The organism is Paenibacillus sp. P4_A7, from assembly GCF_056402455.1.
The window spans coordinates 1-54,568 of the sequence record NZ_JBFUHJ010000014.1 but is presented as its reverse complement, the minus strand read 5'-3'; the positions used below and the strand labels follow the sequence as shown (position 1 = coordinate 54,568).

Below are 54,568 nucleotides of genomic sequence, written 5' to 3'. Positions count from 1 at the left end.
GTACTTCGTCAAATGATCGCAAACATGTAATAGTAAGTTCAAATGTGTTACATGATAACATCTTCATGTAACAAAATAAAAAAGCAGGCCCTGGGGTTAACCCCAGGGCCTGCTTTTTTTCTATGAAGTGACTATAAAATCATCGTTCCCATCCGCTTAGCCGATTCCATCATTACAGGTGCATACTCGCGCATCGTCTCCATGGTCATCCTGCTGGCTGGACCAGATACAGACAGTGCTGCGGCTACTTTACCTGTGCGATTGAAAATTGGAGCTGACAACGCTGCCGCTCCCAGCTCACGTTCTTCAAAGCTCGTCGCATAACCTTGTGCAACAATCTCATCCAGTTGAATCTTATAATAATCGAGGTCGATAGAATACAGCCATGATGGATCTCCAAAAATACTTTCTTGTACAAGCGGCTCCGAATAAGCAATCAGCACCTTGCTGGACGCGCCTGCATAAAGCGGAAGCCTTACACCTACAGGCGCCACCCGACGAACAGGTTGATTGCTTTGCACCGCTTGAATGCGGATCCTCTCTGACCCGTCTCTTACATATATACTAACCGTCTCTCCGAGACGATCGCGAAGTCGTTCCATTTCAGGCAGCCAAATTGTTGCTTGATCATCTGTTCGTGATAGGTTTGCGGACAATTCCCACACCTTTAGACCTAAATGATAGCGATCTGTTGCTCTGTCACGTTCTACGAAGCCTTTGTCCTCTAAAGTGGCAAGCATTCGGTGAACCGTGCTTTTGTGCAAGCCAACATGTTCAGCAATCTCCGTCATCGCCCAGTCTGTTTTCGAAGTAAAACATAACAATATATCAAGCGCTCGATCTACTGCGCGAACCGTCGATTTACCTTCCTCCATGCAGTTGCACCTTCCTTCCATTAAGTTTCATCCAATGAAACCCGTTCTCATCTAGTATAACTCATAGCTTCCATAATCGTAAAGATAAGTTCGTTACGTTACATTTATATTACAGGTGTTTAACATTTAATCGACATCAATTGACAGGCTAACGGGTGAGGACTACGATAAAAGTACTAGAAACGCTTCATCTATAAATCGTGAAATCGTGAATTTATTATCATCCTGAAATAAGTTCTAAAGTCATACAAGACTGTTTTCAAATAACTTCCTTAACATAATTATAAAGCGCTTACAACTAGACAGGCGACTCGTTCTTGCTGGACGATTCATACCGAGGAGGACAACGATGATATGAGTACAACTATATTGACACCGATGCAGCCCTTTCCCTTTACAGAGTCAGACAACACCTTCGTTATAAAAAAATCAAAGAGCCGCGGAAAACATTTGTTGGTCGCTTTTATCGCCGCCCTTTCGGCATTGTGCCTGCTAGGAGTCGTAATCTTTCATGGCTATGTCGCTTGGATGCTCGCTTACCCTTACGTCGCTCCTCTGGCTTCCAATCCGAAAGCAGCTATCGGATTAGATTACGAGGATGTCATCTTTGCTAGTAATAGTGGTCAAACGACGGTTAGCGGCTGGTTCATTCCAACGGATAAGGAATATAACGACGCTTCCTCTCCTCGCACCGTAGTATTCAGCCACGGCTATGGAGCAAATCGCGAGGAAAGCTGGGTACCGATGTATGAGCTTTCCAAGCTGCTTCACAGCTTGAATTATAATATATTATTATTCGATTATGGCTATGCATCAAAGCAATACAAAGCACCGGCCACTGGAGGCCACGAGGAGTCACAACAGTTGCTCGCTGCTGTTAACTACGCAAAGTCCCGCGGCGCAGAGGACATCGTGGTGTGGGGCTTCTCAATGGGTGCCGGGACTGCTCTGCAAGCAGCACTCCTCACCGACGAAATTGATGCGATGATTCTCGATAGTCTTTTTATCCCAAGTCCAGAAGCACTCTTTGATAATCTTAATCAGTACGTAGCTCTTCCTTCGTTCTCGCTGCCCATTATTGAATCTATGATTCCTCTGTGGACAGGAACGAGCTTCGGTTCTATCCCTGCGGACGAAGTCATTTCGAATAAATATGATATACCACTCTACGTGGTGCATGGCACAAACGATGTGAAGGCTCCGTACCAAACAGCTGAAGCCGTTGCGGCGGATCAAGGAAACCCTCTCTCCCGCTCTTGGATTGTGCCTGACGGGAAGCACGAATTGCTTTTTCAAGTTCATCCAGGAGAGTATATTCAAAGAGCCGCTTTATTTTTAAGTCAAGTCGATCAACAGCTTCAAGCAAACAGAGAACTATAATATAAATACAACAATAAAACCCATTCATTCGAAAGCACGACATAAGCCCTCCGAGCAACGAATACATCTAAACTTAGATGCACTTGCTCAGATAAAAGGAGGCGATGTCCGTGCTTTTTATTTATGGAACGCTAATGCCTGTCAGAGTGATGGAGCTCATCCGTCATTGGAAGCTGCAAGAGAAGGAGCATACGGCTGTTATTTTGCATTCCGCTCCCAGTCTGGATCGTCAATATGTTCAACTGCTCCAATCATGGGAGCCAGTCTTCTCACATACCGCTCATTATGCCAACCAATGGCTTGACGAGTGGTTGCCCTACCCGTCCCGTCTCCCCTCCCATGCGGAGCAAACCGTTGAAGCGCTTGTTGATGCAGCGCTTCAGCAATCACAAGCCTACATCGAGCAGTTAACTCAGCTCGCTGATTTTAGCCCGGCTGCGGCAACTTCCTCTACGGCTAGAACGATTATCTCTCACACGATCCGTGAATCGAACTATTATCTTGGATTAATGAGTGCTTACCGACAAGCAGTGAACAGCCCTGGCAACCGAGAACAGCGCACTCCGCTTCAACAGGTTCCAATCGGTGGACATACACTGCCTCCACTTCCCTATGAATATGATGCACTTGAGCCCTATATCGATGAACAAACGATGCGCATCCATCACGATATCCATCATCAATCTTATGTAGATGGTTTAAATAAAGCAGAGACGCAGCTGCAAATCGCACGCGAAACCGGAAATTTCGACCTCGTCAAACATTGGGAACGAGAGCTTGCTTTTAACGGGGCAGGCCATTATTTGCATACATTGTTCTGGGATATCATGACACCTTTGGGCGGCGGTGATGCTACTGGTACGATCGGTCAGCAGATCATCAATGACTTTGGAAGCTATGCCGCATTCAAAAAACAGTTTAGCGAGGCGGCCGCCAAGGTAGAAGGCAGCGGATGGGCTATTCTCGTATGGAGTCCGCGCAGCAGACGACTCGAAATATTGACGGCTGAGAAGCATCAAAACTTATCTCAGTGGGATGTAATCCCCTTGCTCGCGCTTGATGTATGGGAACACGCTTACTATTTGAAGCATCAGAATAAGCGCCCAGAGTATATCAAGGATTGGTGGAACGTCGTAAACTGGCCTTATGTGAATGAACGGTTCGAGGAAGCCCGTAGGCTTGTATGGTTACCCTTCTAATTGCGAAGAGAGTGAGCAGCAACAGCAAAACGCCTCATAAGCAGTGTTATCTGCTTATGAGGCGTTTACATTCCAATAGCTTGTCTATTGTTTTAGCAGGGCAAGAAATTCAGAACGAAGAGCTGCGTTTTGGCGGAATTCACCGCGGACGGCTGATGTAACCGTCTTGCTGCCGTATTTTTTCACACCACGCGCACACATGCACAAGTGCTCGCCTTCCACTACTACCATAACGCCGTGAGGTGTTAGCTCTTCCGTCATAATATCTGCGATCTGAGAAGTAATTCGCTCTTGTACCTGCAAACGACGAGTAATAGCCTCGACTAGTCGTGCCAACTTGCTTAGTCCCGCTATTTTTCCGCTAGGAATATATCCGATATGCGCTTTACCGAAAAACGGAGCCATATGATGCTCGCATTGACTGTAATAAACGATGTCCTTAACGATAACTAACTCCTCGTGCTGTTCATCGAACGTTACGCCTAGCACTTCACGAGGATCAACCTCGTATCCAGCAAAAATTTCCTCATACATCCGAGTTACGCGAGCTGGTGTTTCCAGCAAACCCTCGCGTTCCACATCTTCGCCTATCAGCCTCAATATCTCTTTAACATGATGCTCAATTTGCTCCCGGTTGTCCGTTACATTTGAATTGACGTAATCTTTTCTTCCCGCCATTCCATACACCCTTTCCGGTTTCCTACAACCTTGCTTTTATCTGCGTGGTCCTTTTTGGTTTTTCATCATATGCTGTGCTTTTTGCATCTGCTGCTTGTTTAAATTATAGCCCATTTGTTTGGCCATTTTTTGAATCATTTCTGGATCATTTTGCATCTTCTCAAGCTGCTTCCGCAAATAATATACCCCGATAAAAAAGCCGCCTACCGCTCCGGCTAATAGTGTTACGATTGGAATGACAATGTTAACCCACGTCAAAATAATCACCTGACCCTCTCTAATCTATAGCTGTTTATAATGTCATATATATTAGCATGTTCAGTCGTTGTTCGCAACGAACAGCTTGTCTTCTTCAACCATATATTTGAAAAGAATGCTGCAGTAGTCCCTCAGCCTCTATTCCTGCGGTTCAATCTCACTGCTGCCAAACTGTGCAAGGGCATTATCTATTGCTAGCATTACTTCCTCGTCACTCTCTTTAGAGGAAGCAGCGTGCAAAGCTGCCTTGGCTTCTTCTCCACCAATACGAGCAAGTGCCCACGCTGCCGTTCCACGGAGCACGGGCCGAGTGTCCTGCTCTAATACTTGAACGAGATCGGGAACAGCACTAGCATCCTTAAAATTGCCAAGACCAATGACAGCATTGCGCTGAATCGGCTTTCTGCCGCGCCATGCGGAGGAAGTGCGTCCATACTTTTCTTTAAACTCTCGATTACCCATCGTTAATAAGGGAACAAGCAGCGGCTTAACCAGCTCAGGATCAGGCTGCAGCTCGGGTTGGTGTGTCCAATTTTTTCCTCGATTAACCGGACATACCGTTTGACACGTATCACAGCCATAGAGACGATTGCCGATTTTGCGCATAAACTCATCCGAAAGCATTCCCTTCGTCTGTGTTACAAAGGAAATACAGCGGCTTGAATTAAGTTGTCCCGGACCAACGAGCGCATCTGTAGGACAAGCATCAATACATTTCGTGCAGGAGCCGCAGCCTTCCGTAATTGGCTCATCCGGCTTAAAAGGTATATTGGTAATCATCTCACCGAGATACATCCATGAACCTAGCTCAGGTGAAATAATGGAACAGTTTTTAGCACTCCAGCCAATACCGGCACGCTCCGCGACTGCTCTATCCGATAGAGCACCTGTATCGACCATACTTTCCACGCGCAGCTCAGGATAACGCTCACGCAGCCAAGCTTCTAGCTTGCCCAGCCGATCTCGCAGCACCGCATGATAATCATCGCCCCAAGCGGAACGTGACATAATCCCCCGTCTTGCACCAGGCTCCGACTTAGGCGGATTTGTTAGCTTAGACGGATAGGCAATGGCTATGGCAATGATGGATTGCGGTTCATGAAATAATAAAGCGGGATTTGTCCGTTTCTCAATGTCAGACTCCTCAAAGCCCGATTCATAGCCAAGCTCTCTATGACGAAGCAAGATCTGCTTTAAGGAAACGAACATATCTGCAGAGGCAAATCCTATTTTATCAATACCAAGGCTCGATGCCGCTCCTTGCAGTTCTTCCTTTAGCTTTGCCCAACGGTCAGTCATAAGCTATTTGACCTCCTAATTGCTACAACGATCTCATTTGCTTGTAAGGCCACAAAATATAATCCGCTCGTCCGCGAATTAATTGTTCCGGAACGGCGTGAAACTTTCTGCTGTCCAGACTTGCATGAGCATGGCGATTATCGCCCATTACAAAATAATGCCCTTTATCGACAACAATTGGTCCATAATTCATATCCTCAATTAATGAATCGGTATAGGGCTCATCCACTTGCTGGCCGTTTCGATACAGATGCTGATTATGAATTTCAATCCGATCACCGCCTACACCGACTATTCTTTTTACAAGAAGCTTCTCATCAGTATCACCGTTCTTCGGCTCTTTCAAAATCACGACATCCCCAACCCTAGGATCACCGACAAAATATACTATTTTATTAACGAACAGCCATTCCTTCTCCGTCAAGGTTGGCTCCATTGAATGGCCCTCTACAGTAGATAAGTTGAAAATAAAAAAATGTACAATCATTACAATTACAAAAGCAGAAGCTAGTGTTTTCAACCAGTCTGCCAGCTCAGTGCGCCACTCGAATGAATGTTTGGTTGGCATACTTATTCTTCCACCTCACCGAATGTATTTAGCCAATCCTCATAATATAAATTCACAAATTTATCTTGAAAGGGTGACTCTCCCCGATCGATTCGCAGCAGAAGCGCGTCTAAACCTTCACGTACCTTGTCATCAACCATTTTCGGGTAATGGTACATCGCTTTATGCATGTCATACTCATCTTGGTCAACAATGAATCGTCCACCATCCGCTGTTCGAATGACATCCAAGTCATAATCAATATAAGTCAACACATCGCCCTGCAAATAAGGAGGCGAAGCAAGGTTGCAGTAGTAACGAATCCCATTTTCCTCAAGCAAAGCTACGACATTAAACCATTGGCCTGGTATAAAAAAGGAAACGGCCGGCACTCGACTAATCCATACTTTACCATCAGATTCTTGTATAGGAGTTTGGCGATTAATAAGGACTGTCATCGACTCCACTTTATGTTCAGAAACCAGAAGATCAGTTGGAACCAACCAATTTTGCTGCCAAGTACGATGAATATGACCGTCATGCTTAAAGCTTTTGATAACACAGTGCTGATATCGTTCCATCCTGTTCTCCCCAAACATGTGTATAGTAACAAGCGTAAACGGCTGTCGCCATACTTGGAGGCAAAGCTCGTTTCGCGGTGAATTATAAGGGGTTATAAGTTTACACTTATAACCCCTTATAATTTAAGAAAAGCATATCTCAACGCCAAAAGCAATGGCGATGCAGATATGCCCTGCGCATAAAAATAATGCAGTAAAATTTCGCGTTAACCCGCTACAATGCTCAGTTTCTGAAAGGATCTGAAAAAGTCGTTAGCAACATATCCCATCGACTCATACAGCGGTAAAACAGGCTCATTGTGCTCGTCCGCGGTAATTAATATCTTTGTAACACGACGTTGTTCGAAACGCTGGCGTAATCCCTGTACCAGTGATTTACCGATCCCTTTCCTTTGATGGAGAGGAGAAACGGCAATACGATAATAATAACCTGTGTTATTATCAATCGTCCCGATAATCATGCCCACGATCTCTGAATGTTCGACAGCAACTAGAACTAAATCACTATCCCATGACAATTGACGGGCAAAGGCCTCCATCGTTTGTTCGTAGCACTCTTCTGAAAGTACATCTTCAAGTAGTGCTGTAATTGGTCTGTAGTCGGATAACTGGAAGGAACGAACATTCATTTAATTACACCTTCTATACCATGTCATGTGCTGCATCTAGTTTATATTACGACAAATTTAAACGAAATCCTGCTAAATTCTTTAATATTTCGTAAAAAAATCAAAGAAATCGTCATTTTACTCTTGATAACGCTTTATATTAAGCGCTTACATTCATTTAATCTCTTTTTATGTTAAATTTATGATAATTGTGCGTTAATTTCGTATAATATGTTTGCTCCTGTGATACCCTATTGTTGGTCTGGTGAGATAAGTTGCAACTATACTTTTGAAACAATAATGTTGATTTATGTTTGACGATGAGGGATAATGGTTAAGAATAATTACATATTATTAGGAGGTTTTTAATAATGGCACACCAACTACCTGCATTGCCTTACGCACACAACGCACTTGAGCCGCATATCGATGCGACTACAATGGAAATTCACCACGGTCGTCACCATAACGCATACGTGACCAACCTTAACGCTGCTTTGGAATCCGCTCCTGAATTGCAAAACAAATCAATCGATGAATTGATTGGTGACCTTGCAAGCGTTCCTGAAGCTATCCGCACTGCAGTTCGCAACAACGGCGGCGGACATGCTAACCACAGCTTGTTCTGGGAAACAATCGCACCAAACGCTGGCGGAGCTCCTACTGGCGCTCTTGCAGCAGCAATTGAAAGCGAGCTTGGCGGCTTTGATGCTTTCAAAGCTGATTTCGCTAAAGCAGCAACAACTCGTTTCGGCAGCGGCTGGGCTTTCCTAGCAGTTGCAAACGGCAAGTTGAAAGTATACAGCCTGCCTAACCAAGACAGCCCGATCATGGAAGGTTTAACACCTGTCCTAGGTCTTGATGTTTGGGAGCACGCTTACTACCTGAACTACCAAAACAAACGCCCTGACTACATCGCCGCTTTCTGGAACGTAGTTAACTGGGATGAAGTTAGCAAACGTTACGAAGCAGCTGTAAAATAATACTTCTTCACTTAAGCGGCGCCGCCCTCTCCTATGAGGCGGCACCGCTTTTTTTTATCTAGCAGGGAGGGCTGATTGGCTCAATCATTGGGTACGTTCGTGAACACATGAACCATCCAGTATGCTTGGTTGGTTGGTTGGTTCCTCCAAAGCCAAGTGAAAACTGTAAGCTCCGAAATCGTGCTTAAGTCCTTCACTCGAGCGTCCCAAATTGACTTTAGGCTCCAAAATTGGGCTTACAGACACCTTTTGTGCTTGAAAACAAGCAATATCAGCGCTGTAAGCTCGAAAACCGTGCTTAAGTCCTTCACTCGAGCCCCCTGCAGTACCTGTAAGCTCCGAAATCGTGCTTATGGTCTCAAACACACTTCTATATAGCAATGAAAATCGCCACTCACATTCGAATAAACTTTCATGCTCTAACCCAAACACCGGATAGGCAAATATCGCATAGGATACATGAGGAAAAAGCCTATTTTGTTTCGTGAAGGAGACTGAGTGCGAGCATGGACTATACTTATGGCTATAATAACCAACAACAATTTGTTGCAAACCAGCAGCAACCGACACGGACCAGCAGAGACTGCGGCTGCGGCGGTCCGCGTATGATATTCCCTTCACCACCCGGTGGCATGGGGCCCGGTGGCATGGGACCCGGCGGCATGGGACCCGGTGGCATGGGGCCCGGCGGCATGGGACCCGGTGGCATGGGACCCGGTGGCATGGGGCCCGGCGGCATGGGACCCGGCGGCATGGGACCCGGTGGCATGGGACCCGGTGGCATGGGACCCGGCGGCATGGGACCCGGTGGCATGGGGCCCGGCGGCATGGGACCCGGTGGCATGGGGCCCGGCGGCATGGGACCCGGTGGCATGGGGCCCGGCGGCATGGGACCCGGTGGCATGGGACCCGGTGGCATGGGGTCCGGTGGCATGGGACCCGCTGGCATGTTCCCGCATCCACCTCATCCCGGTCCTGGTCCCTTCCCTCCAGGCCCTGGTCACTTCCCACCTGGACCAGGACCATTCCCACCACCTAGACCACCCTTTCCGTTCCCTATTCCAATCCCAATTCCATTCCCGCTTCCTTTTCCACCGGTCCAGCAAAATGTTGTGTCAGTAATCATTAACGGAGGAAATGCTTACCCGAATGTGACGCAGTCCTATATTATTCCCTTCCGTCCAGGCTTAACTATTTATCAAGCTCTGGCTGAAACAGGTGCTGTACGCTTCTCCTTTAATGGTGAAATCCTATCGGTTGGCGGTGTGCCAATTTGGGGTAGAAATAGCTATCAACTTCTATATAATGGCCGTATCATTCCATCAAATCTGCTCAACTTTCCCGTTCAACCAAATGATTCTATTGCCCTCCAACTCATCTTTTCACCGTTCCTGAGAGAAGAGGATCACGAAGCATGAGCTGGAGGGCATCTCTTTTAAGTATCCAACAAGCGTAAACGGCTGTCGCCGTCCTCTTCGGCAATAGCATTCGTTTCGCGGTGATATATAAGCACATTTATAATGTGAAAACTTATAAATTCTTATATATTAAAAAAACACAGAGCTCGATGACCCGTCCCCTTTGGATGGCTCTATCGTGCTCTGTGTTTTTCCCTGATCATTCTTCCGTCCTTCTATATCAATCGTATAAATTCATTATTTAATCGCTTTTCCCTTGCCGCTTAACAGCTTCAACTGATCATTCTCGTACCCGACCTCGTAAGTAACCTGGTATTTACTAAGCACATATTTACCAGCAGTCCGCTCATCCACAGATATCACTGCAATGACTATAGCTTTGTTATCTCCGCTCTTATTCACGTGCATATTCTCGATTACAACGTTCCGCGTACCCTTGTAGCCCTCTCGAAAATTCTCATAGGTTGTACCTTCCTTCCAATTACCGCCAAGCAGTGAATAGGCGTACACGTAATCGGCGTTATTCAAGCTATCGTAAAAATGGGTTACGAGGTAATCCGCAAACTCTTCAACGGAAGTCTTCCCTTGATTATCGCCTGTCTCACCTTGCTGTACTAGATCAGGCAAGGTTTCCATCGGCACCTTCGACCAGCCTTTCGCAATTGTGAGTACATTTACAATCGGAATGCTGAAGCCTATAGAGCCTTGATCCATGCCTGCGGAGTTAATACCAAGCACGGCTCCCGTTTTACGATCAACTAGAGGCCCGCCACTATTACCAGGTGCAATCGGTGCGGAAATTTGGTAAAGATCCGAATACTTATACTGCTCAATTTCAAAGCTTCTGCCTAAACCGCTAATAATGCCCGTTGTAACGGTATTCTGAAAGCCGAGCGGACTTCCAACAGCGAGCACTTCATCACCTACATCAGCTTTCTCTTCAAGGGCAACCTGCAAAGGCTCTGTACCAGCGAGATCCGGCACTCGCACGACAGCAATATCCGGCTCTGAGCTAATCCCGATTACTTCACCTTCAAGCTCACGGGCATCTGCCGTTTTTATTTTCACATGCTTTGAGCCTGCGACGACATGCGCATTCGTAATTAAATCCCCCTCTAAGTTATACAGAAACCCAGAGCCTTGCGAACCGTCATCCGTTTCAATCATAACAACAAGCTTTTGCGTCTCAAAAATAATATCCTTTAGTGACTTTGCATTTTCCTTATCCGATACAGCAAGCATTGGTTTGCCCACCAGCTTGTGTGGGGCTTTTGCATGAATAGCCAAAGCAGCCCCTATCCCTCCACATACAACCAGAGCAGATGTGATGACACTAAACCATATTCGCTTACTCATCTCATCGCCCCCTTAATCCAAATACCATTTCACAGGTTCAGCAACAATGGTAGTATTCTCATCATGTATGCCATAAATGGTAGCAGTAACAGTCATATTCTCACCTGCTTCAATGTAATTAGGCGTTGCATCAGCTTTAACTGAACCTATCTCTTCCCCTTTTACATCATAGACGATGAACTTAATGGAAACCCCATAGATCGGTCGCGTTGCCACATTTTTAAAATAAGCTTCTATAGTAAGATCGCCGAACTCGTCGACTGTCTTTTCTACTTTCACAACCTCTACAGCTGCCGTTTGATTTTTCAAATCCTCTGCCGCCGCTCTTTGCATAGCCTGCTCAAGTCGCAATTGTTCCGTCTTCTCGTACAGCAGTTGGGCTTTCTCAATGCGTTTTTCAATTGCAAGCAGCTGCTCATTCTCCTTCGAGAATTCAAATGCTCTTTCAACCACAGTCATGGCCTCACTATAATTCTTTCTCTTCAGAAGACTCTCCGCTTCCTCCAAGCTGACCTCAACGATTCTTGCTACGATTTGTTCACGAACCACTTTCGCTCCATCACTTTCTATACCGTTAGCAATGTTAAGCTTTCCAATCAGCGCATCAACTGTCGTCAGTTGTGAATAGTCTTCTGTCAACTTGATTACTTCGAGCTTTATAGTTTGCGCTTCAAGCAATTCCTTTACTTTCGAATAGATGGGCTCAATATGTCCCTTCAGCTCATCTTTTATTTGACCTAACGTACGCTCCGCCTCACTATTTTTCTCATCTTCCAATAGTTTAGCTGCATCTCTAATAGCTAGCTCAAGCTCCAAAGCGTGAGAAACAATTGCAATATCTAACTGTACCGCTGCGTAATCCGGTCTAAATTCTCTTGCTTGCTTAAGTGACGCCAATGCTTCTTCATATTTCCCAGCAATTGCGTCTACTTTCCCTTTGGTTTGCAACTCTATAACTCTGTCATTAATTCCTGACTCATATTCATAGTAAGCATAGACTAGAGCTGTCATAGCAATAGCAATAATAGTAGGTGTCAGCCATAGCCATACCGAATACTTGCCGCGCATCCTCTTCTGCGTGCTTGGTAAAAGAGCAACCTCTTTTACTGTGTTCACATTGTCTATATCTAAAGCAGCAGCCGTCTCCTCTATGTCTTCCGTCCACTCGGCTTTTGCCGCAGCTTCAGAATGAGCATCTTCAAAAACAAGCTGCCTACCGCATTGACTGCAATAAACTGCATCGTCTGTTCGTTTCTTATCGCAATGATGGCAATACACTTCCGTTCAACTCCCAGCAATATTTCTCTCTCTCTATGTATCAATCTATTCTATATGAAAAAGTAAATAATCTCCATTTTAAAATTGTGGCAAATTCTCGATCCCCAATAAAAAAAGTACAACGTTTAGTTGTACTCACTAGCATAACATATAATTAGATTACTCCATTCTTTGTTTCTTAAGAAATAATAACCAATGTACCCATACGAGATCATATTTTTAAAAATATACTTTCTCCAACCTACTGCCGAGTGCGCTAACTACTTCATTTGTGATTGTTCCTACTCGCTTCGCGATCTCCCCAGCTGTAATACTCACTTGACCATCTTGTCCAATCAGCGTTGCCGTATCTCCCTGACACACGCCTTCTATTAATGTTACATCCACCATCATCTGATCCATACATATCTTACCGACAATTCGTGCTCGCTGACCTCGAATAATTACACACCCGCCGCTATTTGATAGCTCCCTCGGGATACCATCCGCATAACCAATCGACACGGTTGCAATTTCACTGTCACTTGATGGCGTGTAGCAGGAGCCATAACCAATCGGATCGCCTGCACGAACGTTTTTCACCAGCGTCACTCTCGCCTTGAGTGATAAGACAGGGCGAAGTTCAACATCTTAACATACCCTCATCGCTCTCGTCGCTCAGCAATCCGTAAAGGGAAGTGCCAGGACGCGCGATATCATAACTCAATTCAGAATAATTCAAAATACCGTAGCTGCCCTGAATATGCAGCTGTCCCAGCTGACAACCACTCAATGCCGCCTGATGAACCACTCTATCAAATCGCTCTAGCTGAAGACTGGTATAGTCTAGATCTTCCTGCTGCTGACTATCAGCCGAGGTCAGATGACTAAAAGTACCCATTACTTGAAGGTTTTTATTTCGATACATAGACCAAATCCGTTCCTCATTCAAATAGGACTCGCCAAGTCGGTTCATGCCCGTATTTATATGGAGTCATGAGAAGTACTTCCGCTTCTGTCTCCTGGCGGATTCGTGTTATCAATTCACTAATCGACTGGACAAATGCAGGAAGCCCCTCTTCACGGTTATGGGCATCGTTGTGTCCGAAGCAAATCGTCACGAGATCCGGCTTATACATGAAGAGGTCTCGCTCCCACCGGGAACGTGACGGGACAATCGAATCCCCGCTAACGCCGGAGTTAATAACATTAATAACGGTACCTGGATAACGCTCCTCGACACCTCGTCTGAGAACCTGGTGATACATTCCATTTATAAGAATCAGGTTCTATAATGTATTTATAAAATATAACTCGAAATATAAATCAAACAATATATTCTTGCTTTCACAGTCATAATTTAGTTTATTCATTTATAAAAAATAACTCCAACACAAAAGAGGGTGTTTCCCATGAGGATAAGAAACTACGGAGTCGTCGTCCATCAAGCCCCATCACAGGTCAGAACAGGTGGAATCCACCCTGCCGCCGAGCTGCTCTATCTCTCATCAGGAAGTTACCGAATGCGTTGGCTAGGCAATGATTATAACATTCAATCTAGCTCTTTATTTCTCATATCAGCCAATACACCGCATGATCTTACGATCCTGTCCCAGCAAGCAAACTTCTGGTACATTGAACTGCAAGATTGTGAGCCGGACTTCCCCGACTTACAACATATTTTGCTCTGTAATAGATTACAGTGCAGTAGCGATAACGATGACCATGTGCTGTCCGATGCAATGCAACACTGTATCGATAGCATTGCTCCTAACTTAAACTCCTCGTTCTTGTCCCAGCCGTTCGGGCAGAAGCTCATGATGCTTGATGTTCAAAAAATTTTATTATTCGTACAGAGTCGATTAACCTCCTACAAGAAAGAAGCAGACCCTTCACGTTATAATTTAAGCAAAGATGTCATCAAGGCACTTGCACTTCATATGGAAACCAACTATAAGCACTCGATATCTCTGCAATCATTAACCGAAATTGCTAACTACCAGTCTACTTACCTAATCAAACATTTCAAAGCTGAGACCGGGTTTACTCCTATTCAATATTTGCTACAATTGCGTATGAAAGCGGCCAAAACCTATTTGGACACCTCGGATATGCCCATTAAAGAAGTAGCCGCCGAATGTGGATTTGGTAGTATCCATCATTTCAGCGGCGAATTTAAACGTAAATTTGGTGTGTACCCTTCCGAGTGGAAAAGAGAAAGAGAATCAGCGAGACTCATTCCCTAGCTAATACTGCTCTGACTTACCCCCGTTTAGCGGGAGAGTAAGCGACAACATCAATCTCTACCAAATAAGCTCCTAGGTTAACAGGTGCTGTAGTCCGTGTAGGATAAGGCTGACTAAATACTTCAGCATAGGTTTTGTTATAGCCTGGGAAGTCCTCAGTACGACTTACATATGCGTTCGCTTTAATTACATGATCCAGTGTAAGTCCCGCTTTCTCAAGAATAATCTCGATGTTACGCAGGCATTGCCGAGTTTGCTCCTCAATAGTATCACCTACAACTTTACTAGTGGCGGGATCAACACCGACTTGACCGGAAACATAGACGAAATCCCCCGCAACAATCGCATGTGAGAACGGAAGTGGAAATTGCGGAGCTTCATTAACTTGAATAGCTTTTGACATCGGTTAATCATCCCTTCAAATCTAGATTAGGTCAGGTGGAACATATCAATTCTGATCAATCGAGCTTAATCTTGATAACGACCTTCTTAATCTTGGACGGCTCTTGCACTTTCCAACCGGGGCGATGAATATCCGCAGGAAAGAACATCACATAAGTGCCCGCTCGCAAGATCAGCTCCATCTCATCAAACAGATTATCATAGAGAAGTGTATCGTCTGATTCAAGTAAATTTTGGATAATAATCTGTTCATCCGTCAAGCGGGTAAAACCGATTTTCTCCTCCCCATCGACGATATACTGGATATCCATATAGGACTGATGGGATTCCGCCTTCAATTCCTGCCGATCGCGGGTTGTGCTCTCGCTGACCATGTAGAACATTCGGTTTCCGTCGATTTCATATTTTCCAGGCGCAAGCTTCGTAAAATCCGTGCCTTGGAGAACCTCCATCGCTTGGCGTATGGCGGGCGAGAATGCTCCTTCTTCTTGCTTCCAATCGTTCAGATCTCCGAAGATCATCGCTCATCTCTCCATTCCTATTGTTCTTGCTCTTGCGTAATCAAATAAATAATAGATCCCGACTTAATGGCCGGAGTTCCTGCTAAACCTACGATGACTCCATCACAAACCGCTTCAAATACCTGTACAATCTCCCCAAAGGTGTCATACACAATTCCGACGCTGTCCCCTCGTCGAACCTTCTGCAGTAACACAACAGATGGAACAAAAAATCCTTCTCGCTCCGATATAATGGAACCATCAAAGTTTCCATTGCCCGTTAGTCGATGACGTATTAGAGGCATCACATTCGTTATCCATTTTTCCGGCTGTATCAGCATCCCCAGGTGATCCATCAACCGCAGTGCACCGTTGCGAAAATGAAGCTGTTCCTCCCTCTTAATACGTCTTCCTCCTGAAGCTTCGGTATAGAGCCAAGGAATCCCATGATCCGTAGCATGTGAGACCGTCCGACCCGGTGTGACTTCGGCATGCCCCCATAGCACCTCCATTCCGAAGGCTTCAGCGGCGGCCTTGGAACGTCTACCTATCTCTTCGTTATCATTATCGTAATAGCCTACTAATTCAGGCACATCGTAATAAGTTCCTCCACTATGCAGGTCCAGCATAAAGTCGGCTTTCTCTATCAAGCAGCTTCCTAGATGCCAAGCCAGCCGCTCTGTCACGGTTCCACTAGGATTTCCCGGGAATTCACGTGCTAGATTACGCCCATCCTCAGGAGTTAACCGATCTGCAACCCGATAAGCAAAGGGATTCGCGATCGGCACCATGAGCAGGGTACCGCGAATATCATCGGGAGACAGCATACGTCCCAGTTCAATGACCGTTTGTACTCCCTCGTATTCATCCCCATGCACAGCCGCAAGAACTAATAATACTGGCCCCGGCTTGATCCCTCGAATAATATGTAAGGGAATTTCCGCATTCATCCCCTCATCGTATTGAAAGGTAAGATTCTTTTGTTCATTCGCGGCGTGGGGATACGATTCAAGCTGGAAGCTTTGTGCCTCAATACACTTCATCATCGCTCATTCCTTCCGTGATCCTTATTGAAGCTTGTTTAGATCAACTTGATCTGCTGCATATAGCTCTTCACTTTATCTGCTTGTTGCGGGTTTAGGTCAGTTGCGTAGTCCGGATGGAAACAACCCTCAAAGCCAAGTAAATTCATCGCATGGGTAAAGCCCGGGAACACGCCCACCTCGATGAACACATTCCTAAGGCCAACAATCTGATCTAGACATTGTGCAGCTAGTTCACGGTTACCTTCACTTAATGCAGTATACATAGTCTCTGTAATAGCCCCCGTACAGCTGAACATCCCATCCAAATTTCTCGTAATTCCATAGCCATAGGCGACATCGAAGGTATCCAATCCACTGTAAATGACCTTGAAGTGCGTATCGATCTCAGATACCTTGCGGCTTAGCACCCTAGCAAGTGCTATGTCTCCCGATTTGATTCCTGCTATATTCGGATGTGACATCAGCTCAATAACGGTAGAAGCTTGGGTCTTACATTGAGTAACGCCAGGCAAGTCATACAAATACAAAGGGAAAGGTGACGAATCTGCTAAAGCGCGATAGAAGACTTTCATTTCCTCCTGTGAGGATTGAAAATAAAAGGGAAGAGTTGCCACGACCCCATCAAGCTGTAGCTCCTTCAAACTGTCGATTCGATCTCTTACCCGAGCAATCGAGTTATCCATAACTCCAACGTAAACCGGGCAAGCGCCCCGCGCCGCTTCCACTGAAATTTCGGCTACCTTGGCATATTCGCTGTTTTTAATGACTGGCTGAATACCCATCGAACCCATAACAAGCAGACCTTCTGCCTTCTTATTGACCTGGTCTTCCACATGCTTGACTAAACTATTCATGATAACATTTCCATCCTGATCCAACGGTGTCCCTAATGCTGGGTAAAAGCTGCTGTTCATCGTAAACTCTCCCTTATTTCGTTTATTTGTCCAAAACCAATCCTATTGTCTACACAATGCTTTGCGGCACATCATCCCGCACGAAAGCTTCCACGGCCTGACGGATTGGCTTGCCGCCATTCCTCACGACAGGCACATGATGTCCCGGCATTAAGCTCTCCACTTCCAACTGCTCCAAGATCGATAATGAACTTGATAATTGCTCCATAGAAAAGTCCTTCGTAGGGATCGCCGCGATCTGTCCCCCTACGAATATGCTGTCTCCACTGAACAGAGTTTTCAGCTCTGGACAATAGTAACTGACCATGTCGCGGCTATGACCAGGAGTCTCAATCACCTCCAGCGTAAGCTCACCAACTGTAATACGATCCGTGCCCTGCAGCTTCAAGTCCACTAAGCATGGTGTAAAGCTACAGTCCTGAGGGTACACACCCACTTCTCTTGCCTGAGTTAACCCAATGGCTTCTTCATCTCCTACTTCAACGAGCCGTGCAGTTAATTCGGAGGCTCCGACTTTGGCCCCCGTCAAGCGCTGCATCGTTGAAGCTCCGCCAGCGTGATCCATATGTGCATGGGTCAATAGGATATAGTGAACGTCATGCACGGCGAAACCATCCCTTTGCAATTCATCCATCATGTTCGGCACCCCATAACCCGTTCCGCAATCGATGATCGCCAGCTCACTGCCTCCATCCAATAAGTAAACGTTACAGTCCAGCTCATCGGTCGAATTCATGCCGAGAAGACCGCTACCGATCCAATAAATACGATCTCGGACGCGCATCAGGTGGTAACCGAGCTGACCAGCACTGGCACTCCCTGCTCAGAGGACCGGTTGATAGCCGTTGCTACGCGGATAACATTCAGGGCATCTTCTGGACGGAGTATAGTAGAAGGCTTAGAAGTGAGTATGCAATCCGCAAAGTGGCTCAACTCCGATAATAAAGCCCCTTCCAGCTTGCCATTTATATTGCGGTTCGCGTACATGTAGGGAAAATCATACAGCTCATCAGAGCAGACACTGAATGCCTGATCGGGATTTTGCATTCGTAATAACCCTTTGTCCCCCATAATTTGCGTAAATTGGTCCTGGGGCGCTGGCCAGCACTTAGGTGCTAACCAGTTGCTGTCCATCATCGCAACCGATCCGTCTTGGAAGGTCAACATCGCACACACCATATCCTCACCTTCAGCAGAGGATGATCGTTTGGCGTAAACCTCGACCGGAAGCTCATTTTTGTACCACAAAATTTGATCGATATCATGGACACCTAAAATAAATACGACAGGTGTTCGCTTATAGAGCCCGAAGTATTCTCGCTTATCACTTCGCCTTGCGTAGATGGAACGAATACGACCGATATCACCTCTCTCTATGGATTGCTTCATGTTGATATAGCGCGGATCAAATCGCGTGACATGTCCGACCATCAGCAGCTTTCCTTGTTCCGTTGCGAACCGAATCATCTGCTCGGCCAGAGTCAGATCGCACTCCAGTGGCTTCTCCACGAATACATGACAGCCCGCTTCCAATCCGGTCATCACAGCTTCGTAGTGATACGACTCCGGTGTTAGAACATCAAGAGCATCCAGAGCTTCACAACGAAGCATTTCCTGTATGTCCGTATACCCGTTGCACTTCAGCTCTTGTGCCATAGCCTCGACCTGCTCAGAGCGAATGTCACATATGGCCACAATATTTACCGATGGAATTTGCTGCAGACATTCTATATGAAGCTTGGCAAATCTTCCTAAACCGACAATACCCAATCGTATTTCCGCCATTCAAGCTCCCCCTCCCTATTGCTTACATCTCATCCGCCATAATAGTAGGAACCGGTGAAGCCTGACTGACCAGTGTCCCCATACGATCCGTATCCTTGTAACCGGCACCCGAGACGATGCATATGACTTTGGAATCTTTGCTGATTCGTCCCTCTTTAAGCGCCTGTGCTACACCGGCCATAGCGATAGCTCCCGCCGGCTCGCAGAAGATACCTTCCTTGACAGCCATCTGCTCCTGCCAAAACCAAGTTTCCTCGTCGATGATCGCTTCAGCGAATCCATCGCTCATTTGTATCGCTTGCAGAACCTGAATGGCGTCGGGTGGATTAGGTACCTGAATCCCAGAAATCCTCGATGTTGACTCCCCGTCTACTGGCTTATTAAGACCAGCCTCCCAAGCCTTCGCCACGTTAGCGCAGCCCGTCGATTGACAAGCAACAAGCTTGGGAAGACGGTTGATCGCCCGCTCTGCCAACAGATCGGAATATCCCCTGTATATGGCGGTTAACAGTCCTCCGCCGCCAACAGGTACGAATACCGCATCAGCTTCCTCGACTAGATCCTCTGCTAATTCATAAGCAATCGTCTTCACGGCTTCCATCGCCAGAGGGGCGAAAGCGTAAGCCGTAATTAAAAGCTCCCAATTGTTCTTGCCAGCATTTTCGAGCACCTTGGCAAATACGCGGTTCCCAATCTCTGGACTGAAACCGAACCCCTGTACCTTCGCGATGTTAGCTCCATGAATGATCATCGGCTCCAATTTCGACGCTACGATATTTTCCTGGACGTATACGTTGTACGCCAAACCCGCTCTTGCCGCATAAGCCGCAATCGACCCTCCAGCATTTCCGCTTGTCGTTCCCGTACAAGCGGTACGCCCGTATTCCCTCGCCAATGAAACGCCAAGTGCTGAAATTCGGTCCTTGTATGAACCCGTTGGATTTAACGATTCAAGCTTAAAGTATAAGTTCGTGAGCCCCAGTTCTTCACCGATGCGCACACTTTTGATGAGTGGCGATCTACCCTCGCCGAGAGAAATCTGATTTTCCTCTGATACGTTGGGCAACTTATCCGCGTATTTCCATATTCCCTGCTTAGTTGAACGAGTCATAGGCAGCTCCTTTAAACTCTATATTATGAAACATAAATATATTATGGTATTACCATTTTAGTAAGAGAAGGGCCTCGCTCACATCCCCTCTCACTCTCTCTTATCTGACTGCTTAATACTGTCCATCCAAAATGATCTCTTTCAACGGACTCAGATGTTTAACCATTACCTTCTTGGCACCATCCATATCCTTCTGCTTGAGATACTCCACGATTTGAGAATGCTCGAGGAGTGTATGGCCATAACCATCCGCTTCTGACATCCGGCTCTCTCTGACCTCATTGAAATATTGGGTGATGACTTCACTCAGCTCATAGAAGGTTTGATTACCCGTCATCTTGAACAACGTACGGTGAAACGCGATATCCTCTTCCATTATAGGGTGCTTAAGCCTAATGGCTCTTGTCATTTGTTCAATGCACATGTCCAGCTCATTAAATTCGACGGTCAGGAGGACCGACTTTGCGTTCAATCGCTTAACGATCAATTCAATGGCCGACAGCTCCAGCATAATCCGCGTCTCCAGCAGCTCCAGCATCCTAGATTGATCCCGTGACCATCGGAAAGAAAACTGACTGACAAGATGCTGCATCGAGGATTCGCTCACATAAACACCATCGCCCGGTTTAATGAGCAGCACACCTACCGCTTCCATCGCTTTTAACGCTTCGCGTACGACAGTCCGGCTGACTCCAACAAGCTCAATGATTTCCTTCTCGTTCAGGAATCGATCTCCAGGTACTAGCTGATGCTCCACGATATGTTTATGCAGCTTCTCTACAACAACATCCTTCAGATTCATCCGCTTCAACGGCTTCATGCGTCCACCCTCTTACCGGTCAAATGCATTCTCAGCAATTGCGCTGCTTTCTCCTTATCTCTCGCTTGCAACGATTGGACAATGTCCCGGTGCTGCCGAATCGTTTCAGACTTCCCGGGAAAATTTCCATCCTTAAGCTTGCTCGTCTCTACCAAATGAAAATACTTATTAATGACATCGGTTAGCTGAGAGAACAGMTGGTTGCGAGTCAAGCTAAGTAGCTCCCGGTGAAAGAGGTAATCCAGCTTAATAAATTCACTTATCGTTGTCGCCTCTTGCTCCGATTGGGCAATTAACGCATATAACCGCTCGAAATCTGCCTCTTCTGCCTGTTCAATAATCGATTCCACGGAGGCTAGCTCAAGCAAAATGCGGAAATGTAGCACCTGATCGAAGCTACTCTCATCCTGCTGCCAGACTCCCATCATCTCATGAAACAAAACAGAGAAATTCGGATCCTTGATATAGATTCCCTTCCCCTGTTTCTTCACGATCAAACCTAACGCCTCGAGTGTTCCCAACGCTTCCCGGATGACAGGTCGGCTCACTTCCAGCTGTTCCGCAAACTCTCTCTCGGTAGGGAGTCTGTCTCCTGCCTTAAGATGATTGTCGGCTATGTAACCTTTAATCTTATCGCAAGCCAACTGGCTTAACATCCGATATTCGTCCTGAGCTAACGGTTCCATATTTCCCTCCAACATAGATCTCATGGTAATACCAATTATCTCATACTACCCTATTCGTGAAAAACAAGTCAATGCTCCCTGATCTGTACCGAGCGATCACTTGGAGCCTATTGGATCCACATGGCAGGAGTTATCACTTTTTCCGGAATATCCACGAACGTTCGATCTATTTTCTCTCTCGTTGCTTCCGATATTCCGGGTCCCTTCATCAAACTCAGATTGTCGTCTATTTGCCCCTTGCTCTCCGCCCCGATGACAAGGCAATGCACACCTTCCATGTCACGAATATAAGAAATAGCGAGTTGGGCAATCGATATTTGCTCTGAATCAGCCAACTCTCTCAGCTTCTCCAGCAAGGGACCCGCGTCTTGTCGAAGCTTCTCCGGAATCGTCTGTTGACTCATGAAAAATAATCCTTGCAAATATACGCTCCGGACGACGATGATTTTCCCGCCTTGGTTRAATTGTTGCACTGCCCCACATTCGACGAGTCTTCGATCGAACAAATTCATCGGAATTTGTACTACCTCATAGATGTCATCCCGGATCAGATCGGAAATCGCATCATATTGGACTACAGGAACGGCACCCAGCGAGATACCTCCTCTTCGGATGAGACCATTATTTTGCAGCTTTTTCATGACTTTCGTAATCGAACCTCTATACTTATCTAGCATGTCCGGATTATGAACCATCAGTGCCGGTAGCGAGCTTAATTGTAACCGTTCCAAAATTGCTTCGGTCTTATGAACCATCTGACTTTCAATCTCCAATTCGCTTGTTAGATCCATATCGATCTTCAGCTTGGAGACGATAAACGGCGTTTCCTTGTCCTTGAAGTAATTCCCCAGCTTAAGCTCAGCATCCCCGTATTCATAGGCTGTATCGTAGCATTTCACTCCGGTCTGCTCGCAGGCGCTTAACAAAGCATTCGCATCCACGTTATGGCTCTGGTTGTTGATTCCATAACCGCTTAAGCCGAGCTGTGCTGTACCTAGCATCATTCTGGACAAAACTAAACCGTTGATCCGACTGTAGGCGAGTTCATCATTTACCAACTGCTCCATCCCCCGTCGAGAACCAAGTTGTGTCCGGTTACATATTTGGAAGCTTGGGATGCCAGATAGACGACAGCTCCCTTAATATCATCCTCATCAGCCATTCTTCCCAGAGGTGTGCGTTCCAGATATCTTTGCAAGAATTCGTCAGATGATATTTCGTGCTCGGTGTTCGTCGGATTATAGCCACCAGGGGAGATGCAATTGACCCGTATATTGTATTTACCGTAATAGTTGGCAAGCCACTTCGTCATCCCGACGATTCCCCACTTGGCGTAGGTATACTCAATTCCGCTAGTCATTCCGCTGTCCCCGTAGACGGGAAAATGAGGTCCCAGTATCCCTTGAATAGAAGAAATATTAATAATGTTCCCTTCCTGCCGTTCCCGCATCGTACATACGACGGCCTTCGTCAGCAGCATGACACCCAAACCATTGACTTGCTGGGCTTGCAACCATCCGGCCGACGTCGTTTGTTCGATGTCATTTAACCCTGTTCGGGATACGGAATTGTTGATCAGGATGTCGATCTGACCGAATTCCGTTATCGTCTGTGTTACAAACTCCTCGATGCTCTGCTCATCAGCCAGATCCAACCGTCTCGCAACAGCCTCATGGCCCTTGTTCCTGAGTACCTGCGCTAACTTCTCACATTGCTCAACCCCACGCGAAGCAACAATGACCAACGCGCCGGCTTCACCCAATGCGCTTGAAATATGCTCTCCATATAAGCCAGAACCGCCTGTGACGATCGCAACCTTCTTGCCGAGCTGAAACATATCCATGACATTCATGTTTTTACTCCTTTGATAATTCGACGAGATAGTATGGTATTACCAATTTATTGTAGATTCAGATTATCCCTTTTATATCCTTATGTCAAACTAAAATTCATCTAGCCTGAAAATGAACTTGTAATTTACGAGGGTTTAGTCTAAACACGCAGCAAGCCTATTAAGGTAGTATTAAATAATATGCTTTACATCATGGGATATCCCTGGAATATCTTAGTTCAGTTTACATTAGAAAATACCTCCACTATCTATTAAGTCATAAGAAAGCGAGCAGTTCTTAACAAGTTGTTTTTTCTATTGGACAGAAACATAGAATAATAACGGAATTGTCCTGTACAAATAGACAGGACAATTCCGCTAATCTCCTACCWTGATCTTGAGCATACCACATCCCCAGTACGAGTACTGCAGCTATCCAAAAAATCCTTTTGCGTAATTCGCCCAAATGACCGACCAAAGACATTGAATCGTCTTGCATCATTTCACCAACCTAATCTATCTTCAGTTCATTCTGGATCTGGTGATATGCGGTATTCCTGTGTTTTTTTCTCTAATTTTACCTCTGCAGTAACTTCACTGTATTGAGCTTCTTGCACATTTTCCTTCTCCGAGCGGATTTCTTTACGCGGTCCCGATTGTGCTTGTGGTGCTTCATCATCGTCATTCATAATGTCCTTGGTTCCGTTTTTAAACTCCCTTAATGTTTTGCCGAAGGCTTTTCCTAATTCCGGCAGCTTACTCGGTCCGAATAGTAACAAAGCAACAAATATAATCATGATAAACCCCATCGGTCCAATTGAGCTTAACATTTGCTTCAACTCCTCTTCTTAAGTGTTTTCGTTATGATCTGGCCCCGTTCACAATACTTGTGAAGCTCCTTTCTTAAGTAGTGTTTCTACAATTTATATTACACCCATCTGATGCATTATAGGCAAGCAGGTAGCATTCGGCGACTGCGTCGTGCAATTGATGCACACCATAAAGCACATGACCAAAGTAATAGATGTCCTTGAAATAAGCCGCAGAGCTGTCATGGATGACGTTTCCCAAGTAGAAGGGGAAAAAGCAAAGCTCATCCATGGCTACTCGTCGGTTTACGCAGACCATCGTTGGATGGAGACCTGCTACTATTATTGCTTTTCTGACAGAATTTCCGTTCTAACTCGTGAACCTGCTTCTCTTACAGCATGGCTTAGTATTAATTGATAAATCTTATATGGAGCAATAGCCGTTTGATAATAACATTGGCTTGCGCGCTTGTTGCCAGGTCTTTTGGAGCAAATTTGTCGTCTGTGATTCCTGTCATCATACCTGACTCAACCATTTGCACTACAGAAACCTGCGCCCATGAGCTAATAGCCGCTTTATCCTTGAAGGCAGACAGCAGGGGATTAAGCTTGCCAGCCACGGCAGCGGGTTTACTATTGAATGTTAACGCCCCCGATACGACTATTGCCATTTGCTCTCTGGTGATCGTCTCGTTAGGCCGGAAAGATCCATCCTCGAAGCCACTGATCGGTTGCGCTTCCGCCACTGCTCCAACTGCTCCTGCGAACCAATCGGATTCGTTAATATCACGAAACTCTTTGGCAAGTAACGGTTTTTCTTCAAGCCCCAGTGCTCTAGTTATCATAGCGATGAATTCCGCATGGGTAACTTTGTGCTCTGTTGCAAAGCTTGAATCCGTCATTCCCTGAACAATAAGCTTGGAGGCAAGCTGTTCTACATCGGATTTCGACCAATGATCCTGTAAATCGTTAAGCTGTTACCGAAACGGAAGCAGTCGGATCATAGGTCGACGCCGTCACTATCACATTGTGACCTCATTTCTAACATGAACTGTGTATACGTCTTTTCCCGGATGAAATGCTGGGCTGAGACTGCCTTCGCTAACTGTTAGAGCATCTTAATACGCAGCTTTTACCGCTTCTTCTGCCCATACGGTTATTTCGTTGCTGTTGAAATTGACTGCATAAACGCTGCCTGATAGCGGATTGACTATTATAGCAATAGGGTTTGTCCCTACCGGCACAGTCGTAATCATCTCAGTGCTTCCATCAATCACTGTTACATCATTACTGTCGTAGTTAGCCACGTAAATCTGGTTTGCAGCAGAATTAATGGCCAGTGCATTCGGACCCATTCCCGTTTGCAGGGTGCTTACAACCATACTGCTGGTTCCATCAATCACCGACACATCGTTACTGCTGTCATTTACAACATAAATCTTACCCGTCACTTCATTAACCGCAACCGCATTCGGAGTTGTTCCTACGGTTATAGTAGAAGTACTGTCCGTAGTGCCATCGATGATGGTGACACTGCTGCTATATAAATTTGTCACATACACATAACCTGTCAGCAGGTTGACTGCTATCGCATTCGGACCCAATCCTGCTGGCAGTGTAGTTATGACCGTATCGTTTGTACCATCAATTATCGATACATTATCGCTATCCACGTTCGCTACATAGATCCGGTTCGCAATTGGATTGACTGTCAGCGCAAATGGGCTTTCTCCGACATCGACAGTAACCGTGTCATTCGTCACCCCATCGATGACTGTCACATCATCGCTGCCCAAGTTGGCAATGTAAATTTTATTAGTCTCCGTGTTTACTGCTGCTGCAAAAGGAATACTTCCAACATCCACGGTGACGGTACTATTCGTCGTACCATCGATAACAGTGACATTATCACTATCCGCATTGGCCACATAAATTTTGTTTGTCACCGAATTCACGACCACCGCATAAGGGGTGGTTCCCACCTCAATGGTTTCCACACTGTGATACGTATCATCGATCACACTCACGCTATCATTGGTGACATTAGCCACATAGATCTTGCTCGTTAGCGGATTGACCGCTGCGGCATGTGGCCCTCTTCCCACTACAATGCTTGAAGTGCTGCTGTCCGCTTGCGCTGCCCCAGGAAGTCCTCCTACAAGCAAAGTGATGATGACCATCCCCACGCATACCGTTCGAGGCAGCAAATAAGTCGGAAGTTTCATCGATCCCACTAGCTCCTTTCCTCTACTCCAATTCGTGCTGTTTTCCAGTGTCTGTTTTGCTATCGCCCAGCAGTTCTTTCGTACCCTTCTTGAACTCTCTCAGCGTACTGCCGAAAGCTTTGCCAAGTTCCGGCAGTTTGCTTGGCCCAAATAGTAGTAAAGCAACGATACCGATCAGAATGATACCTGAAGTCCCTATTGTCGCCATCTCATTCGCCTCCTAACTCCCGTCCTGCTTCTTCATTGTACAAGCTTAGAAAAGATATTCCACTGCACAACGGTTCTGGTAGTGTTTGCAGCCCGCTTGCAGCCATTTAATACATGTCGTCCCTTTGTATTCAATGATATTAAACACTTCTAACCGCTATCCATCTTACCAGCCAACCAACCCCCATTACGGACCCGTCATTTTCGTAAGGTTTGATTGTAAATCCACTTACAGTTATGGGATGGATAGCACAACTCCTGCCATGCGTAGGAGTCTGAATAATGGCATGCACATAATCAATCCTCGAATACTCAGATGAATCCGGCAAGGTAATTTCAATTGAAGATCCTGTGGTTTCCACAGTCCCCGAATCTATACGCTGATTTTCACCTCCAACAGTCGATCTTCCGTTAAATTGATTTTGTATGGGGATTCCTAAGGCCAGTTGTCCAACAGATACAATGTTATCGATACTAGTTGATGGATTAACTATATGATAAGCAGGTGTGTTTAATCCAAAATAGCCTCCATCCAATTTGAGTTTGGCCCCGCTTTGCAAATAGAATATAGCATCTCCATACGGTCTGCGATCTGGCCAACCCGCCAGCGTCGTATAATCCAAGGGAACGTTTTTTATGGTAACGGCAGAGGATGGACCACTAATACTGAAAATAGCCTGCTCTTCAAATGGTATATTCGTTCTGTTTGCGTCTCGATAGAAATATTCATAATCTTGCCTAAATTCCAATATTTCGGCTTCGATAATGCCACTACATCTTAAAGCAACACCGTCATGCCACTCCATACCAAATTTTACGTTTACAGAAATGGCAGATGGTAAATCAAGAGCAATAGGCATATGATCAGCAGGACACTTGTTTGCATGTGTGCTTGTACCTTGAATATATCCCCTTAATTGAGAGTAAACAAGATTAACTACCCTAAAAGCAACCATGCAGTCGTCGATTTTTAAAGCGTCAAAATATAAAGAAGTACAAGCAGAACCGGCACTACCATCTTCAAGAGGATCCGCATAAAAGCCGTAAAAGCAGTTGTTAATCCCTAATGACCTGYATTCCCCTCCAAAGACAGATTTCCCCTTAACCCCAAACTCAAAATTTTCAATTAATACATTCTCAAAATAAAAATGATAGGAATTATTCAGATGAACTCCTATACTTCCATTGCCCCGTTGAAATTTGTTCGCTTCGTAATCACCGGTTATTGTCAAATTCTTAATGGATAACGGGGATACGAAAATTGGAGCAATTTTTACCGTAATGGCCGAATCGAACCCATAGTTGTTCTGGATTGTGTTCCTTTTAATAATTTTCGTGCCACCTCTTGATTCTCCAAATATATTTTTGTTATTGGTTAATTCTACTGAATTTGCAAATAGATAATTTCCATTAGGAACATAAACCCAATCCGCAGCGTCTATAGCTATCTGAAATGCTTGATCCGCGGCAGTTACGCCGTCTCCTTTGGCCCCAAACCATTTCACATTTACTGCTCCATTATAAATACGCTTAAATCTGGCACCAGCCGTCGATACGAGAACAGTACCTGTATTATCCAAAGAAGTCGTATCAGACGGATCGTATCGAAACGGTCCTTCCTGTTCGTCATCGCAAATAAAATAGATATTATCCGCATTAAGCTGCGGGTTAGCCCTTAAATCTGCTATCGTTTTCGATACAACCACATTCATTTCCAATAAATCTTTCACTTTCGTACGGCTGTCAGCCTGATCAGCATTAGGTGTAGCAAAAGCTGTGTTAATCAACCCTGTTGAACCGAGTGCAATCCCCGCCATTCCTAAGGAAGCGAGTAGCTTCCGCCTGCTGATCATACTTTTCTCCTGTTCCGGGGCTTGTTTATCGGTCATTTCCTTTTCATCTAACATTGTTATTCCTCCCGTAATTTTGATGGAAATTGCTAAATGGATTATTCGATAAATCACCTGTAGCAATCATTTGATGACGACAGCAGTTTGATCTGCGAGTTGCCATTACGTAACCCTCGCTCGAATCAATCGTCATCCATTTAACAAGATATTCCATATAAACGGATACACGCAAATAATGGGTAACATTGTGATCTGAATGGCCGATGCATCGCCATAAGACAGATTGGAAACGTTTGCATTTGAGAAATTGATTGAAGCTTTCTCAATAAAAATGAAAGAATGGTTTAGAAGCGTCCTAAACTCAGTTTCATTTCAATCTTCCCCTTTCGTTTAAATAGCTTTTGCCATACAGTATTGCGAAGCAATCATCGACACCCGTTAACAATACTTGTGGAACTGCTTTCTTAAGTATATTTTACTTTGTTTACAACCTTATCTTAAGGGTAAAGTCAATTTCTCTTCAATCACACAATTGTCAKATACATTGTAAAAATGCGATTACTATCAGGAAAATAATGAGTTATTCGTGTGAAATAGACACGGAAATACTTAATGAATAAAAGCTTAATCAACCATCGCCGTTCAATGGGATTAAGCTTTTATTCTCCGTTTTCTTATTGCGATTCCAAGCCAGCTCCCGGTATTCAGTCGGCGAAATTCCTGCATATAGCTTGAATACCTTGCACCATGTTGCTTTTTAATCTCCGCTGGACGAACAACTACACTCCATATCCCGCTTCCCTGATACGGTCTTTCGCCAGCTGCTTCCGATAAACCACTCCAGAAAGCAGCATGCTGATCTCGTAGAGAATAATAAGTGGAATGGCGACAATGATCGCTGAGATTGCATCGGGTGGAGTAACAATCGTTGAGAGAATAACAAGCGTCATGTAAGCATATTTCCGTAATTTACGAAGTCGCTGCGGATTAGCCAAACGAAGCCGTGTAAGAAACATGACCACCACAGGTAATTCAAATAACAATGCGATAGGCAGTATAATGTTAAACATAAATGAAAAATATTGGGTAACACCGTACGTTTCTGTAATGTCCAAGCTTTCATTCAATCCTGAGGCGAATTTAAAAGTCAGGGGGAAAACCACAAAATAGGCAAAAGCTAAACCAACTAAAAATAAAAAAACGGAATAAGGAATATAACCGATCGTTGCCTTCTGCTCTTTTTTACTTAGACCTGGTTTAACAAATGACCAAAGGTGATACAACGTAACAGGACCTGTAACGACTAAAGCAAGGATAAAGGATACCTGCATATAAACCCTTATTCCGTCCCAAGGTGAGAAAGCATGCCAACTTGCATCGGCAAGAGGGGAGGCTTCTTGAAGATAAATAAGTATAGGCTTAGCTACAAAAAAACCTCCGATCATCCCCAGCACAAGTACAGCAACTATCCAAAAAATCCGTTTGCGTAATTCACCCAAATGCTCGACTAAAGACATTGCATCGTCTTGCATCATTTCACCAACCTTACTTATCATTAGTTCATTCTGGTGATCTGCGGTTTTCCTGTGGGCTTTTCTCTAATTTTCTCTTCTGCAGTAACTTCACTGTATAGTGCTTCTTGTAAGTTTAACTTCTCAGAGCGAGCGAATTTTTACTCGGTCCAAACAGTAACAAAGCAACAATAACAATCAATATAATATGAATAGGTCCAAACGCGCCCATTAAAGTGTTTTCGTTGTGATCCGGTTGTAGCGCTTTTTAAAATTTGTTGTATTATTTATTTTCATTGAATTCACTGATTTTCCAATCGGGCTTGCCAGGTCTATCGGAGCAAATGTGTCATTAGTAATTCCTGTCATCGTACCTGACTAAACCATTTGCGCTACAGAAACCTGCGCCCATGAGCTAATAGCCGCTTTATCCTTGAAGGCAGATAGCTGGTGATTAAGCTTGTCAGCCAGGGTAGCGAGTTTGCCAGCGAATGTTAACGCTTCCGATACGACTATCGCCATTTCCTCTCTGGTGATCATCTCGTATGGCCGGAAAGATCCATCCTCGAAGCTGCTGATCCGTTTATTTCCGCCGCAGCTCCAATTGCTCCTGTGAACCAACCGGGTCCCACACGAGCTTGTCATAGTCTTCATTCCCGTTCGGATCAGTAACCGGTACTTATATATTTCACCAATGCTCGCCGCTTACAAGAAATCAGTAATTCAATCACTTGGGTTGCTTTGTTAATTGACGTTTGCGGCTAATCCGATGAAGGCTTTCATGTTGCTCGTGTTGCCAACCTTAAACAATGTGTTTATCGTAAAGGTCGGCTCTTCGACAGGTTCTTCCCCTACATCATTGTAAAATATCACCAGACCCCAGGAGCGTATCAGATGGGTTCCAATACTCATATAGCTACTGTAATTCAAATATCCGTGCCGCAAATTCTGTCGGAATTATAACAGTTAATATACCCTCCTGCCGGCTCCAATGGCAGTTGCAACCCGCGTGCTGGGGGTAGCCGCAACGAACCAATGCCTGTTTGCCCCGCAGTTCAGGAATGGGCAGTTTCAACTCTTTCGCCCCGCCCTCCAATCGCCATACGGCAACATAAGCCTTCTCTCCACAGCGTAGTCCCAGACTAAGCCAGGAATCCCCATGTTTAGGCAATCCGATCGGCCAAAAGGGTATCGCCTGCGGAATATGTGTTCGGATGCTCTTATAGTAGGAAATCCCTTCACGAACCAGCTTAAAACGATTCGGTGCGATGTCCGCTAAATGTCCGCTTTGATGCACACGCATTAGCATGCAGTTCACCATGTTGAAAATAACATCTTCTTCGTCCCCGTCCTTGAGCGGATAAGACCAGGCTGCCGCTTGCTCAGGGGTTACCGCAGTAGGAGCAGCAACCGTTATCGCAGCAAATTTGCGGTAATCCGTCTGATCACTTAACGATTGCACGCTATGACGAGCAAGCAATGCATAGTCCATACGCAAGCCGCCGCTGCCACAATTTTCAATAACCAAATCAGGATAACGGACGAATACGCGGTCAAGCCAATTCAAATAGGCCCGGTTGTGTTGAAGCAGTCCATCTCCGAAGCTGTCGGCATCAACCTCAGTGCCGATTCCCGCATTAATATTGTAATCCATTTTGATATAACCAACCTTGTATTGCGCAACCAACCGGTCAATGACTTCATCCGCATATTGGACCACCTTGGGATGACGATAATCCAACTGATACCTTCCGTGATCAATAACTCTCTTGCCATGGCGCATGAAAAACCAATCATCCGAAACCTGTGAGGCTAATGAGCAATGAATGCCCATAACCTCCAGCTCGAGCCATAACCCCGGAATCAAGCCTTTAGACCGGATATAGTCGAGCACCTCTTGCAAACCGCCAGGAAACCGTTTCGTTGATGGCTGCCAAAGACCGACTTCACTCCACCATTCCCCATCCGCATACCAGCCTGCATCGATACAATAATACTCGCATCCTGCCTCTGCTGCCGCATCAACTAACGGTAAGATTTTCTCTGTAGTCGGGTCGGCAAACAGACAATTCATATAATCATTGAAAATAACCGGAAGATTCGCATTATCCGCATTCTGTCGACGGATAACTCTGCGGTAACGCGTCAATTCACCAATCCCTTTTTCAAAATCTCCGCCTACGATGCTAATCGCCACGGGTACGGAAACGAATGTTTCACCCGGCTCAAGATTTTTCCACCAATGATTCTCGTTTTCCGTAGGACCCCCCAGCTGCAAATAAAGCTGATCTTTGGCCTTATCACTTATCTCCCAATGCCAGGAACCGTTATGTTCGATTTGCCAGCACAATACCGAGCCACATTCAATGTTCTCAAAACACCCCATCGGTAGCATACCCGCTGAAGACCAGGTTCCTGAATTACTGTAGGAAAGACGCTTGATGGAGAAATCATTCGCGTTGGTCAGTCCAAGTTCGGGTAATGTGTTTGTTCTCCATTGCATCTCACCATGCCAAGTATTGTGAGGTACATGCAGTCGGCTTTTGTTCATCCATGTACCTGCCCCCTCTTTAGCTATCGCTGTCAGAGTGAAAGAAGATACATATTCCAAAGGAAGAGGCATCGTATCCAGATTGGCTACCTCCGTCCAAGTACGAATGACAGAGATGCCGTTGTAAAATTGATAATGAATGGTAACTAGTGTTGCCCCATCTTCCAATACCACTTCAAGTTTCCGTCCAAAGTGATTGAATGCATCCAGGTGACTCACATATTTCAAACGACTTCCCGGCATCGTTCCCGTATACTTGGATGCATGATGGTCATTCTGATCCTCACCGGTAACCTGCAATTCCACGATCCGGCACACACGGCGCTCCTCTTCGGTTCCAAGCAAGCTTTTGTCCGAAGGACAAGGCGAGAGATGCAACAACCGCACATCCCCGCTTTCAGTAATCTCCACATTCATATAAATACCGTTCTCTTGTATATCAATCCATTGTTGTTGTCTCATTCTTCCTCCTGAATTATATGAAATTACAGGATCCCCCACAATACAAGCGGCGGACTGTCATTCGTATCGTTCGTAAATCTCCATACGACATACCAAATTCTATCCCCGCTGAAGGCTTGGCTTCGTTTTAATTGGGATACGGACCAGTTCGGGCGGCCGAAATATCGATAGTTTGCTTGAGAAAGACGTTCATGTTGTAAACGCTCGCAACCAAAAAGGAAACCTGTAGTGATATAGTGATACACCCTTATTCTAATATTCATAAATGGCTATGCTCCCGTTTTGTAAATGCGGCTATCTTCTATGATTATCTATACATTCCTTTTAAATAAATTATCGCTTTATCTAAGGAAAAAGAGAATTGTAAGATTGGAAGCAGTGTTGTAAAAAATCCGGTGTTCGTCTGAAAATTAGGATAATACAAGGGTAAACGTAAGCGTTCAAAACAAAGAACTCCTTAATCCTTTCGATTCAGGAGCCCTTTCATAATACATTCCGAGATGAAGTGGGTAATAATTTACGAAATATATACCTCCATTTCACTTTCCCTATTTGTTAAATTTAAAAGAATACAGATCGGCATCACTCATCGTTATTTCCATAATAACTTGTTTATTAGCCAATGATGCAACATCGCTGTCTTCAAAAATCACCGTTTTATCAAGACGATCACCGAACATCTCAATCGATTGGAGTGTTTTTTCGTCACTGATGAGCTTAATTTTAATATAACCAACAGCAGAAGTCGCGAAGTTTATCGTTAATTCTCTGCCCTTAAATATAAATGGTTGCGTAACTATTTTACATGGCTTATATGTTGCATGGTAGGATACGAATCCATCTATTCTAATGGTAAAACGCCGCAGCTTCGMGGATATTTCAGCCCAATGATTTTCAAAGACGTACATCGAAAGCTCATTCGGAGCATAGGAGCGGTCGTTTTCGGTCTCGATCATGCCAAGTGCGGGATAACAGTCGCCATAGACCCAGTTATATTCATGCTCCAGTCCTGGTGTCATAAACGCTTCGTCCCAACGCTTCCACTTCTCTCCATCACGTGAAGACATAAAGACGCAATCGGTAAGGGTGAGCCCATAACGAGGAGCTAGTTTCATGCGTTTTCTGCGTCCAGCTACACCAGCAAGCTGATCATAGTTCGCGGTCCATTCTTTCTTTTCCACATAACGTGACGGGAAACCAACAAACATATGATCCGCACGATAGTAGGGCTGAACAACATTGGTATAAAGTGGATAGTCATCACCTTCGCCAAAATCGAGCAAGACGGGAATGGTCCAACTTTTAAAGTCTTTGGATACCATCCAGCGAATATCCCTGATGCCTGCATTCAAGTCCTCGCCCGGTACATCATGGAAATCACGAATGTAACCAAAGTATTGATTTGTATTTTTATCCCAGAAAGCGACATTTAGTGTATCAAATTTCCCGTGATTTGTTACCCGCCACGCTTTTTTAAAGTGAACACCGTCGGCACTTGTAAAACACCATAAATAGTGGTCATTGCCTTTAATCTCAAAGCCATCAATACCAAGTCCTTTATAAAGCTCATCTTTGGGACATTCTGGATTCGTGTCTTTAAACACTGAGAAGTTGTCAAATTTAGCGGTTTCCTGATCAAGAATAATATTATTTTCCATGGACCCCGCAAATTCACAGATGCCCAGTTTCGGTTTGATCCACTGTTTTCCGTCCTTACTCTCGGCATAACATACGACAATCGGACAAGACTCATGTGCGGTTTCACCTGAACCCAATGCTTCCCAACCCAGATAATACATGCGGTAGAACCCATCATCCTTAAGGATGCAATGGAAATCACTTCCATTCCCTTCCCATGGCTCGTTGTGATCGATGACCACTTCTTTAGCCTGAAGCTTGTGCAGCTTCAGCGTCGCAGTAGTTTCTTCTTTATTGATTAGATACTCATCCCAAAACAATTCACGGCGGTCGAAAATTTGAATAACATCTGACATTTATTCCATCCCTCTACATTAAATTGTATGACTTTCATTGTTATTAACTGATCCAGTTCTCTTTGGCAACTTAACCGATATCCAACGGATGAAAGTCTCTGCCATCCATTGATCCCAGCGTGTACCATCGATTGCCGTATCCATATAAGGATGGTTGATCATATTTTCCTTTAACTCAGTAATAAAGTAAGTGCCCAGTTGATCCAAATTGCGAAAACAGTCATACATTCCGATAAACAATGCCTCTTGTTCCTCAGCCACCCTGCGGTGAATCGTATAGACACGGTCGAAGTGAACGGGATTATAGCGCGGGCTGAACATCGGATTGCCACCATTGGAAGCGATGATCACCACAACCGCACCCGGATTACGCTCACGAACCCAGCTTATTATACCTGTCATTGCGGAATAGATGTCATCAGTCTCACAATTGGTATCATTAATCAGATATTCGATAAAGACAATGTCATATACATGTCCGAAGGATTGTGTCCGCGTCACGTGTGAAATACCATGAACAGATGAATGTCCGCCATCAGAAGCGTTGGACCAATGAATCTTCTTCGCAGGCAGCAATTGTTGCAGCCTCTTCACGATGAGCAGCGGCCAATCGCCTCCATATGTCGTACTCTCTCCCAGAAAACATAGCTGCAGCTCATTCTTGGCGAGAACAGAATTTGACCAGCTGGATGGGACGACATTGTTTCCCTCAATAGTCACCAGCTTCATCGCGGTTTCGATCGTCTCACCAATCCCACGCAAATCCATTATATTCGCCGGATATGTGTGTACTTTCGCATTTTTCAATAGCGGATACGCAATCAGGAGCTTTCTCCAGGGCAGGTGAACTTGCCAGTAGACAGGCAATCCGTCGGCCCTTGCTACAGGCAGATCCACCTCACCGCTTTCCTCGATCGGCTGCGTCAATGGTCGCCCAGCTTCTCCCCCATACGCGCAAAGGTCCGTACGGACGCTAACCTCCTCATGCCCAGATGCAACAACCTCGTATATTCGCGGCTCGTAATCCACATGCCGACTATCCCATACGAAATGTTCAGCAAGCTTGAATTGATCCGTCCCATCGCAATATTCTACAAAACAGCCACGTTCATATACAGCTGTTGCTCCCCAGGGAATAAATACCGAAGCAAGGGTCAAACTGCCATGCGGAGCTACGGGAGGATCCGGCAGCAGTAAATTGGTTTCATCCTTGTACCTCCAGTCCCCTTCGACAACATCGATCCCTCCCTCTGCATCCACACAAATCAAATGGTATCGACATGTGTAGACATCATATTCCAGCAGCACAGGGTCATTCACCTGCAGCCTACCACCCGGTTTAACCATTACTGAACCCCAATAATCATCATAAACATAATCTTCATTAGCAACATATTCCGTCAGTTCATCTACTGCAAACACCCGAAGTGTACTCGGTACCCGCATTTGGTACGGTTTGAAGTTCGAGCCCCTTCTCCCACTCCAATCCCATCCGCAGGGAGAAGACATCCCCTCGCGTTCGAGCGTATAATATTGCTTACGCAGCTTAAGTTGAGGCGGTGGCTTCAACGTCAAGGACTCCGCCCCCGCAACTGCGATTCGTTTCCCATCGACTTCAATCACGCCCGACTGGACCTTAACCGTCATCCCCGGCGAATTCATTTGTGTCACCTTTAATCCTTCCAACCATGTAAGCGCCAATCACTCCACCCTCTCAAAAGTTTGCTTTAGTAAATTAGCTTCGTGAGAATTAGCTACCCCTTAACCGAGCCAACTAACAAACCTTTGACAAAATATTTCTGAATGAATGGGTAGACACAAATAATCGGCAGTGCCGTAATTAATGTAGCCGCCGCTTTCACACTTTCACGCGGCATCTTGATCATCCGATCGAGCGCTTGCGATGAATCGCCATTCTGGGCAAAATCAAGGCTAGTAATGATCCCCTTGAGGATCAATTGCAATGGCCATTTCGCCTGTGAATTCAAAAAAATAGATGCCGAAAACCAGCTATTCCAATGCCCCACCATATAAAACAAGCCTATTGTCGCAATCGTAGGTATAGACATCGGGATAACGATTTTCCACAATATCCGCAATTCATTCGCTCCGTCGATTTGTGCAGATTCCTCTACTTCCTGAGGAATTTCCATAAAGAAGTTACGCATTAGAAACATATACCATGGGCTGACCAAACCAGGAAGGATCAGTGACCAGAGTGAATCCCGCAGCCCTAAATTAATGACCAACAAATAATGGGGAATTAAGCCGCCGCTGAAAAACATCGTGATCAGAACGATCAACGTAATCGCTTTGCGGTGGGGCAAATATTTTTTCGATAAACCATAGGCAAGACAGCATGTAAAGAGGAGACATAGCAAGGTTCCGGCAACGGCCACAATAATACTGATAAGCAGCCCTTTATAAATAAAAGAATTTTCAACCAACAAAAAGTGGTAGGCATAAAATACAATTTCTTTCGGAATTAATGTATATCCATACCGCATGATCGCATCGTTGGACATTAAAGATTGATTGATCAGGACAATAAAGGGAATGATGAATAATAAAGATATAAGAATAAGCAAGGCTCCATTAATCAAGTCGAACGCTTTGACTTTTACCATCTCACCAAATCCCTTCCTTTCCCATTCGTCTCACGATGTAATTGGCGGTCAATAAGAATACGAGTCCAATTGCGTTCTTAAACATTCCGATCGCAGCAGCATACGAGAAGTTGGTATTCATTAAACCTTCCCGGTATACATACGTATCGATAATATCCCCGACACTATAAACGGTTGGTGAGTATAACAGCAGAACTTGTTCGAACCCTGCATTCAATATTCCCCCTACCGACAGTACGAGCAAAATAGAGATGATATTGGATATTCCCGGTAGACTGATGTACAGCATTTGCTGAAATCGATTCGCACCATCCATCTTTGCACTTTCATATAGGGCAGGATTAATTCCGGCCAGAGCGGCAAGATAAAGGATACTGCCCCATCCGACACTTGCCCATATGTCACTGCCAACGAGAATACTGCGAAAATAATCCGTTTCCCCCAAAAAAGCGATTGGCTTGCCACCCAGGGCAACAATGATAGCATTAAGCGGACCTGAGGTTTGCGATAATAAAGCCATAACCATACCAGAAATGATGACCCATGATAAAAAATGGGGTAAATAAGAAATCGTTTGCACGATTCTTTTAAACCTGGTGTGAACCACTTCATTTAACATCAAAGCGAGAATAATCGGTGCAGGAAAGCCGAACAACAGCTTATAGCTGCTGATCAATATCGTATTGCTTAGCAGCCTGCCGATGTAATAGGAATCAAAAAATTCCTGAAAATGTTTAAATCCAACCCAATCCGGATGAAAAATCATATTCTCCAGCCCGCCAAACGGCTTGAAATCCTGAAAGGCAATGACGACACCATACATCGGAATGTAGTGAAATATTATAAAATATAGCAAACCCGGCGCAATCAACAAATAGAGAAATTTGTATTTAAGTATATTGTAGAAAAACCCTGATTTCGCATGCTTACGCGGGGTCATGTTCAATGTAGTCATTATCGTCTCGTCTTTCATCTTTAAACTCACCCCGCTTGCTCATGATATCATTCCCCCATTCACACAAATGTGACGGGGGGAACGTATAGAGTACGCTTTATTTTATCGCCGCTTTAAATTGGGTTGTACGATCCTCGATCATCTCGCTGCCGCCAATTTCCTGCCATTTTTGCATGATTTTATCCCAGTCGCTTAGGGGCACTTCACCGGCAAATACTTTCACCTTTTGCTCCAATAGATAGGTGTTCATGTCATTCTGCTTCGAAAGTGATTTCCATTCCGACTTATCATAGACGACGTCTTTATCAATAGCGGAGAAGCTTGGAAGTTCACCCGTTTGCTTGAGTGCCTTGCGGAAAAACCCATAAATCGTGCTATTCACTGGCCAAGGGCTCGTATCCGGCCAAAGCATCGTAAACATATTGTGTAAATTGTAATATTTAGCTTTTTGATAATCCGTTTTATCTTCGCTTACATATTCAACCAACCCATCAGGCAATTTCGTATAACTTTCACCTTCAATCCCCAAAGTGGTCAAATCATACCCTTCACGAGTGGATATGAAGTCAAAGAATTTCATAACTTCTTCCGGGTTTTTACTCTTCTTCGTGATCAAAGCAACGAATTGGGTATCAGGTGTAGTCAGAAGCTTATTGACGCCTTTCCCCTGTAGAACAATTGGATCGTAATTAGCCTCTGGAATCGTCTTCGTTAATACTTCTGCTGCTCCAGAAATTGTCGAAGAATACCACCCGCCTACCGAGCCAATCTTATTTTGCGCAATTGCTTCCACACGTTTGTCATTTAACGAGAGAATCATTTCAGGCCAAATATATCCCTTGTTTTTCCATTCGATCAGTTTAGCCATCAATTCTTTATAAGCAGGATCCATTTCTGGTGGTAGTAATCTTCCTTGTTCATCCTGCCACCAGCCCATTGCTTGGTTCATGAAATACGGCGCGAATGCCTTTTCCAGCTCATCCACCGTCCCCAGACTGCCGGAGTTCAACGCAAATGTATCCTTTTTCCCGTTATTATCCGGATCCAAGTTTACAAATGCATCCATCACTTTCTCATAATCTTCAATGGTTACCGGCACGGGGAGATTCAAATTTTTCAACCAGTCTGTACGGATTTGTAAAATATTTGGCGTGTTATTGGGATAAAGTGAAGGGATGCCGAGAATTTTGCCGTCGACAGTGACTTCTGCCCATGCTGAAGGCTTAATGTTTTTCTTCAGATTAGCCCCGTATTTATCAAGTAGATCATTTAGCGGGATGATCGCACCATTCTTGTACAATTCCAGTGCTCGATCCATGCTTTGGAAGGGAAAAAAGTCCAATTGCTCGCCTGAGGACAGCATCAAATTGATTTTCTGATTCGCATCCTCGCCGGTTGCTGCGAAAACAGGACTCAGGTCTGCACCGGTTTTCTCCTGAATAATATCATGTACCTTCTGCTGTACATCTGTCTTTCGATCATAGTCGGCCGATGCACCGAGAAATACTAGTTTTACAGGCTCCTTTTTGACTGGATCTGTTGTGTTGACTGCATCACTTGCTTTTGGTTCGTTCTTACTGGAGTTGCTGCTGCATGCGGCTATCGCTAATAACAATGTACATACGATGAAACCAATCATGCCTTTCTTAAATAAATTACGCATTGCATTGCCTCCCAATTTCTATATTAGATACCCACTCAGCATAGGGGGGGAATTCCAGTACATTCAATCCTACTTTTGTAAAAAACAGTTGTAAAAATTAGAAATGCAGAGGACCTATGCGATCCGCTGCATCATTTACTCCTAATTGTTCTTCATTCATTGACTTCTTTCAGCCGATTCCAGGCCAGCTCCCTGTATTCTGTAGGTGTAATTCCTGTATTCAGCTTAAAAACCTTGGTGAAATAGCTTTTACTGTTAAACCCTACTTGACTCCCGATATCTGTTATTTTCATCTGCGTATCTGCCAGCCGTCGTTTGGCTTGCTCGATCCGGTATTGGCTCAAATAATCGATCATCGTCGTATTGTAACGCTTCTTAAACACTTGGCTTATATGCTGCCGCGTGACCCCCACATGTTCGGCCACATCATCCATCGAAAAGTTAGTTGCATAATGCTCGGCAAAATAGACTTCTACTTTCTCCACATAATTGTTTTTCAGATAATCACTGAATTCTTTTTGATAATCCAAATTGAAGGAGTTAAATTTGCTTAATAAAAATTGCTTGATCGAAGTCGCGTTCATCATACCTAGATCTGTTATCACTTCATTAATTTCGCTGAGAAACATTACACTCTCCTGATCGAACAGTCGGATGAGTAGGGAAATGCACATATACAAATTACCATTGTATTCCATTACGCTTTTGTTTTCCGAAAACATCGTATTTAACAAATCTGTATAAGCCTTTTTATCATGCTGTCGGATGGCTAACTCCAATTCATCAATTGTTGGTTCTTTCATCTGATTATGTTGGTAATCCATCGGCAATTTGTTGTAGCAATAGATAGGGTTCTCTGGAGAATAGATACGCCCCATATTATAAGCGTATAGAGCTTCGATATAAGAGTTATTGATTTTCTCCAATGAATAAATACCGCCAATGCTTACTGTCAATTTGTCCATAATCCGTTCATCAAGACTGACAAACACCTCTGTGATAAACCTATTTATATCCTGATGTGGCAGGCGGAATAAAACAACAAATTCCCGGTCAGATTCGATAAAAAAATCGGTATCAAAGCTTGTACTCAAATCTCTATCCATTTGCAGAATCAAATTCGTCTCATCCAGTTCCATCAGTGCACGGATCGTAAAAATAACAACAACTAAATTTGTTTGGTATTCCTTCAAATGTAAATGAATATCTGCGCTGTTGGAAAATCGATCCTTGACCAAATTGCGGACTAGCGTTTTCTTCAACAATTGTTGACTATCGTTCAGTCTATGATGTAAATGATTATTGATTTGGTGGTAATCTTCAAAAACAGAATGAATGAAATCAAATTCACTCTGCATGCCTATATTGCGGTTAACACCTATTTTGGAAATGATCGTCTTGACAGGTTTATAAAGCTGCCTCGCCAACAATAGAATAATCGCCACAATCATAAGGGTGATCACCACAAGAATAGCAATCATTCGATCCCTTGCTTTATAGACATTATGGTATAAGTTATACACATTCACTTCACTGACCAAATTCCATCCTATGGTACCTAATTTATAGTTGTTTACTACAATTTGATCACTCTTCTTCGTCTGGTTTTGCCCTTCTGGTTTGAGTGATTTATTGGGCTTGTAATCCTTAGCAAAGACGATATGGCCTGCAGCATTTGTCAAATAATAATTGTAAACGCGATCATTTTCATTGATTCCGTGCAAATATTCATCGTAAATTTTTTCGACATCGATGTTAAAGATAAGATAGCTCTGATTTTCAAATACCGGAAGCTTGGCAATTATCGATACGATGTGTTTCTTTTGTCCATCCCGCTCCAGACTTCTGGTTTCGGTCACTTTAATTTGGTAATTATCCATCGCTGCAATATCATCCTTTAACCACTGGAAAAATGAATTCTGCGTTTCATTCATAATCCCGTAACCACTAAGCAGCAGATAATCCTTATCTTCATTATAATACGCGACTTGGTCAAAGTACTGCTTGTATTGGCTTCTACCGATGAACCGAATTAAGCTATCGAGAACCTCTAATTTATCCATCACAAACTGTGTTTTTGAATAATGTCCGTCCGTCATCTCGGAATATACGGCTTTCATTATTTGATCCAGCGTTTTCTCTAGGAAGACACCCGTTCGGACCAACTCGTTTTCGTTCTTGGAATTGGTCAGATCGATAGACTGGCCCAGAAAAGTGTTCATATTATAAAAACCTACAATCAAAAATGGCGGAACCGAGACCAACAAAAGAATAATAATAATCTTGTAATGATAAGTTTTTATACGCATCTTCATTTTATACAACTGCCCCCCTCTAGTTTGTGTTTTGGACGGTTGTTATTTGGATAGTTTGATCCAATCTAAATTATCACTTGATTCCCAGTGAAAAACAATAGAAGTATTGGAAACTATGGTGTAACATTCTTCGAATCAGATCAGTAAAACTGAAAAACGTGTTCATAAACGCTACAATTAAAAAACAAATGAACCCTTAGAGTTTAAGGGTCCGCTACAGCCGATTACTTCTACAAATATCATTATGCCTTGCGAAAAACAGCAGCAACAGGCTTGCCTTCCAAGCGTGCATGGATATTCCCCTGGAGTATGGCAGTTTTCACTTCGCCGAGTGATTCGTCCAGCGCATTCAAAGTTAACCGAATATCTGCTTCCTTATGTGCGTAGGAGACATAATTGTAACCTGTAAATAATACCCCCCTGCGTAACATTTCTTGCTGCAAGAAGCTTTTCACAAGCAGGGAATCCGAACTTTCCATAAAGGAAAACAAGGTTTTCGCTTGCGGTCCGATAATCTGGATACGATCCGCCAAGCCATGACGTGAAATGATTTCATTGCCCTGTTCTTTCAGTAATTTCCCCATTGCATTCACATGCGTAATCGTATCCTTGGCCCTCATCTCTCCGATCGTCGCCTTGGCGGCAGCCAACGACAGCATCTCTCCCCCGAAAGTAAAGGAGAAAAATACACGTTCTAATTCGGCCATGACTTCCGCGTTCCCGGTGAGGATAGAAAGCGGCATCCCGTTGGCTACCGCTTTTCCAAAGGTAGCCAAATCGGGGGTGATTCCAAACAATCCTTGGGCACCCTTTAAATCAACACGAAAACCAGTCAAGACTTCGTCGAAGATAAGCAATGCTCCATTACTATGTGTAATATCCCGTACATCGGCAAGATAATGATTCTCTGGCATGATCACACCGACTGGTTCCATAATGACAGCAGCAACTCTGCCGTTATAACGGACCATCAGCTCTTTTAAGCTATCGATATCGTTATAGATGAATTTCTTATTTAATCCCTCCATGACCGAGGGAACCCCTGCATTTCTTTCCGTATTTGCCATGTTCCAGTCGTGCCAACCGTGATACCCGCAGCTGAGTATAATATCTTTACGGGTATACGCCCGGGCCAAACGGACCGCCGCTGTCGTGACATCGGAGCCATTTTTACCGAATCTTACGCTTTCCGCGCAAGGGATGACTTCGCGAATTAATTCCGACATTTCCACTTCCAGCGGGTGCATCAAAGTGAGGGTAATCGCATCGTTTAATTGTTCCGTAATCGCCTTATTGACCACCGGATCGTTGTACCCGAGGGATACGGCACCCAAACCCATGCCATAATCCATATAATGATTGCCATCGACATCACTCACTCTGCAGCCATTTCCGCGGAGCAAATATTTCGGTGCAAATCCGTCGACGAATTGAGTCGGCCCTTTCGATAAGCATTGCGTGCCGCACGGAATCAGCTTATCCGAGCGCTGCCAATATTGTTCGGAGTTATAGATTCCGTTAACCTGACCTAGCTTGTACATTTATGAATCTCCTCCTATAGTCACTTCTTTTTCCTCAACTCGATTTTATCTGTTGTTAGTGTGTAGTGAAATTCATTTGGATTCAATCACACAATTGTAATACACCATTGTAATAAACTCACTTTCCGATTTTAATACTATTTTTGATATTGTTGTTATTGAACGAAAACAGGTTCTAACATATGATACGAAACAGATGCGAGTGTTTGAGTGAGACGCACTATTTGACTAAAAAGGAGCATCATCCATGGGCAACAAAGTATTGCAAATCGGTTCGGGTTCTATGGGAACGCGCAGAATGCGCGATTTATCAGCGCGCGGCGGGCTGGAGATCGCCCTGCTCGAGCTGAAGGAAGATCGTCGCCAGAAAGCAGCCGAACACTTCGGCATCCAATGCTTCAGCGATATGGAAAGTGCACTTGCTTGGAAGCCGGATCTGGCGATCATTTCCACTCCGCCGCAAACGCATAGATCTCTGGTGGAAATATTGTTGGCCAACAGCTTGCCTTTCTTCTGTGAGGCCGAGCTATTCCCTTACGACTTTCGCGAAGTCGAACGCGTTACCCAAGAAAAGCAAATAGTCGCAGCACCTTCATGCACCTTTTATTTCTTGCCGATTATTAATGAAGTGAAGAAAATCATTCAGGAACAAATGGGTGCACTACATGCCTTCTCCTATTGCTTATCGCTTGTTCTGGAGAACTGGCACCCAACTGAAGAAGCCGAATACTACGCAGTCAACCGTGAGACCAACGGAACCCGGGAAATGGTCTGCTTTGAGATGATCGGGCTTTCCCATATCTTCGGTTTACCGACAGATGCCGCAGGTACGATCCGCACAGGTGGCGAGTTGGGTGCGGGGTTCGAAGATACGTGGAGTTTGCAAATGCGCTTTGATAACAATAGCACTGGTCAGTTGCTGATCGTCGGTGGTAGCCCACAGGCCATTCGTCAAGGCTTGGCTGTTGGTGAAAACGGTACAATCGCATTCGATCTCATGACAGGTACGATTACCCGGCATTTACCGAAGCTTGGCATCCACGATACGTTGGAATGCGGAGCAATTTCAGACGTACTTGAGTCAGTCTATTATCAAGAAATTAACACCTTCGTTGACGCTGTCTTGGGACAAGCACAGTGGCCCTATGATTACCGTAGAGCTTGTACTTTATCGGGAACACTTGCATCTGCCGAGAAAAGCGCGATTACCGGACGGGTTGAGAAGGTGGATCCCACTTTCCTGCCAGCCAAGTTCCCCGATCAGTATGCATGAGCCTACCTTGATGTCGATATCCGTTACATTCATTTCCCACAACAGTAGTTTCGCCTGATCGATCCGATTTTGGCTTAAGTAATCAATCATCGTCGCACTGTAGCGCTTTTTTTAACAATTGGCTGATAGACTGACATTTGACCCCTACATGTTTGGTAATGTCATCCGACTTGAGCCATTAGCCACATACGCCCCCCTTATCGGAAATCCTACCTGAGAATGTATTTTTGATCCTCTACGCGTTATATTAGGGATAGTAAATGCGTAAAATGCAAAGGAGTCGTGCGGTTAACACGACTCCCGAGCACACAGCCGCTTCGACTTAGGGAATTGGTGTCAAGAAATGACCGTCATCCTATTAGCAGAGGGGCGGTCATTTCCTTTTGTGGAAAGAAAGTATAATTATTTCATACGCCTTACTTTATTTTAATATGAACCTAACCACTTCATATTTTGCTCTATCTAAATGCTCAATAACTGCAGACGCTGAGGATAAGGACACTTCATACTCCGTTGAACAGCCTCCGAACAATACTCCAATGGTTTTCTTGTTCATCATTTCGTAAAGCCCCCTGTCATGTGTATACATTCATCATAAGGGGCTTCTCTTATCAACCTTTAAATACATGCTTAAGATAATTGAATGTTTTTAACAGCAATTCTTAAGATTTGTTTAGCAAAATAAACATAAACAGCTCTCGATCTCCTCTAATTCTTATGTATGCAAAAAAACACAACTCCTCACGTTCAAGGTAGTTGTGCTTTTGTTATTTGTATAATGGAAACCGAGTTTCGAATACCGTCTCGCCGCTCCTGCTTCTTACTGTAATCGTACCGTTATGCAGCTCAACGATACTTTTCGTAATAGAAAGCCCGAGACCCGTCCCCCCGGACTGCGACCTCGATTGATCGACACGATAGAACCGTTCAAATAGATAAGGCAAATACTTCTCTGGTATCTGCTCGCCATAATTGACGACCTCAACTATTGCGTATCCATTTTCCTGCCGCAAACGAATATCTACAAATCGTCCCTCTTGTCCATACTGAATGGCATTCATAATTAGATTCTCATAAGCTCTTACCAGTCGGTCCCCATCCGCCTTAATCTTGAGCGAGTTATTGTCCGAATAAACGCGTCCCTTCATTCCTGCCGCTTCTAGGTTCGGAACGAACTCTTCAATCAGCTGGCGGGTGAACCCGTTCAAGTCCAATTCAATCTTTTCAAGCGGCATACCGTTATTGATACGGGTGAATTCGAATAGATCATCGATCAACTTCTTGAGGCTTTTCGACTTCTCATAAGCAATTCCAATATAATAGCGAAGCTCTACTTCATCCTTGTATCGATCATTATCGATCAGCTCCAGAAAACCAAGGATAGACGTTAGAGGTGTACGAAGATCGTGAGACACACCTGTAATCAAGTCGTTCTTCGTCTTCTCCGCCTGACGCTCATCTTCAATTAATGTGCCCAGCTTGTGACTCATCAGATTGATGTTATAAGCCACTTCTCCCAGCTCATCGGATGATTTAACGGCGATTTCATATTTAAGCTGCCCATTAGCGATTTGCTGAAGCCCGAATGTAATCTCCCTCAAGTAACGAATAGTCTGATTGCTCATCAGGAAAAAGACAGCCAAAAATAGTAAGATGCCCATAATAATCAATATCGGAGCCATCCCAATAGCGCTAATGATGTTACTAATCATGTCACCCAGCAAAGGAGTGTGTTCAAAGATGAGGACAAATAAGTGAAACAATATGAGTAAGACAGTGGTTATAATGATGCTAGCAAAAAAAGCAAACATCAGCTTCCATCGTATCGTTCGAAACAGCCAGCTGCCTGAACGGTTTGTTCCGAAGCTTTGGCCATTAATAGTATTTGACGTTTTTCTGCCACGGCTGAGAAAAAAGATATAACTAATCCCGAATAACAGCAGCCCTACAAGAAACATAAGCGGAGGTAATCCTAATAAATGATAAAACCAATAAACGATTTTCCTGTAGGGCTGATGATCCAACAGAAAAACGGAAGTGAACCAATAAGCGAACATAAGCCCGATCATGGCAATCACAAAGCTTATAGCCGCTGAACTTACGGGCCCCCATTTACGATTATTACTCATAAGGCGTCCATTTTGTATCCGATGCCCCATACCGTTTTAATAAACTTTGGGTGCTGCGGATCCTTCTCGATCTTCTCGCGGATTTTCCGGATATGAACCATAACCGTATTTTTCGATTCCATGTAGGCCTCATTCCATGCGGCTTCGTATATACGTTCCGTACTAAGAACGATACCCCGATTTATAGCTAGCAGCTCTAAAATCGCGAATTCGCGAGGCGTCAGCTTCACCTCTTGCTGGTCAACGGTAATCGTATGGGTTGCGTTATTAATAATAAGATCATCAATGACGATCTCTTGATCGTTGCTGAACTCCGATTTCTGGACACCGAGCCGCTTGTACCGGCGGAGATGAGACTTTATTCGAGCGACAAGCACAAGTGGACTGAATGGTTTGGCTACGTATTCGTCGGCACCGATGCTAAGTCCGGAAATTTTATCAATATCCTGCGTTTTGGCCGACAGCATAATGATCGGAATGTTATGATCCTCGCGTATCTTCATACACGCTTCCAATCCGTCCATCTTCGGCATCATAACGTCAAGAATAATAAGATCGACGTGGTTCTTGCTGAGCAGCTCAAGCGCCTCTAAACCGTTCGATGCCTGCAGCAGATTATATCCTTCGTTGTGCAAATAGATTTCGATCAGCTTCAAAATTTCTTTCTCATCGTCCACCATTAAAATCGTTTCACTGGACACCCTAGTCTCCCTTTCTCCACATAGGCWGTATTTCGTGCTCTGGAAGGCTTTTATCAATCACAATTAACCACTCATCTTATTATTAAGGAAACAGTTTAACAGCCAAGGATCAAATTACTTATGAAATGTTTAACTTTTTCTTAAAGAGACCTCTGTAAAATAGCATAGCGTTCTTACATTTTGTCCACATTCCATATTTATTACCAGTATATCATAACCACCTATGTCTAATAATTTATCACTCAGCGTTTTCTAGACAAAGATAAGCAACAAGCGTAAACGGCTGTCGCCGTCCTCTTCGGCAAAAGCATTCGTTTCGCGGAGATATATAAGCGCATTTATAAGTGAATCCTTATAAATGCTTATATATTAAAAAAACACAGCCATAATGACTGTGTTTTGGTTTTCTAATATTTGAATTATTATTATTATTAGACCTGTTCTTCCTTGATCGTCTTCAGACGCTTCATCACATCGTTCTCCCCACGGCCAAAATAATCATGCAGCAAATTGTATTCGGCATACAGCTTATCGTATATGGCCACATTTCCCGGAATTGGCTTAAATGTTTCCTCGCGAACACGCGCCATCTTCTGAGCCGCATCTACAATATTATCAAACCCGCCCTTAGCAGCGCCCGCTGCAACCGCGCCGAACATGGCCGCTCCGAGTGCAGTTGTTTGTTTGGATGCGGCTACTTTGATCTCTCGATTCGTCACATCCGCGTAAATTTGCATAAGCAATCGGTTCTTTTGCGGCAAGCCTCCGCATGCATACAGCTCAGTCACTTCAACGCCATTGCTGTGGAATGCTTCGACTATTTTGCGTGTACCGAATGCAGTCGATTCCAGCAATGCACGATAAATTTCCCACGGCTTCGTAAGGAGCGTCAAACCAACGATTGTACCCGTCAAATCCGTGTCCACAAGAACTGATCGGTTGCCGTTCCACCAATCCAGTGCCAGTAAGCCAGATTCACCAACCTTCAACTCGTCTGCCCTACGCATCAAATAACTATGTACATTCTCGCCAGCTCGCTCAGCCTCTTGAAGCACATAAGCTGGTACAGCCTCTTCCACAAACCATTCGAAAATATCGCCTACCGCCGATTGACCTGCCTCATAGCCAAAATAGCCAGGTATGATCCCGTCCTCGACGACACCGCACATCCCTTCAACTTCCTTTTCCTCCGTACCTAGAAGCAAATGGCAAATCGAAGTCCCCATCGCCATAACGAGCTTGCCTGGTGTAACAACTCCTACACCTGGAACTCCGGCGTGTGCATCAATATTCCCTACAGCAACCGCTGTACTTGTAGTTAGACCAATACGCGCTGCCATATCAGCTGTCAAATCGCCAGCCTTGGAGCCAAGCGGAACCACTTCTCCACGAAGCTTCGTTTCTGTCAGATTCTCAAGACGCGGATCAAGCGCTTTGAAAAACGCTTTGCTTGGGTAGCCTTCTCGCTTATGCCACATCCCTTTGTAACCAGCTGTACAGCTATTGCGAACGATATTGCCTGTCAGTTGGCCAATTACCCAATCGGCTGCTTCCACAAATTTATCAGCGCTTTCATAAATATCCGGTGCTTCATTTAAGATTTGAAAAGCTTTAGCCATCATCCATTCCGATGATATTTTGCCGCCGTAACGGGGTACCCACTTCTCCCCTCGTTTCACAGCAAGCTCATTAATAAGGTTCGCTTCATCCTGAGCAGCGTGATGCTTCCACAGCTTCACCCAGCTATGTGGATTATCCTTATACATATCCTTCACACATAGCGGCTCACCCGTAGCGTCAATCGGGAGCATCGTACAAGCGGTAAAGTCAATTCCGAGTCCGATAACATCGATAGGCTCGATACCCGATTCCCTCAATACTGCCGGAACTGATACTTCCAACACTTCTATATAATCCAGCGGATGCTGCAATGCCCAATCATACTCAAGCTTTATACCGGAGATGGGCAGCTTCTCATCAATAACGTGGTGCGTGTAAGGAGTAACATGCTCAGCAACCTCTGCTCCGTCAGACAAATCAATAAGTACCGCACGACCAGACTGCGTTCCATAATCAACACCAATAGCAAATTTCTTACTCATAAACCCGAGTCCCCCTTATTTTTGACCATAATAGGCGTGAGCGCCGTGCTTTCGTAAATAATGACGGTCTAGCAAATCCTGGTCCATTGGCTGAACGTTCGGGTTTAACTGTGATGTATGCAGCGCTATTTTCGCCACTTCCTCAAGAACGATCGCATTATGGACTGCGTTATGTGCATCCTTCCCCCAGCAGAAAGGTGCATGACTGTTGACGAGAACCGAAGGAACTTGATTAGGATCGATGTTATGATTTCTGAATGTTTCAACGATTACATACCCGGTTTCCAGCTCATATTCGCCTTTAATTTCCGCTTCTGTCATTGCGCGAGTGCAGGGCACCTCACCGTAAAAATAGTCGCCATGAGTAGTTCCAAGCGCTGGAATCGATCTTCCTGCCTGTGCCCAGCTTGTCGCCCATGGTGAATGCGTGTGCACGATGCCGCCGATTTCAGGGAACGATTTATATAATTGAACATGAGTTGCCGTATCTGAAGACGGACGAAGACTTCCTTCGATAATGCAGCCATCCAAATCAACGACAACCATCTGCTCGACTTTTAATTCCTCATACGGGACACCGCTTGGTTTAATAACTATATGGCCGGACTGTCTGTCAATGCCGCTAACATTACCCCAAGTAAAAGTAACCAAACCGTACTTCGGAAGATCCATATTTGCTTCCCAAACTGCATGCTTTAACGATTCTAACATTTATATATCGCTCCCTTCCAGCTTGCATCCATTCGTTAGTCCGTAATCAATCGTACGGACAACACTATGCCTTGCGTTCGCTTATATTATAAGTTGTACGTACAAGTGTGTCACGCATTTTTTTACATCTTCCTAATTATGTCAGTTCACACATGTTGCTTCTTACTGCTGCAGCCCTGGAGGTTGTGTGGATTCACGTATGATAAGCTGCGGGTCATATACCTTATCCTTAACTGAATGCTTCTGTTCTTTCTCAACCATGCTTAGCAGCATTTCAACAGCATCTACTCCCATTTCTGTTTTCGGATGCGCAATGGTCGTCAGCTTCACTTCTGTTGCAGTTGCCAAGTTCGCATCATCGAAGCCGACTATCGACAAATCCTCAGGTACAGACAGTCCGATAACCCGTACAATATCTAGCATCCTCACAGCTAACTCATCGTTATAACATACAATGGCTGTCGGCCTTTGTTCGGGCTCTCGTAGCAGCATGGCAGCTAACGACTCCATAGGCTTCGTTAGCTTTTCTTCTGTTGTATAGCGAAGCAGACAATCAGGCGGTACGGTCAAACCGTATTCGCGACTAGCCTTTAGAAAGCCTCGCATGCGATGCACACCTTGAAAGTCATCTGTTTTGAAAAAACCAGCGATTCGGCTATGTCCGAGCTTGATCAAATGCTCCGCAGCACGATAACCGCCAGCCTCATCGTCCACCCGCAAGCATGGCGCATCGACGTCACTATATCGCTCATTTAACATAATATACGGGATTTTGAGCGCATCTAGTGCTAGAAAATAGTTAAAGTTCGGATTTCCCTCCGCACTCTTTGTCGGCTCAATAATGAGGCCAGTCAATGGCTCACGGAGCATCGACTCCAGGCTCTCCTTCTCCTTATCCTTCTCGTTATCCGTACTTGCAAGCAATAGACGCGCACCTTTGGCACGGAGGCTCGACTCCACCCCTCTTACGATCAGCGGGAAAATATAATCAGAAATATGGGTCGTAATCATCCCGATAGTCATCCCTTGAGATGTACTGCGCCGCTCCTTCAAGGATTGGTCTGACACGAACGTTCCTTTCCCTTGCTCACGATACAGCCATCCCTCTTGCTCTAAATCACCAAGCGCCTGCCGTACGGTTTGACGACTCATTTCAAATTGCTTGCTAATTTCGTTTTCTGATGGAAGCTTATCATGCGGCTTGAACTGCGCTGTCACGATCCATGATAAAATATGTTGCTTTAACTGTATATATTTAGGCGTTTGCTGCTCCTTCACTTCGCACCTCAGCTCGTTAGTTGTATGCTTGTAGTATAACATAACGCCGACTTGTACGTACATTAGCTATAAAGCTCTACAATGCTCTTTTATAGGTATCAAAATAAGAAGGGAGCCGCTTAGAAGCGACTCCCTTGAGTGATGTACGTTATGACTTACTCTTTGTCAGTTAACGAATCATTAGCTTTACCTATTAGTTCGATTCCTTCAAACGCTCTATTAAATAGCGCCGAACATCGTCTCCCAAATCCTCGCGCTCTAGTGCGAAATCAATGGTCGCCTGCACAAAACCAAGCTTATCGCCAACATCATGTCGCTTTCCATCAAAGCGATAAGCCATTAAGGACGCAATCCGATTCAACTCTTGCAAGCTATCCGTCAACTGGATTTCACCAGCCTTGCCAGGCTTAGCCTTTTCTAACAGTTGAAAAATCAATGGATCCAGCACATAGCGGCCAACGACCGCATAATTGGAAGGTGCTGATCCCTGCGCTGGCTTCTCAATAATATCTCTTACACGCGCGATTTGCTTATTCGCTTCAATATCAACGATTCCGTATTTGTGAGTCTGGTCCCAAGGAACCTCCATCACCGCAACGACAGATGACTGCTGCTGCTCATAAATGTCCATCATTTGACGTAAGCATGGCGGGTCCGATTTCAATATATCATCACCGAGCAATACCGCAAACGGCTCATCCGCAATGAATCTACGTGCGCATAACACGGCATGTCCAAGGCCGAGCGGCTCCTTTTGACGAACATAATAAATATCCGCTAGATTCGATATATCTCGAACAATGGAGAGCATTTCCTCATTGCCCCGCTCCTCAAGTTCTGATTCCAGTTCAGCCGATTTGTCAAAATGATCCTCAATCGCCCGCTTGTTGCGCCCGCTTACAATAATGATGCTTTCAATGCCGGACTGAACAGCCTCTTCTACAATATATTGAATGGCTGGCTTATCAATGAGCGGAAGCATTTCCTTCGGCTGCGCTTTCGTAGCTGGTAAAAATCGTGTGCCTAATCCCCCTGCAGGAATAATGGCTTTACGTATTTGTTTATTCATCCGCAAAGCTCCCTCCTTCATAACGTAAATCTTATTAGTTGCCTACATCATACCCTTTTTTGTCAAATTTCGCTATACAAGCCTATCCATACAACCGTCAACATGTCGCAAAAGGATAATCCTCTTATTACCTCGTCTGCGTCTGATCTAGCGGCAGCTTCATTGTAAAACTAGCACCTGCAAGCCCATCCACCCATCCTTTCGAGGCATCATAATATCAATAATCGCCAAATCCGGGCGAACCGCCTCCAGCTTGGCCAGCGCATCCATCCCATCCATAGCTTCAATAACCTTGATAGCCCTCTCTCTTCAAAAAAAGAATAACCAGCTCGCGAATGTTGGCATCATCGTCTACAACTAATATTTTCGGCATCGATCTAATCCTCCAGTACAGCACACACTTGTTAAAATAAGCATACATCACGAAGATGAACGTTACATGAACGATATTGACAAAAAGGCTAGTTTATAATAATTTTAATATAGGATTTATTATTCATTATTAATTGATATGGAGGACATAGATTATGCACAAAACAATTATTATAGGTACTGGACCTGCCGGGTTAACGGCAGCTATATACTTGGCACGCGCGAACATGGAGCCGCTAGTTATTGAAGGCTGGCAGCCAGGCGGTCAACTGACAACAACAACTGAGGTTGAAAATTTCCCTGGCTTCCCTGAAGGAATTTTGGGCAGTGAATTGATGTCTAACATGCGTAAGCAAGCACAACGCTTTGGCGCTAAGTTCAAAACTGGCTCGGTCAAAAGTGTCGATTTCAGCAAACGCCCTTATACGCTCGATGTTGAAGGT

54 protein-coding genes and 4 pseudogenes are annotated in these 54,568 nt (G+C 44.7%); 7 read left to right on the top strand and 51 right to left on the bottom strand.

Features of this window, described 5'->3' with window-relative positions:
- Positions 1–131: 131 nt before the first annotated feature.
- Positions 132–875, bottom strand: a complete 744-nt coding sequence (locus AC1DWN_RS04190; protein ID WP_477557681.1) for an IclR family transcriptional regulator — start codon at positions 873–875, stop codon at positions 132–134.
- Between the two features lie 354 nt (positions 876–1,229).
- On the opposite strand from AC1DWN_RS04190, the gene AC1DWN_RS04185 reads away from it, so the two are divergent.
- Both AC1DWN_RS04185 and AC1DWN_RS04180 read left to right on the top strand, forming a co-directional pair.
- Positions 1,230–2,255, top strand: a complete 1,026-nt coding sequence (locus AC1DWN_RS04185) for an alpha/beta hydrolase (RefSeq protein WP_477557680.1) — start codon at positions 1,230–1,232, stop codon at positions 2,253–2,255.
- Positions 2,256–2,365: 110 nt separating this feature from the next.
- Entirely contained in the window at positions 2,366–3,454 is a 1,089-nt protein-coding gene (locus tag AC1DWN_RS04180; RefSeq protein WP_477557679.1) for a Fe-Mn family superoxide dismutase, read from the top strand.
- Between the two features lie 84 nt (positions 3,455–3,538).
- Here the strand turns inward: AC1DWN_RS04180 and folE are convergent, their stop codons facing one another.
- The 6 genes from folE to AC1DWN_RS04150 all read right to left on the bottom strand — a co-directional run bounded on the left by folE (position 3,539) and on the right by AC1DWN_RS04150 (position 7,446).
- Entirely contained in the window at positions 3,539–4,132 is a 594-nt protein-coding gene (folE, locus tag AC1DWN_RS04175) for a GTP cyclohydrolase I FolE (protein ID WP_477557678.1), read from the bottom strand.
- A 36-nt stretch (positions 4,133–4,168) separates the two neighbouring features.
- Complete coding sequence (locus tag AC1DWN_RS04170; RefSeq protein WP_477557683.1) at positions 4,169–4,390, bottom strand: YneF family protein; 222 nt, start codon at positions 4,388–4,390, stop codon at positions 4,169–4,171.
- A 138-nt stretch (positions 4,391–4,528) separates the two neighbouring features.
- A complete protein-coding gene (gene queG / locus AC1DWN_RS04165) occupies positions 4,529–5,689 on the bottom strand; it encodes a tRNA epoxyqueuosine(34) reductase QueG (RefSeq protein ID WP_477557677.1) in 1,161 nt (386 codons plus the stop codon).
- Positions 5,690–5,711: 22 nt separating this feature from the next.
- A complete protein-coding gene (gene lepB / locus AC1DWN_RS04160; protein WP_477557676.1) occupies positions 5,712–6,257 on the bottom strand; it encodes a signal peptidase I in 546 nt (181 codons plus the stop codon).
- A 2-nt stretch (positions 6,258–6,259) separates the two neighbouring features.
- Complete coding sequence (locus AC1DWN_RS04155) at positions 6,260–6,817, bottom strand: DUF402 domain-containing protein (RefSeq protein ID WP_477557675.1); 558 nt, start codon at positions 6,815–6,817, stop codon at positions 6,260–6,262.
- Positions 6,818–7,023: 206 nt separating this feature from the next.
- A complete protein-coding gene (locus tag AC1DWN_RS04150; RefSeq protein ID WP_475812427.1) occupies positions 7,024–7,446 on the bottom strand; it encodes a GNAT family N-acetyltransferase in 423 nt (140 codons plus the stop codon).
- Positions 7,447–7,796: 350 nt separating this feature from the next.
- Here AC1DWN_RS04150 and AC1DWN_RS04145 point away from each other — a divergent pair, with 350 nt between their 5' ends.
- Positions 7,797–8,408: a superoxide dismutase gene (locus tag AC1DWN_RS04145; RefSeq protein ID WP_477557674.1), complete on the top strand. Its 612-nt coding sequence runs from the start codon at positions 7,797–7,799 to the stop codon at positions 8,406–8,408.
- Positions 8,409–8,492: 84 nt separating this feature from the next.
- Here the strand turns inward: AC1DWN_RS04145 and AC1DWN_RS04140 are convergent, their stop codons facing one another.
- Positions 8,493–8,789, bottom strand: a complete 297-nt coding sequence (locus AC1DWN_RS04140) for a hypothetical protein (protein WP_477557673.1) — start codon at positions 8,787–8,789, stop codon at positions 8,493–8,495.
- Between the two features lie 125 nt (positions 8,790–8,914).
- Here AC1DWN_RS04140 and AC1DWN_RS04135 point away from each other — a divergent pair, with 125 nt between their 5' ends.
- Complete coding sequence (locus AC1DWN_RS04135) at positions 8,915–9,826, top strand: hypothetical protein (protein WP_477557672.1); 912 nt, start codon at positions 8,915–8,917, stop codon at positions 9,824–9,826.
- 237 nt (positions 9,827–10,063) lie between these two features.
- Here AC1DWN_RS04135 and AC1DWN_RS04130 read toward each other — a convergent pair whose 3' ends face one another.
- The 5 genes and pseudogenes from AC1DWN_RS04130 to AC1DWN_RS04110 all read right to left on the bottom strand — a co-directional run bounded on the left by AC1DWN_RS04130 (position 10,064) and on the right by AC1DWN_RS04110 (position 13,707).
- Positions 10,064–11,182, bottom strand: coding sequence for a S1C family serine protease (locus tag AC1DWN_RS04130; protein ID WP_477557671.1), 1,119 nt, complete (start codon positions 11,180–11,182; stop codon positions 10,064–10,066).
- Positions 11,183–11,194: 12 nt separating this feature from the next.
- Positions 11,195–12,460: an FxLYD domain-containing protein gene (locus AC1DWN_RS04125; RefSeq protein WP_477557670.1), complete on the bottom strand. Its 1,266-nt coding sequence runs from the start codon at positions 12,458–12,460 to the stop codon at positions 11,195–11,197.
- Positions 12,461–12,679: 219 nt separating this feature from the next.
- Positions 12,680–13,060 (bottom strand): annotated as a pseudogene (locus tag AC1DWN_RS04120) (alanine racemase C-terminal domain-containing protein); the annotation flags it as partial.
- 22 nt (positions 13,061–13,082) lie between these two features.
- Positions 13,083–13,391, bottom strand: coding sequence for an alanine racemase (locus tag AC1DWN_RS04115; protein WP_477557669.1), 309 nt, complete (start codon positions 13,389–13,391; stop codon positions 13,083–13,085).
- Positions 13,384–13,707 carry an SGNH/GDSL hydrolase family protein gene (locus AC1DWN_RS04110; RefSeq protein ID WP_477557668.1) on the bottom strand — a complete coding sequence of 108 codons (324 nt, stop codon included), beginning with the start codon at positions 13,705–13,707 and terminating at the stop codon, positions 13,384–13,386. Before AC1DWN_RS04110 ends, AC1DWN_RS04115 begins: the two co-directional genes overlap by 8 nt.
- Positions 13,708–13,851: 144 nt before the next feature.
- On the opposite strand from AC1DWN_RS04110, the gene AC1DWN_RS04105 reads away from it, so the two are divergent.
- A complete protein-coding gene (locus AC1DWN_RS04105) occupies positions 13,852–14,685 on the top strand; it encodes a helix-turn-helix domain-containing protein (RefSeq protein ID WP_477557667.1) in 834 nt (277 codons plus the stop codon).
- A 16-nt stretch (positions 14,686–14,701) separates the two neighbouring features.
- On the opposite strand, the gene AC1DWN_RS04100 is transcribed toward AC1DWN_RS04105, so the two are convergent.
- The 30 genes and pseudogenes from AC1DWN_RS04100 to AC1DWN_RS03955 all read right to left on the bottom strand — a co-directional run bounded on the left by AC1DWN_RS04100 (position 14,702) and on the right by AC1DWN_RS03955 (position 44,490).
- On the bottom strand, positions 14,702–15,088 hold the full coding sequence (locus tag AC1DWN_RS04100; protein ID WP_477557666.1) for a RidA family protein: 387 nt from the start codon (positions 15,086–15,088) through the stop codon (positions 14,702–14,704).
- 55 nt (positions 15,089–15,143) lie between these two features.
- A complete protein-coding gene (locus AC1DWN_RS04095; RefSeq protein WP_477557665.1) occupies positions 15,144–15,608 on the bottom strand; it encodes a NanQ anomerase/TabA/YiaL family protein in 465 nt (154 codons plus the stop codon).
- A gap of 17 nt (positions 15,609–15,625) precedes the next feature.
- Complete coding sequence (locus AC1DWN_RS04090; RefSeq protein ID WP_477557664.1) at positions 15,626–16,633, bottom strand: succinylglutamate desuccinylase/aspartoacylase family protein; 1,008 nt, start codon at positions 16,631–16,633, stop codon at positions 15,626–15,628.
- A gap of 35 nt (positions 16,634–16,668) precedes the next feature.
- Positions 16,669–17,547, bottom strand: coding sequence for a dihydrodipicolinate synthase family protein (locus AC1DWN_RS04085; RefSeq protein ID WP_477557663.1), 879 nt, complete (start codon positions 17,545–17,547; stop codon positions 16,669–16,671).
- A 49-nt stretch (positions 17,548–17,596) separates the two neighbouring features.
- A complete protein-coding gene (locus AC1DWN_RS04080) occupies positions 17,597–18,331 on the bottom strand; it encodes an MBL fold metallo-hydrolase (RefSeq protein WP_477557662.1) in 735 nt (244 codons plus the stop codon).
- Positions 18,331–19,332 (bottom strand): Gfo/Idh/MocA family protein, encoded by a 1,002-nt coding sequence (locus AC1DWN_RS04075; RefSeq protein ID WP_477557661.1) that lies wholly within the window; start codon positions 19,330–19,332, stop codon positions 18,331–18,333. The genes AC1DWN_RS04080 and AC1DWN_RS04075 overlap by 1 nt, the downstream gene beginning before the upstream one ends.
- A 22-nt stretch (positions 19,333–19,354) precedes the next feature.
- Positions 19,355–20,443, bottom strand: coding sequence for a pyridoxal-phosphate dependent enzyme (locus AC1DWN_RS04070; RefSeq protein ID WP_477557660.1), 1,089 nt, complete (start codon positions 20,441–20,443; stop codon positions 19,355–19,357).
- 112 nt (positions 20,444–20,555) lie between these two features.
- Entirely contained in the window at positions 20,556–21,263 is a 708-nt protein-coding gene (locus tag AC1DWN_RS04065) for a FadR/GntR family transcriptional regulator (RefSeq protein WP_477557659.1), read from the bottom strand.
- Positions 21,260–21,949, bottom strand: a complete 690-nt coding sequence (locus tag AC1DWN_RS04060) for a FadR/GntR family transcriptional regulator (protein WP_477557658.1) — start codon at positions 21,947–21,949, stop codon at positions 21,260–21,262. The genes AC1DWN_RS04065 and AC1DWN_RS04060 overlap by 4 nt, the downstream gene beginning before the upstream one ends.
- 107 nt (positions 21,950–22,056) lie before the next feature.
- Entirely contained in the window at positions 22,057–23,007 is a 951-nt protein-coding gene (locus AC1DWN_RS04055; protein ID WP_477557657.1) for an aldo/keto reductase, read from the bottom strand.
- Complete coding sequence (locus AC1DWN_RS04050; protein WP_477557656.1) at positions 23,001–23,801, bottom strand: SDR family NAD(P)-dependent oxidoreductase; 801 nt, start codon at positions 23,799–23,801, stop codon at positions 23,001–23,003. Before AC1DWN_RS04050 ends, AC1DWN_RS04055 begins: the two co-directional genes overlap by 7 nt.
- Before the next feature lie 506 nt (positions 23,802–24,307).
- Positions 24,308–24,610: a twin-arginine translocase TatA/TatE family subunit gene (locus tag AC1DWN_RS04045; RefSeq protein ID WP_477557655.1), complete on the bottom strand. Its 303-nt coding sequence runs from the start codon at positions 24,608–24,610 to the stop codon at positions 24,308–24,310.
- A gap of 263 nt (positions 24,611–24,873) precedes the next feature.
- Positions 24,874–24,966: pseudogene (locus AC1DWN_RS04040) on the bottom strand (hypothetical protein); the annotation flags it as partial.
- A 33-nt stretch (positions 24,967–24,999) separates the two neighbouring features.
- Entirely contained in the window at positions 25,000–25,434 is a 435-nt protein-coding gene (locus AC1DWN_RS04035; RefSeq protein WP_477557654.1) for an S-layer homology domain-containing protein, read from the bottom strand.
- Between the two features lie 15 nt (positions 25,435–25,449).
- A pseudogene (locus tag AC1DWN_RS04030) lies at positions 25,450–25,548 on the bottom strand (S-layer homology domain-containing protein); the annotation flags it as partial.
- A 159-nt stretch (positions 25,549–25,707) separates the two neighbouring features.
- Positions 25,708–26,814: a YVTN family beta-propeller repeat protein gene (locus AC1DWN_RS04025; RefSeq protein WP_477557653.1), complete on the bottom strand. Its 1,107-nt coding sequence runs from the start codon at positions 26,812–26,814 to the stop codon at positions 25,708–25,710.
- Positions 26,815–26,836: 22 nt separating this feature from the next.
- Positions 26,837–27,022 carry a twin-arginine translocase TatA/TatE family subunit gene (locus AC1DWN_RS04020; protein WP_477557652.1) on the bottom strand — a complete coding sequence of 62 codons (186 nt, stop codon included), beginning with the start codon at positions 27,020–27,022 and terminating at the stop codon, positions 26,837–26,839.
- Positions 27,023–27,161: 139 nt separating this feature from the next.
- Positions 27,162–28,928: a glycosyl hydrolase family 28-related protein gene (locus AC1DWN_RS04015; protein WP_477557651.1), complete on the bottom strand. Its 1,767-nt coding sequence runs from the start codon at positions 28,926–28,928 to the stop codon at positions 27,162–27,164.
- A gap of 722 nt (positions 28,929–29,650) precedes the next feature.
- Positions 29,651–30,427 (bottom strand): twin-arginine translocase subunit TatC, encoded by a 777-nt coding sequence (tatC, locus tag AC1DWN_RS04010; RefSeq protein WP_477557650.1) that lies wholly within the window; start codon positions 30,425–30,427, stop codon positions 29,651–29,653.
- Between the two features lie 91 nt (positions 30,428–30,518).
- Positions 30,519–30,614: a twin-arginine translocase TatA/TatE family subunit gene (locus AC1DWN_RS04005; protein WP_477557649.1), complete on the bottom strand. Its 96-nt coding sequence runs from the start codon at positions 30,612–30,614 to the stop codon at positions 30,519–30,521.
- 146 nt (positions 30,615–30,760) lie between these two features.
- Positions 30,761–31,027 (bottom strand): S-layer homology domain-containing protein, encoded by a 267-nt coding sequence (locus AC1DWN_RS04000; protein WP_477557648.1) that lies wholly within the window; start codon positions 31,025–31,027, stop codon positions 30,761–30,763.
- A 271-nt stretch (positions 31,028–31,298) separates the two neighbouring features.
- Positions 31,299–33,395 (bottom strand): glycoside hydrolase family 36 protein, encoded by a 2,097-nt coding sequence (locus AC1DWN_RS03995; protein ID WP_477557647.1) that lies wholly within the window; start codon positions 33,393–33,395, stop codon positions 31,299–31,301.
- A gap of 23 nt (positions 33,396–33,418) precedes the next feature.
- Positions 33,419–33,658 carry a hypothetical protein gene (locus tag AC1DWN_RS03990; protein WP_477557646.1) on the bottom strand — a complete coding sequence of 80 codons (240 nt, stop codon included), beginning with the start codon at positions 33,656–33,658 and terminating at the stop codon, positions 33,419–33,421.
- Between the two features lie 285 nt (positions 33,659–33,943).
- A complete protein-coding gene (locus tag AC1DWN_RS03985; RefSeq protein WP_477557645.1) occupies positions 33,944–35,389 on the bottom strand; it encodes a hypothetical protein in 1,446 nt (481 codons plus the stop codon).
- An 18-nt stretch (positions 35,390–35,407) separates the two neighbouring features.
- Entirely contained in the window at positions 35,408–37,090 is a 1,683-nt protein-coding gene (locus tag AC1DWN_RS03980) for an SGNH/GDSL hydrolase family protein (RefSeq protein WP_477557644.1), read from the bottom strand.
- A 53-nt stretch (positions 37,091–37,143) separates the two neighbouring features.
- Positions 37,144–38,016 (bottom strand): carbohydrate ABC transporter permease, encoded by an 873-nt coding sequence (locus AC1DWN_RS03975; RefSeq protein ID WP_477557643.1) that lies wholly within the window; start codon positions 38,014–38,016, stop codon positions 37,144–37,146.
- Position 38,017: 1 nt separating this feature from the next.
- Positions 38,018–39,001 (bottom strand): ABC transporter permease, encoded by a 984-nt coding sequence (locus tag AC1DWN_RS03970; protein WP_477557642.1) that lies wholly within the window; start codon positions 38,999–39,001, stop codon positions 38,018–38,020.
- 67 nt (positions 39,002–39,068) lie between these two features.
- Positions 39,069–40,634, bottom strand: a complete 1,566-nt coding sequence (locus AC1DWN_RS03965; protein ID WP_477557641.1) for an extracellular solute-binding protein — start codon at positions 40,632–40,634, stop codon at positions 39,069–39,071.
- Positions 40,635–40,786: 152 nt separating this feature from the next.
- Positions 40,787–42,949 (bottom strand): helix-turn-helix transcriptional regulator, encoded by a 2,163-nt coding sequence (locus AC1DWN_RS03960; RefSeq protein ID WP_477557640.1) that lies wholly within the window; start codon positions 42,947–42,949, stop codon positions 40,787–40,789.
- 242 nt (positions 42,950–43,191) lie between these two features.
- Positions 43,192–44,490 carry an aminotransferase class III-fold pyridoxal phosphate-dependent enzyme gene (locus tag AC1DWN_RS03955; RefSeq protein WP_477557639.1) on the bottom strand — a complete coding sequence of 433 codons (1,299 nt, stop codon included), beginning with the start codon at positions 44,488–44,490 and terminating at the stop codon, positions 43,192–43,194.
- A gap of 247 nt (positions 44,491–44,737) precedes the next feature.
- On the opposite strand from AC1DWN_RS03955, the gene AC1DWN_RS03950 reads away from it, so the two are divergent.
- On the top strand, positions 44,738–45,763 hold the full coding sequence (locus tag AC1DWN_RS03950; RefSeq protein WP_477557638.1) for a Gfo/Idh/MocA family protein: 1,026 nt from the start codon (positions 44,738–44,740) through the stop codon (positions 45,761–45,763).
- Between the two features lie 421 nt (positions 45,764–46,184).
- Here the strand turns inward: AC1DWN_RS03950 and AC1DWN_RS03945 are convergent, their stop codons facing one another.
- The 8 genes and pseudogenes from AC1DWN_RS03945 to AC1DWN_RS03910 all read right to left on the bottom strand — a co-directional run.
- A complete protein-coding gene (locus AC1DWN_RS03945; protein ID WP_477557637.1) occupies positions 46,185–46,322 on the bottom strand; it encodes a hypothetical protein in 138 nt (45 codons plus the stop codon).
- A 208-nt stretch (positions 46,323–46,530) separates the two neighbouring features.
- Positions 46,531–47,892: a sensor histidine kinase gene (locus AC1DWN_RS03940; protein ID WP_477557636.1), complete on the bottom strand. Its 1,362-nt coding sequence runs from the start codon at positions 47,890–47,892 to the stop codon at positions 46,531–46,533.
- A complete protein-coding gene (locus AC1DWN_RS03935; protein WP_477557635.1) occupies positions 47,889–48,593 on the bottom strand; it encodes a response regulator transcription factor in 705 nt (234 codons plus the stop codon). The genes AC1DWN_RS03940 and AC1DWN_RS03935 overlap by 4 nt, the downstream gene beginning before the upstream one ends.
- Before the next feature lie 431 nt (positions 48,594–49,024).
- Positions 49,025–50,695, bottom strand: a complete 1,671-nt coding sequence (locus AC1DWN_RS03930; RefSeq protein WP_477557634.1) for a ribulokinase — start codon at positions 50,693–50,695, stop codon at positions 49,025–49,027.
- Positions 50,696–50,710: 15 nt separating this feature from the next.
- Positions 50,711–51,406, bottom strand: a complete 696-nt coding sequence (araD, locus tag AC1DWN_RS03925) for an L-ribulose-5-phosphate 4-epimerase (protein ID WP_477557633.1) — start codon at positions 51,404–51,406, stop codon at positions 50,711–50,713.
- A 162-nt stretch (positions 51,407–51,568) separates the two neighbouring features.
- Positions 51,569–52,684, bottom strand: a complete 1,116-nt coding sequence (locus AC1DWN_RS03920) for a substrate-binding domain-containing protein (RefSeq protein WP_477557682.1) — start codon at positions 52,682–52,684, stop codon at positions 51,569–51,571.
- A 193-nt stretch (positions 52,685–52,877) separates the two neighbouring features.
- The gene (gene galU, locus AC1DWN_RS03915; protein ID WP_477557632.1) at positions 52,878–53,753 is read right to left on the bottom strand and encodes a UTP--glucose-1-phosphate uridylyltransferase GalU; all 876 of its coding nucleotides are present in this window, start codon (positions 53,751–53,753) and stop codon (positions 52,878–52,880) included.
- 189 nt (positions 53,754–53,942) lie between these two features.
- Positions 53,943–54,126 (bottom strand): annotated as a pseudogene (locus AC1DWN_RS03910) (response regulator transcription factor); the annotation flags it as partial.
- Positions 54,127–54,280: 154 nt separating this feature from the next.
- Here AC1DWN_RS03910 and AC1DWN_RS03905 point away from each other — a divergent pair.
- A partial coding sequence (locus AC1DWN_RS03905) for an NAD(P)/FAD-dependent oxidoreductase (RefSeq protein WP_477557631.1) occupies positions 54,281–54,568 on the top strand: 288 nt, incomplete at its 3' end.

Excerpts from the sequence above, each read along its gene's own strand:
- AC1DWN_RS04095 (WP_477557665.1), bottom strand. The coding sequence starts at position 15,608 with ATGATCTTCGGAGATCTGAACGATTGGAAGCAAGAAGAAGGAGCATTC.
- AC1DWN_RS04155 (WP_477557675.1), bottom strand. The coding sequence starts at position 6,817 with ATGGAACGATATCAGCACTGTGTTATCAAAAGCTTTAAGCATGACGGT.
- AC1DWN_RS03955 (WP_477557639.1), bottom strand. The coding sequence starts at position 44,490 with ATGTACAAGCTAGGTCAGGTTAACGGAATCTATAACTCCGAACAATAT.
- AC1DWN_RS03990 (WP_477557646.1), bottom strand. The coding sequence starts at position 33,658 with ATGAATATTAGAATAAGGGTGTATCACTATATCACTACAGGTTTCCTT.
- AC1DWN_RS04190 (WP_477557681.1), bottom strand. The coding sequence starts at position 875 with ATGGAGGAAGGTAAATCGACGGTTCGCGCAGTAGATCGAGCGCTTGAT.
- AC1DWN_RS04150 (WP_475812427.1), bottom strand. The coding sequence starts at position 7,446 with ATGAATGTTCGTTCCTTCCAGTTATCCGACTACAGACCAATTACAGCA.
- lepB (WP_477557676.1), bottom strand. The coding sequence starts at position 6,257 with ATGCCAACCAAACATTCATTCGAGTGGCGCACTGAGCTGGCAGACTGG.
- AC1DWN_RS04045 (WP_477557655.1), bottom strand. The coding sequence starts at position 24,610 with ATGTTAAGCTCAATTGGACCGATGGGGTTTATCATGATTATATTTGTT.
- AC1DWN_RS04035 (WP_477557654.1), bottom strand. The coding sequence starts at position 25,434 with ATGATAACTAGAGCACTGGGGCTTGAAGAAAAACCGTTACTTGCCAAA.
- tatC (WP_477557650.1), bottom strand. The coding sequence starts at position 30,427 with ATGATAAGTAAGGTTGGTGAAATGATGCAAGACGATGCAATGTCTTTA.
- AC1DWN_RS04080 (WP_477557662.1), bottom strand. The coding sequence starts at position 18,331 with ATGCGCGTCCGAGATCGTATTTATTGGATCGGTAGCGGTCTTCTCGGC.
- AC1DWN_RS04070 (WP_477557660.1), bottom strand. The coding sequence starts at position 20,443 with ATGACTCGTTCAACTAAGCAGGGAATATGGAAATACGCGGATAAGTTG.
- AC1DWN_RS03975 (WP_477557643.1), bottom strand. The coding sequence starts at position 38,016 with ATGGTAAAAGTCAAAGCGTTCGACTTGATTAATGGAGCCTTGCTTATT.
- AC1DWN_RS04110 (WP_477557668.1), bottom strand. The coding sequence starts at position 13,707 with ATGTATCACCAGGTTCTCAGACGAGGTGTCGAGGAGCGTTATCCAGGT.
- AC1DWN_RS04100 (WP_477557666.1), bottom strand. The coding sequence starts at position 15,088 with ATGTCAAAAGCTATTCAAGTTAATGAAGCTCCGCAATTTCCACTTCCG.
- AC1DWN_RS04145 (WP_477557674.1), top strand. The coding sequence starts at position 7,797 with ATGGCACACCAACTACCTGCATTGCCTTACGCACACAACGCACTTGAG.
- AC1DWN_RS04065 (WP_477557659.1), bottom strand. The coding sequence starts at position 21,263 with ATGAAGCCGTTGAAGCGGATGAATCTGAAGGATGTTGTTGTAGAGAAG.
- araD (WP_477557633.1), bottom strand. The coding sequence starts at position 51,406 with ATGTTAGAATCGTTAAAGCATGCAGTTTGGGAAGCAAATATGGATCTT.
- AC1DWN_RS04105 (WP_477557667.1), top strand. The coding sequence starts at position 13,852 with ATGAGGATAAGAAACTACGGAGTCGTCGTCCATCAAGCCCCATCACAG.
- AC1DWN_RS04185 (WP_477557680.1), top strand. The coding sequence starts at position 1,230 with ATGAGTACAACTATATTGACACCGATGCAGCCCTTTCCCTTTACAGAG.
- AC1DWN_RS03950 (WP_477557638.1), top strand. The coding sequence starts at position 44,738 with ATGGGCAACAAAGTATTGCAAATCGGTTCGGGTTCTATGGGAACGCGC.
- AC1DWN_RS03945 (WP_477557637.1), bottom strand. The coding sequence starts at position 46,322 with ATGATGAACAAGAAAACCATTGGAGTATTGTTCGGAGGCTGTTCAACG.
- AC1DWN_RS03940 (WP_477557636.1), bottom strand. The coding sequence starts at position 47,892 with ATGAGTAATAATCGTAAATGGGGGCCCGTAAGTTCAGCGGCTATAAGC.
- folE (WP_477557678.1), bottom strand. The coding sequence starts at position 4,132 with ATGGCGGGAAGAAAAGATTACGTCAATTCAAATGTAACGGACAACCGG.
- AC1DWN_RS04020 (WP_477557652.1), bottom strand. The coding sequence starts at position 27,022 with ATGGCGACAATAGGGACTTCAGGTATCATTCTGATCGGTATCGTTGCT.
- queG (WP_477557677.1), bottom strand. The coding sequence starts at position 5,689 with ATGACTGACCGTTGGGCAAAGCTAAAGGAAGAACTGCAAGGAGCGGCA.
- AC1DWN_RS03930 (WP_477557634.1), bottom strand. The coding sequence starts at position 50,695 with ATGAGTAAGAAATTTGCTATTGGTGTTGATTATGGAACGCAGTCTGGT.
- AC1DWN_RS04050 (WP_477557656.1), bottom strand. The coding sequence starts at position 23,801 with ATGAATGTCATGGATATGTTTCAGCTCGGCAAGAAGGTTGCGATCGTC.
- AC1DWN_RS04075 (WP_477557661.1), bottom strand. The coding sequence starts at position 19,332 with ATGGCGGAAATACGATTGGGTATTGTCGGTTTAGGAAGATTTGCCAAG.
- AC1DWN_RS04090 (WP_477557664.1), bottom strand. The coding sequence starts at position 16,633 with ATGATGAAGTGTATTGAGGCACAAAGCTTCCAGCTTGAATCGTATCCC.
- galU (WP_477557632.1), bottom strand. The coding sequence starts at position 53,753 with ATGAATAAACAAATACGTAAAGCCATTATTCCTGCAGGGGGATTAGGC.
- AC1DWN_RS04025 (WP_477557653.1), bottom strand. The coding sequence starts at position 26,814 with ATGAAACTTCCGACTTATTTGCTGCCTCGAACGGTATGCGTGGGGATG.
- AC1DWN_RS04005 (WP_477557649.1), bottom strand. The coding sequence starts at position 30,614 with ATGGGCGCGTTTGGACCTATTCATATTATATTGATTGTTATTGTTGCT.
- AC1DWN_RS04000 (WP_477557648.1), bottom strand. The coding sequence starts at position 31,027 with ATGACAAGCTCGTGTGGGACCCGGTTGGTTCACAGGAGCAATTGGAGC.
- AC1DWN_RS04135 (WP_477557672.1), top strand. The coding sequence starts at position 8,915 with ATGGACTATACTTATGGCTATAATAACCAACAACAATTTGTTGCAAAC.
- AC1DWN_RS04130 (WP_477557671.1), bottom strand. The coding sequence starts at position 11,182 with ATGAGTAAGCGAATATGGTTTAGTGTCATCACATCTGCTCTGGTTGTA.
- AC1DWN_RS03995 (WP_477557647.1), bottom strand. The coding sequence starts at position 33,395 with ATGAGACAACAACAATGGATTGATATACAAGAGAACGGTATTTATATG.
- AC1DWN_RS03960 (WP_477557640.1), bottom strand. The coding sequence starts at position 42,949 with ATGAAGATGCGTATAAAAACTTATCATTACAAGATTATTATTATTCTT.
- AC1DWN_RS03965 (WP_477557641.1), bottom strand. The coding sequence starts at position 40,634 with ATGCGTAATTTATTTAAGAAAGGCATGATTGGTTTCATCGTATGTACA.
- AC1DWN_RS04085 (WP_477557663.1), bottom strand. The coding sequence starts at position 17,547 with ATGAACAGCAGCTTTTACCCAGCATTAGGGACACCGTTGGATCAGGAT.